Genomic DNA, 55,586 nt, shown 5'->3' on the forward strand with positions numbered 1-55,586 from the left:
GCAGACCGACATGGCTGTAGCCGGCACGGGCGGCCACTTCCACCATTTCAGGCGGCGACAGTTCGAGGACGGTGAGTGCGGCGAGGGAGAAAACTCGGTCAGTCATGTTCTTCTCGGAATCAAGTTCCACAATTTGATTTGCGTTATTTAGAACCTCGTTCCAAATAATCTCAAGAAGAAAGTTCGACCGACTGACGAAAGCAGGATTCGCGAAGATTTTGGGGTGGTGCACGAAACTGGCAGGGGCGATTTCAATCGCCAAGCAGCCCAACGGGCTGCCCTGCTGAACGAGGCAGGGCAGCTGCGCCGCCCCTGGCGAATGAATTCGCCCCTACAGTGATGCGATCAGACGAAAAATTCCGACGCCTGACTTGCTGCGGTGAGCTCTTCCACCGCTGCCAGGAGCAGCGGCGCGACCTCATGCATACGCGCTTCCGGCAGGCGCGCCGTGGGGCCGGCGACGCTGAGCACACCGATGGGCCTGGCGCTACGCGGATCGCGCACGACCGCAGCCAGGGCCGACATGCCCACCGAGGAGCTTTCCACCACCCAGGCATAACCATGCTCACGCGCCAGGCGCAGGCGCTCCAGCAACTCGATGTTGGAGCGCGGAGCATTGGGGCCGAAATCCTTTGCATCGGCCACGCCCTGGCGTTCCACCAGTACCAATGCTTCGGCATCGCTCAGGCTGGCCAGCCAGGCATGGCCGGAGGCTGTGTAGAACAGCGGCGCATCGCGGCCCATATCAGGGTCATAACGCAGGCCGGAACGCGCGCCCTGGGACTTGACGATCCAGGTCAGGCGGTCGCCATCGATCACCCCCAGGCGCACCAGCTCACCGGTTTCCTGGGCCAGGCGGTCGAGGATTGGCTGGACGATATCCGCACCGCTGCTGGCCAGGTAACGGAACGCCATGGCCACCAGCCGGGTGGACAGCTGATAGCGACTGTTCTCCTGGTTCTGACGCACATAACCGAGGCGGATCAGCTCGGCCAGCATGCGGTGGGTCGCACTCTTGGGAATCTGCAACTCGTCGGCAAGGGTCTGCATCGGCAGGCCGCGCGGGTCGCTGGTGAGGCGTTCGAGCAGGTTGAAGGCGCGTTCTATCTGGCTACCGGCCATGGGGCGTGGATCCTCAGGAATGTCCGCCGATTCTAGAAGACATCGCCTCATTTACGAAACCTGGAACCGCGGCACGGGATTCCCACATATCGACACCATAAATGTACGGAATGGTTAGTTTTCGTTCGATGATCGAACGAAAGCGCTTTCAGCCGATTGAACGCAGGGCTGGCGGATTTCACTATCGGTCCCATGTGCGAGGCGTTGCCGCAACCAGCCTGCGATCTCAGCGACGCCTCGCCTCTTACCGACATAAATACAAGAAAGGTCGACCACAATGCTCCAGCCGCATACCCAGAATGCCTCGTCGCCCATTTCCGGGCCGTCCTTCGATTGCGCTTCGCCTTTCGCCTCCGTTGCCCTGGTCCAGCTGGCCAGCGGTGAAGGTCTGGGCGATCGACTGCAACGCTGCTTCGCACGCCTGATCGAGCGCCGCAAAGCCCGCTGACGCCGCCGCAATGCCAACCCTGAGCTGTATTCGCGCAAGCGCCGCGAAGGGGCTTTTGCGCACCCGAAAACAACAATCACAGAGGCAAGAACGAGCATGAATTCCACCCGCCGCCAGGCCCAATCCTTTGTCCCATGCATCCTCGCCGCAGCCGTTACCCTGGCCGCGCTGCCCGCCATGGCTGCCGATGAACATGGCTTCGTGGAGGACGCCACGGCCACGCTGAACCTGCGCAACTACTACATCAACCGCAATTTCGTGAACCCGACCTACCCGCAAGGCAAGGCCGAGGAATGGACGCAAAGCTTCATCCTCGATGCCAAGTCCGGGTTCACCGACGGGCCGGTGGGTTTCGGCGTCGACATGCTCGGCCTGCTTTCGGTAAAACTCGACGGCGGCAAGGGTACCCGCGGCACCCAACTGCTGCCGGTGCATGACGATGGTCGCCCCGCCGATGACTTCGGCCGCCTGGCGGTGGCCGGCAAGATGCGCGTGTCGAAGACCGAGCTGAAGGTCGGCGAGTGGATGCCGGTGCTGCCGATCCTGCGTTCCGACGACGGCCGTTCCCTGCCGCAAACTTTCCAGGGTGGCCAGGTGACCTCCCAGGAGATCGACGGCCTGACCCTCTACGGCGGTCAGTTCCGCCAGAACAGCCCGCGCAACGACGCGAGCCTGGAAGACATGTCCATGAACGGCCGCGCCGCCTTCACCTCGGACCGCTTCAACTTCGCCGGCGGCGAATACACCTTCAACGAGAAACGCACCCTGGTCGGTCTGTGGTACGCCGAGCTGGAAGACATCTACCAGCAGCAGTACCTGCAGGTGCTGCACAGCCAGCCGGTGGGCGACTGGACCCTGGGCGCCAACCTCGGCTACTTCAACGGCAAGGAGAACGGCAATGCCCTGGCTGGCGACCTCGACAACCGCACCTGGTCCGCCCTGCTGTCTGCCAAGTACGGCGGCAACACCTTCTACGTCGGCCTGCAGAAAGTGAGCGGCGACGATGCCTGGATGCGCGTCAACGGCACCAGCGGTGGCACCCTCGCCAACGACAGCTACAACTCCAGCTATGACAACGCCAAGGAGAAATCCTGGCAGGTCCGCCACGACTACAACTTCGCCGCCGTCGGTATCCCCGGCCTGACCCTGATGAACCGCTACATCAGCGGCGACAACGTGCATGTCGGCACCGTCACAGACGGTAAGGAATGGGGGCGTGAGACCGAACTGGGCTACACCGTGCAGAGCGGTGCATTCAAGGCGCTCAACGTGCGCTGGCGCAACGCGAGCATCCGACGCGACTTCAGTAACAACGAGTTCGACGAGAACCGTCTGATCATCAGCTATCCGCTGTCGATTCTCTGATCCTTTGGTAAGCGTGCTTTGACTCCCTCAGCCCGCCATCTGGCGGGCTTTTTTATGGATTGCGATTCCCGCTCTAGTGGCACATCCGATTTCCGTTCGCTGACCGGCCACTTGCGTAGCCCCGGGCTTGGTCCCTGAAAAGAGCAATCTTAGAATACGGAACACAGTTCCAGTATTTGAGGTAAATTTGAAATGCGTGCCACAAGCCCTGCTCCAAACCGCCTCGATTGCGATCTGCTGGTCATTGGCTCAGGCGCCGCAGGCCTTGCCGCCGCCGTCACCGCCGCCCATCACGGCCAGAAAGTGATTCTCGTGGAGAAGGAACCTGTGTTCGGCGGCGCCACCGCGTGGTCCGGCGGCTGGATGTGGGTACCACGCAATCCGTTGGCCCGGCGCGCGGGAATCGAAGAGGACATCGAGCAGCCACGCACCTACCTGCGCAACGAACTGGGCGAGCACTTCCGACCGGAACTGGTGGACGCCTTCCTCGAAGCCTGCCCGGAAATGGTCGGTTTCTTCGAGCAGCACACCGCGCTGCAATTCGTCGACGGCAACGGGATTCCAGACATGCACGGGGATACTCCCGGAGCCGCCAGCGGAGGCCATCAGGTCATCGCCGCTCCCTATGACGCCCGAGAAGTCGGCAACCTGTTGCCACGCCTGCGCAGGACCATGCGCGAAACATCCTTCCTGGGCATGCCGATCATGGCGGGCACCGACCTGGCCGCATTCCTCGGGATGACCCGCTCGCTGCGCGCTTTCGCTCATGTGACGCGGCGCTTCCTCACTCACCTCTATCACCTGGCCCGTTACGGCCGAGCCATGCACCTGGTGAACGGCGTGGCGCTGGTTGCTCGCCTGGCCAGGTCCGCCAACGACCTTGGCGTGCAACTGATGGAGTCGGCACCTGCGCGCCGACTGATAGTTGAAGACGGCAGCGTTCGCGGTGCGGTGGTCGAACGCCATGGCCTCGAGGTCTTCATCCGCGCCGGGGCCGTGGTGCTGGCGGCGGGCGGCTTCCCCAACGACCCGGTACGCCGCAAGGCCATGTTCCCCCGCGATACCAGTGGCCATGACAACCTTGCCCTGCCCCCGCAATCCTGCTCCGGCGACGGCCTGCGTCTGGGTGAGTCCGCCGGTGGAGTGGTTGCCGACGACCTGCGCTCCCCCGTGGCCTGGGCGCCGGTATCCAGGGTGCCCTACCCCAACGGCACCTTCGGCCACTTTCCCCACATCATCGATCGCGGCAAACCCGGCATCATCGGCGTGCTCAAAAACGGCAAGCGGTTCGTCAACGAAGCTGGCGGCTACTACGACTATGTCGATGCCATGAACAAGGCTGTTGCGGAGGACGAGGAGAGCTGTTCCTGGCTGATCTGCGACCATCGGTTCCAGCGCCGCTACGGACTGGGCTTCGCCCGCCCCGCGCCACTGCCGCTCTGGCCGCACTTGCGCAATGGCTACCTCAAGCGCGGCAGGACCCTGGTCGAACTGGCGCAGACCTGTGGCATCGACCCGGCAGGACTGACCACCAGCGTGGCCGCTTTCAACCACCATGCCCGCCGAGGCGAGGACCCGGAGTTCGGGCGCGGCAGCACCGCCTTCAACCGTCGCAGCGGCGACGCCATGCACCAGGGCCCCAACCCCTGCGTGGCACCGATCGAGCACGGCCCTTTCTATGCAGTGAAGGTCCAGCCCGGCTGCTTTGGCACCTTCGCCGGCCTGCGCACCGATGGCCAGGCTCGGGTGCTGGATGAGAACGGTCAGACGATTCCAGGGCTCTATGCAGCAGGCACCGACATGGCCAGCGTGCTGGGCGGGCATTACCCGTCAGGCGGAATCAACCTGGGCCCGGCCATGACCTTCGGCTACATCGCTGGCCTTCATGCCGCGGGCGCCACCATTCAATGAGAAAGCCTCAACCCACGAACAAGGAGTCATCCATGCGGAACATCACCACAGCCCAAGGACTGAACATGCCCCAACTCGGCCTCGGTACCTGGCCCATGACGGGCGAGGAATGCACCCGTGCCGTGCGCCAGGCTCTGGAGCTGGGCTACCGCCACATCGACACCGCGCCCGCGTATGAGAACGAGGCAGCCGTCGGGGAGGCCCTGCGTCTGAGCGATGTACCCCGCGAGTCCATCCATCTGACCACCAAGGTCTGGTGGGACAAGTTGCAGCCGGCCGCCATGCGTCAGTCGCTGGAGGACAGCCTGCGTGCCCTGGGTACCGAGCAGGTGGACCTGTTCCTGATCCACTGGCCGGCCAAGGACTGGGATTTGCGGCGCAGCATCGAAACCCTGGTGGCCCTGCGCGATGAAGGCAAGGCACGCTGCATCGGCGTTGCCAACTTCCCCCTGGGCCTGCTGCGCCAAGTGGTGGATGACCTTGGCGCACCGCTGTCAGCCATCCAGGTGGAGTACCACGTGATGCTCGACCAGCAGTGCCTGCTGGACTATGCCCGCAGCAAAGGCCTGGCATTGACCGCCTATACCCCGCTCGCGCGCGGCCTGGCGGCGGACCAGGCCTCGATTCGGCAGATCGCCGAAAAACACGGCGTCCTTCCCAGCCAGGTGGCACTGAAGTGGCTGCTGGAACAGGAAGGCGTCGCCGCCATTCCGAAGGCTTCCAGCATTGCGAATCAGCAGTCGAACCTGGATGCCCTCAAGGTGCAGCTCGACGATGAGGACCGCGCCCTGATCGCTGCCCTGCCGAAGGACACGCGCGTCGTAAGCCCTGACTTCGCGCCGGAGTGGGATACCTGATAGCGGGCCGCGTAGGGGCAACCGCATCGCCCTCGGCGAATGAATTCGCCCCTACAACGTAACGACCGGAGCGCTCTATTTGTGGGAGCGGTTTCAACCGCGATGCAGGCCGAAGGGCTGCCGTCAGTTCGCGAATGAATTCGCTCCCCAGACGCATTGATGCCCAATAAAAAACGCCGCCCGGATGCGTGGTCCGGGCGGCGTTTTCGTCTCGCGCAGATCAGCCTTGCAGCGATTCCACGCCCAGCTCATCCCACACGGCTTCAGCCAGGTGGAAGGTGGCATTGGCTGCGGGGATGCCGCAGTAGATGGCGCTCTGCATGATCACTTCCTTGATCTCGTCGCGGGTCACGCCATTGTTCTTCGCGGCGCGCAGGTGGAGCTTCAGCTCACCCTCGCGATTCATGCCGATGAGCATGGCGATAGTGACCAGACTGCGGGTGTGGCGCGGCAGACCGGGGCGGGTCCAGATATCGCCCCAGGCATGGCGGGTGATCATTTCCTGGAACTCTTCGTTGAACGGCGTGAGGCTCTGCAGGCTGCGGTCCACGTGGGCGTCACCCAGCACCGCGCGGCGCACCTTCATGCCAGCTTCGTAACGTTCTTTCTCGTCCATCTTTACGTCCTCGAATGTGGACCGTAGGAGCGAGCTCTGCTCGCGAATAACGCTTTCGCGAGCAGAGCTCGCTCCTACATCAATTGTCAGGCAGCAAGGAAAGCCAGCACGCGCTGGCTGAACGCATCACCAGCCTGCACGTTCGACAGGTGGGCTGCATGGAACTCCACCAGCTCGGCGCCGATGATGCGCTCTTGCATGAAGCGGCCGTGCTCGGTGGTGGTCACCGGGTCGCCACTGCCACAGACGATCAGAGTCGGCGCACTAATGCTGCCAAGCTGCTCGCGGTAGTCGGCATCACGTACGGCGGCGCAGTTGGCGGCGTAACCCTCAGGCGAGGTTTGCGCCAGCATGCCGACAATGGGTTCGACCTTGGCAGGCTGCGCCTCGGCGAAATCCGGGGTAAACCAGCGGGAAATCGAAGCATCGCGCAGATCACGCATGGCCTGGGCGCCGCCAGAAAGGACTGTGTCGATGCGCGGGTTCCAGACTTCCGGGCTGCCGATCTTGGCGGCCGTGTTGCACAGCACCAGGCGCTCGATGCGCTCGGGAGCATTGATTGCCAGCCACTGGCCGATCAGGCCGCCCATGGACAAGCCACAGAAATACGCTTTCTCGATATCCAGGGAATCCAGCAGGTCGAGCACATCACGGCCCAGTTGCTCGATGCTGTAGGGACCTTCGCTGACCAGGGACTTGCCGTGGCCACGGGTGTCATAGCGCAGCACCTGGAAGTGCTTGGTGAAGGCCGGGATCTGGGCATCCCACATGTGCAGGTCGGTGCCCAGGGAGTTGGACAGCACCAGCACCGGCGCACCGGCCGGGCCTTCGAGGAGGTAGTTCAGGTCGCCATCGGCGAGACGTACGGCAGGCATGCAAATCTCCTAGCGCGAAAATGCGTTGTGTTCGGCCAGAGCGCGGTCCACCCAGCGGCGGGCCTGGCCAAGGTAATGGGCCGGGTCGAGCAGGCGGTCCAGCTCGGCGGCAGAAAGCTGTGCGCTGATTTCGGCATTGGCGCCGAGTACAGCACGTAGATGAGCGCCCTCCTTCACAGCCTGGCGGCAGCACTGCTCCACCAGGTGATGAGCCGCGTCGCGACCGATGCGCTGGGCCAGGGCAATGCTCACGGCTTCGGCCAGCACCAGGCCCTGGGTCAGGTCGAGGTTGCGGCGCATGCGTGCGGCATCCACTTCCAGGCCAGGCACCACCAGCAACGCTTGCTGCAGGGCACCGGAAACCAGGCAGCAGAGTTCGGGCAGTGTTTCCCATTCGGCATGCCACAGACCAAGACTGCGCTCGTGCTCCTGGGGCATGGCGGCGAACATCGTGGACACCAGGCCCGGTGCGCGCGTAGCGGCGCCGATCAGCACGGCGGCACTCACTGGATTGCGCTTGTGCGGCATGGTGGACGAACCGCCCTTGCCCGGCGCGGAGGGTTCGAAGACTTCGCCTGCTTCGGTCTGCATCAGCAGGCTGAGGTCACGGCCCAGCTTTCCCAGGCTGCCGGCGATCAGTCCGAGCAGGCTGGCGAACTCCACCAGGCGATCACGCTGGGTGTGCCAAGGCTGGTCGGGCAGGTTCAGGTCCAGCTCGCGGGCCAGGGCCTCGGCAACAGGCCAGGCCTGCTCGCCCAGGGCGGCGAGACTGCCGGACGCACCGCCGAACTGCAGGCAGAACAAACGCGGCTTGAGTTCAGCCAGGCGTTGACGATGACGGGTTACCGCACCCAGCACGCCAGCCAGCTTCATGCCGAGGGTGACGGGAGTGGCCTGCTGCAGCCATGTACGGCCGGCCAGCGGGGTGTCGGCGAAGCGTTCAGCCTGCACGGCCAGGGCCTGGGCCAGGCCGGCAAGGTCCTGCTCCAGCAGCTCGGCGGCGGCGCGCAGTTGCAGCACCAGACCGCTGTCCATGGCGTCCTGGCTGGTAGCCCCCAGGTGCACGAAGCGTTCGGCTTCCGTGCTTTGGGCGGCCACGCGCTTGCCCAGCGCCTTGACCAGAGGGATGGCGGAGTTGCCAGCCGTGGTGATGGCCAGGGCCAGTGCAGAGTAGTCGTAGAGTTTGGCGCTGCAGGCCGCCTCGATGGGCGCCACAGAGTCGCCGGGGATCAGGCCGACGCTCGCCTCGGCGCGCGCCAATGCGGCCTCGAAGTCCAGCATGCCCTGCACACGTCCCCGGTCGGAGAACACCGCACGCATGGCGGGCTGGGTGAAATAGGCGTCGAAGAGTTGGTTGCTCGGGCTGTTCAAGCCGGTGCTCCGGAAATCGGGATGGTGTTTCGTTTTATAGCAGCCGGCCCCGAGAGGCCAGTGATTGCCGTGCGAGGTGGGCTGAAGCCCACCTTACAGGCATTCACAGGCGTAGCGAGCGCAGGCAGGTCGGGGGCGACCAGCGCGCAGCAACCGGAATGTACTTCTGTACATGAGGATTGCGAGCACTGCCCAACCCCGAGATGGCAAGCGCTGTAGCCTGTCAGACCCGCTCGATGGCCAGGGCGAGGCCTTGGCCCACCCCCACACACATGGTCGCCAGGCCCAGCTTGCCGCCGGATTTCTCCAGCTGGTGCAGGGCGGTCTGGACCAGACGCGCACCGCTGGCACCCAGAGGGTGGCCGAGGGCGATGGCGCCGCCGTTGGGGTTGACCTTCTCGCTGTCGTCGGCGATGCCGAGTTCACGCATGACGGCCAGGCCCTGTGCGGCGAAGGCTTCGTTCAGTTCGATCACATCGAAGTCGCCGATGGCCAGGTTAAGGCGCTCCATCAGCTTGCGCACGGCGGGAACCGGGCCGATGCCCATGACGCGCGGCGCTACGCCAGCGCTGGCCATGCCGAGCACTTTCGCGCGCGGGGTCAGGCCGTGCTTCTTCACCGCCTCAGCGGAAGCCAGGATCAGCGCCACGGCACCGTCGTTCACGCCCGAGGCGTTGCCGGCGGTGACAGTCTTGCCTTCGCCATTGACCGGCTTCAGCTTGGCCAGGGCTTCGAGGGTGGTGTCCGGACGCAGGTGCTCGTCCTGGTCGACTACCGTTTCGCTCTTCTTGCCCTTGATTACCACCGGGACGATCTCTTCGGCGAAGAAGCCTGCAGCCTGGGCGCGACCGGCGCGCTGCTGGCTACGTACAGAGAACAGGTCCTGGTCTTCACGGGAGACCTGGTAGTCATCGGCCACGTTGTCCGCGGTTTGCGGCATGGCATCGACGCCGTACTGGGCCTTCATCAGCGGGTTGATGAAGCGCCAGCCGATGGTGGTGTCTTCGATTTTCTGGGTGCGACCGAAGGCGCTGTCGGCCTTGCCCATCACATAAGGTGCACGGGACATGGATTCCACGCCGCCAGCGATGGCCAGTTCCATCTCACCCGAGGCGATGGCGCGGAAGGCGGTGCCCACGGCGTCCATGCCCGAGGCGCACAGGCGATTCAGGGTCACACCCGGCACGCTGTCCGGCAGGCCGGCCAGCAGAAGCGCCATGCGCGCCACGTTACGGTTGTCTTCGCCGGCCTGGTTGGCGCAGCCGAGGAACACCTCATCCAGCAGATCCCATTTCACTTGGGGGTTGCGCTCCACCAGGGCCTTGATCGGGATGGCAGCCAGATCGTCGGCGCGTACCGGCGCCAGCGAGCCGCCGAAGCGGCCGATGGGCGTGCGAATGGCGTCGCAGATGTAGACCTCGCGACTCATTCCTCACCGCCTTGCTGGCCGTGGGCAGCAGCGGTGCGAGCTTCCAGGGCGCGCAGCGCGGTCAGCTCGGTTTCGTTGGGGGCCAGGGTCTCGGAAACGTCGGCGGCGAAGCGAATGGCCCAGCCGGTGTTCTCGATGACCTGCTCGCGGGTCACGCCCGGGTGCAGCGAGGTGACGATGAATTCGTTGGTACCGGCTTCCGGCTCCATGATGCAGAGGTCGGTAATCAGCGCCACCGGACCTTTGCCGGGCAGGCCCAGCTGCTTGCGGTGGTCACCGCCTTCACCGTGGCCGACGGAGGTGATGAAGGCCAGCTTATCGACGAAAGTGCGGTGGGACTGCTTGAGGATGATCAGCACTTCCTTGGCGGAACCGGCAATCTCCGGAGCACCGCCGGCGCCCGGCAGACGCACTTTCGGGCTGTTGTAGTCGCCGATCACGGTGGTGTTGATGTTACCGAAGCGGTCGACCTGGGCGGCGCCGAGGAAACCGACGTCGATGCGGCCGCCTTGCAGCCAGTAACGGAAGATTTCACCGGTGGGCACTACGGTGTCAGCGGTTTCGGCCAGCTCGCCGTCACCGATGGACAGCGGCAGCACGGTCGGCTTGGCGCCGATGGGGCCGGACTCATAGATCAGCACCACGTCCGGGGACGAGGTCAGGCGCGCCAGGTTGGCGGCCTTGGACGGCAGGCCAATGCCAACAAAGCAGACGGCGCCATTCTTCAGGCGGCGGGCAGCCGCCACGGTCATCATTTCATTGGTGGTATAGGCGCTCATCACTTGGCCTCCGCAATCTTGGCTTGGAACTCGGCGAAATCGGCAGTGCCACGGATGTACTCATCGATCCAGGCAGTGAAGGTTTCGCGGTTGCGGGCGATCGGGTCCCAGGCCTGGTAGAAGCGGTTGTCGCGCTCGTAGTAACCGTGGGCGTAGGACGGATGGGCACCACCAGGCACATGGCAAACAGCGGTCAGGGCCCAGGTGGGCAGGACGCAGGCGTTCATCGGCGCGTTCAGGTCGTCGACAATTTCTTCGACGGTGACGATGCAACGCTTGGCTGCAAGGGCCGCCTCCTTCTGCACGCCGAGGATGCCCCAGAGCAGCACGTTGCCCTTGCGGTCGGCCTTCTGCGCATGGATCACAGTCACGTCCGGACGAACCGACGGGACCGCCGCCAGTTGCTCACCGGTGAACGGGCACTGGATGAACTTGATGTTCGGGTTGACCTTCGGCAGGTCGGAACCGGCATACGCACGCAGCACGGCGAACGGCAGGCCAGAGGCACCGGCCACATAGGAGTTGGCCAGGTCGGCGTGGCTGTGTTCGTCGATCTCCAGGGCATTCGGCCACTGCTTCTCTACGGCGTCACGCAGGCGGTGTAGCGAGCCCACGCCGGGGTTGCCGCCCCAGGAGAAGGTCAGCTTGCGGGTGCAGCCGGCGCCGATCAGCAGGTCATAGACCAGGTCAGGGGTCATGCGCACCACGTGCAGGTCTTTCTTGCCCTGGCGGATGATTTCGTGGGAAGCGGCAGTAGGAATCAGGTGGGTGAAGCCCTCGAGGGCTACCTTGTCGCCGTCGTTGATGAAACGCTCGACGGCTTCGCGGAGGGAAATGATTTCAGCCATGGTCGATCTCGTGTTGTTATCCAGGGCGTTTAGGGCGCCGGGTGAGGAAAAAGTACTCCCCGTCCCCACCCTGGACAATCCGATAATCGACTATTCGTGCGGTTATCGAACGGATGTGTATGTTGCTACCGAATCCGTTCCCGGCCGCAGCGACCTCAACCGTCGAAAGCCTTTTTCAATGCCGCGATATCCAGTTTCTTCATCTGCATCATCGCTGCGAAGGCACGCTGCGAAGGCGCCGACAGCGAGTCCTCGAGCATTTCAAGCATGGCGATGGGCACCACCTGCCAGGACAGACCGAAGCGGTCCTTGAGCCAGCCGCACTGCTGGGCATTCGGGTCACCACCGGCGGAAAGCCGGTCCCAGTAGTAGTCCAGTTCTTCCTGGTCATCGCAGTGGATCTGAAAGGACACAGCCTCATTGAAGGTGAATACCGGGCCGCCATTCAGAGCAGTGAAGCGCTGGCCGTCCAGTTCGAAGTCCACGGTGAGTACAGACCCCGGCTCCCTGCCATGGACATCCCTGCCCGCCTCGCCATAACGACTGATGGTCGCGATCTTCGAATTGGGAAAGATGCCGATGTAGAAGTTGGCGGCAGCCTCAGCCTGGTCGTCGAACCACAGGCACGGGACGATGGTGTGAATCCGCTTGCTCATGATGCACCTCCTGCTGGGGTGGGATGACGATAGACGATCATCCCCTGGTCGATCGGCGAGCTGTCGGATAGACAGACCCGCCCCGCAGCCGACCGACGGGTACCAGGACGAAGCCTGCCTCAGCCGTGCATCTCCTCAACCAACACCTTCACCAACTCCGCAGCCGGCATCTCCCGCGCCAGCGGTGCGCCCTGCCCGGCCCACTGAACGGCGAAATCGTTGCAGCCCCTGGTGCTGGCCGCGGCATGCAGGGCCTTGGCGGCATCGTAGGTATTCGGATAGTCCGGCAGGGCCGGAGCATCCGGGGTATCGAGGTCCGTCCAGAGACGATTGACCATGCCACGGGCCGGGCGACCGGAAATGGCGGCGGTAATGCGCGTCTGGCGGGCGCGATCACTCTTCAGCGCAGCGCGATACGCGGCGTTGGCTGCGGACTCGGGACATGGCACGAAGGCAGTGCCCAACTGCGCCCCCTGAGCCCCCAGTGCCATGACGGCGCGGATGCCCTGCCCGTCCATGATGCCGCCGGCGGCGATTACCGGCAGCCGGGAGTGGCGAGCAATGAGCCGCACAAGCGCCAGGGTGCCTATTCCGTCATCACCTTTTTCCGGCTCGAACACACCACGATGGCCGCCCGCCTCCACACCTTGGGCGACTATGGCATCGACCCCGGCCGCCTCTACCAGGCGCGCCTCTTCCAGGCTGGTGGCGCTGGCCAGCAAGCGGATGCCTGCACCCTTCAGCGCGTCGATCCAGTCCTGCGGCGGTAGTCCGAAGTGGAAGCTGACCACGGCCGGGCGCTCGTCGAGCAATAGCTGCGCCATCTCGGGGTCGCCAAGGAAGCTCTTGTAGATCTCGCGAATACCCGCCGGCGGTTCGGCGTCGAACTCGCTGAACAAAGGCCGCAGGTGTTCCAGCCAGGCTGCCTCACGCTGGGCATCGGATACGGCCGGACGGTGGCAGAACAGGTTGACGTTGAAGGGCCTGCTGGTCAGGGCACGGGTTTCCACGAACATGGCGCGGGCCTGGGCCGGGGTGCTGGCACCGATACCGATGGAGCCCAGTGCGCCGGCATTGGAAACGGCGGCGGCCAGGGCCGGGGTGGAAACGCCCACCATGGGGGCCTGGATGATGGGATGCTCGATGCCGAGCAGATGAGCAATGGACATGGCGCAGCGACTCCTTGGCACGTGAAAGCCTGGCCAATCTATCTTAAATGGAGAATAATTTTAAGCATTCATTCTCGTATAGAGATCAATGGCCATGGATCTATCCAGCCTGGAGATATTCCGCGCGGTTGCCCTGGAATGCAGCGTCACCCGTGCCGCGCAGCGATTGCAGCGGGCGCAGTCCAACGTCACCACGCGAATCCGTCAGTTGGAGGAAGAGCTGGGCACCGCGCTGTTCCTCCGCGATGGCAAGCGCATGACCCTGACTGATCGGGGCCAGGCCTTCCTCGATTACAGCGAGCGGCTGCTGGCCCTGGCTGATGAAGCGCGCCAGGCCATGCACCCGCTGCAACCTGCCGGTCGCCTGCGCCTGGGCACCATGGAGAGCACTGCTGCCAGTCGCCTGCCCGTGCCACTCGCGGACTTCCACGGTCAATGCCCCGACGTGGAGCTGGAGGTGAGTACTGGCACCAGTCAGGCGCTGGTGGAAGGCGTTCAGGCACGCCGCCTCGATTGCGCCCTGGTGGCCTGGTCCAGGGAAGAGGAGGAGGTTGCCGCGATGGGGCTGGAAGCGCAGCCGGTTTTCCTGGAGGAGTTGCTGCTGGTCTTGCCAGCCGGCCACCCGCCGGTAGAAGGACCATCCGATGTGCGGGTGCGGGGGCTAGCGGGATTCGCCGAGGGCTGCACGTATCGGCAGATCGCCGAGAACTGGTTGTCCGGCGAAAGCCGCCCACTGCCAAAGGTGCAGCAGGTGGGCTCCTACCACGCCATCCTCGCCTGCGTGTCGGCTGGCTCCTGCGTCGGCATCCTGCCGCGCTCGGTGCTGGAGTTGCAGCGCGAACCTCCGCTACTACGACAATTTCCCCTCATGCAGGTAGAAACCCTGCTGGTCTGGCGCCAGGGCTATTCCACGGCCGCCTTCGAGGCATTTCGCCGGGTACTGTCCAGCATCGACTGAACGCGTGCTGCCGTGGCCCGAGAATCAGGACTCCACGGGGGCGCCACTGTCTCCCCAGCCCTGGTGGCGCGGCAGGCCATCGTCCGGCAGGGTCAGGAGCGGATGCTTGGAGCGCACGAACACGTAGCGGTCCGGTTTGCCGCCAGGGTCGGCGTCGCGGTCCAGCGTCGGTATGTGCACCAGTTCGAAGTCGGGAAAGCTGTCCACGTGCAGGTACATGTGGCAACCGCATTCGGAACAGAAGTAACGGTGGCAGGTGGACTTGGAGTGATAGCACTTCAGCTTGTCGGCATTGTCGGTAATCCGGAAGGCGCTGCGGTCCACAACCGCAATGATCGCCATGGCGCCACCGCAGATGTCGGTGCAGTCGGTGCACAGGCAGTAATGCACCTCCGCGGGCCTAGCGGTGTATTCGTAACGCACCGGGTTGTTGTCGCACCGGCAGCCACCGACCGCCCTGAATGACTCGGTCATGTCAGTTCTCCCATCGAGGTTGAATCCGCACGGCGCCGCACCGTGCCGGCGTGCACCGGCGAGGGTCTGGTTCGTGAACGTGGGAAGAACGCCGGAAGTGTGTCCCGGAGCGGGCCTGGGCCCGCGTGGGCACGGATCAGTTGGACCTCACCGCTGCATTGATCAGATTAGTTCAGAGCCGACCGTGCAGCGCCTTCTCGAAGATCCGACTGTACGCCTGGGCGTCGTACTGGACCGGATTGGTTCCGGCGGACGGATCGACCTCGGCCATGCGCCCGACCTGCTCCACTCGCTTATCGTCGATGCCGATTTCACTCAGGCTATGGGGGATGTCCAGTTCGCTGCGCAGATCCACCACCCAGTCGAGCACACCGGCAAAACCTGCCTTGGGCAGGCCGAGGTAACGCGCAAGCCTTGCCATGGCCCCTTCGATGTGGGTTCGGTTAGCCTGAAGCACGTAAGGCATCAGTACGGCATTGAGCAAGCCGTGATGGGCGTCGTACAGCGCGCCGAGGGGATGGGCCAGGGCATGCATGGCGCCAAGGCCGCGCTGGAATGCAGTGGCGCCCATGCTTGAAGCCACCAGCATCTGCAGCCGCGCCTCGACATCGCTCCCCCGCGAGGTCGCCCGTGGCAGATAGTCCTTGACCAGGCGCATGCCTTCCAGGGCGATACCGGCGGCCATTGGGTGATAGAGCGGTGAGCAGTAGGCTTCCAGGCTGTGGGACAGGGCATCCATGCCAGTCGCTGCAGTGATATGAGGCGGCAGTCCGACGGTGAGTTCGGGGTCGAGGATGACGATGGCCGGCAGCATCCGGGCATGGAAGATGATCCGCTTGATATGCGCCTGGTCGTCGGTGATGACCGCCGCACGGCCAACTTCGGAGCCGGTACCGGCCGTGGTCGGCACGGCAACCACCGGGGCCATGCCGGCCACGTTGACGCGCGAGGCGTTGTCGCCGATGTCCTCGTAGTCCCAGAGCGGGCGATCCTGCCCCACCATCAGGGCGATGGCCTTGCCCGCATCCAGCGCCGAGCCACCGCCGAACGCGATCACCCCGTCATGGCGCCCAGCCTTGAACGCAGCTACGCCATCCATCACGTTCGGCCCGGTAGGGTTGCCCTTGATCTGATGGAACAGCCCGGCCGTGAGGCCCGCATCGCGACATTGGCGCAAGGCCGAGTCGATCATCGGCAGCGCTGCAAGCCCCGGGTCGGTGACCAGCAGCGGCGCCTGCATACCGAGCTCCCGGCAAGCGGCGCTCAACTCCTTGATGCGACCGACACCGACTCGCACCGACGTCGGGTAGTTCCAGTTCATGCGGAAGTGGCTCGGGTCCATGGCGCGCCTCACAGGCTGTTCTTGAAATGGAAGGACTTCGGCCGGGTCAGGTGTTCGTAGCCCACCCGCGACAGGGTGCAGCCGCGCCCGGATTGCTTGACGCCGGTCCAGGCCAGGGCCGGGTCCAGGTAGTCGCAGCGGTTGAGGAAGACAGTCCCCGCCTCGACCCGGTCGGCCAGTTCCAGGGCAGCGGCTTCATCCTTGCTGAAGATTGCGGCGGTCAGGCCATAAGGGCTGTCGTTCATCAGCGCCAGTGCCTCGTCGTCGTCGCGCACTTTCTGGATGCCCACCACCGGACCGAAGGATTCCTCGTTCATCACCCGCATGCCATGGTGGACGTCAGTGAGCACCTGCGGTGCCAGGTAGGCGCTGCCGGGCTGGTCCAGGGCAAACGCGGCCGGATCGAGATGGGCTCTCGCACCCTGCCCCACTGCCTCGCGTATCTGGGCCCGGACGAACTCCGCCGCTTCGCTGCGCACCAGCGGCCCCAGGGTGGTTTCCGGGTCGTCGGAGCGGCCCAGCCGATATTGCCCCACCAGCTCAACGGCCTGCTCGACGAAGGCATCGTAGAGATCGGTATGCACGTAGATGCGCTCGATGCCACAGCAAGACTGCCCGGAATTGAAGAAAGCGCCGTCGATGGCGGTCTCCACGGCGTGGCCGAGATCTGCGTCCGCGCGCACGTAGGCTGGGTCCTTGCCACCCAATTCCAGACCGCAACTGATGAAGCGCCCGGCCGCCGCCCGTTCGACCATGGCACCGCCCTCCACCGAGCCGGTGAAGGCCACGTGGCGAACCGGCTCGGCCTGGATCAGTTGCTCCGTGTCACTGTGAGTCAGGTGAAGGTATTGCAGCACGCCCTCCGGCAGGCCAGCTTCGGCGAATGCCTCGGTCATGCGTTCGGCACAGAGCGGTGTTTGCGCGGAGTGCTTGAGCAGCACGCAATTGCCCGCCAGCAAGGCCGGGACCACTGCGTTCACGGCCGTCAGGTAGGGGTAATTCCAGGGCGCGATGACCAGCGCCAGCCCCAGCGGCTCGCGGCGGATCAACCGGGTGAAGCCAGGTTTGTCCGGCAGGCGGATATCGGCCAAAGCCTCTTCTGCGATATCAGCCATGTAGGAGGCGCGCTCAACGAAGCCACGGATTTCCCCCGGCGCGTAGCGGATTGGCCGCCCCATCATCCAGCAAAGCTCTTCGGCCAGCTGTGCCTCACGGGCAGCGAACGCAGCAATGGCACGGCGAGTGATCGCAACCCGTTCGGCCGCTGGCGTGCCCTTCCAGGTATCACGCGCGAACTCGGCCAGCTCCAGCGCCGCCGCGATCTCTGTCGATGAGGCCCAGGGGCGCTCGACGTAGATCGAACCATCAATGGGTGAGCGGGTCTGCAGCATCTTGCTCATGGGACAGCTCCCTTGGTTGCCTACCTTTCAAGCCTAGCCAACGCACTACTGGCCAAGGGTTTCCTTGAACAACGCCTGCATGTCGGCCCAGGAGTTCTCGTCAGCCACCTCGTTGTAGCCGAGATCCGGACCTTTCTCGCTGCCATGCCCGGCATGGCTCAGGCGGTCGGCATCGGGATTGGTGAAGCTGTGCTTGGCCTTCGGCTGGATCACCACACGGTAGTCCGCCTTGGCGTTATCGAACTCTTCCTTGAACGTCGTGACCGAGGCCATGGGCACCAGGGTGTCATTCTCGCCATGCTCCACCAGCACCTTGGCCTTGACCGCGCCCGGTTTGGCGGCTGACGTGGCGGCCAGTACACCGTGAAAACTGACTACAGCGGCCAGCGGCACGCCTTCGCGTGCCATATCCAGCACCACCTTGCCGCCAAAGCAGTAGCCGATGGCGGCCAGCTTGTCGGGATCGGTCTGCGGCTGGGCCTTGAGCAGGTCGAGGCCTGTCAGGAAGCGTGCCTTGGCCGCCGGCGCACTGGCCAGGGCGGCCTGCATGAAGGCCTGGGCATCGGCCGGATGCTCTGTGTTCTTGCCATCGCCATACATATCAATGGCCAGGGCGCTGTAGCCGAGCGCAGCGAGATCACGGGCGCGGCGCTTGGCATAGTCGTTCAGCCCCCACCATTCGTGGACCACGATCACCCCGGGCCGTTTACCGACGACGGCATCGTCATAGGCGTAGTAGCCAACCAGGGACGTGCCATCCGGGCCCTTGTAGGGAATTTCACTGGTTTTGATTTCGGCCTGGACGAGGCTGGCGCCGAGGAGCAGCGCAAACAGGAGCGCAAATCTGGACATGCAGTTTTCCTCCAACCTGAAGTGGTGAGAAACAACTGAATCCAGTGTCGCGGGTTTGTCGGTTTTCGCCAGCGTTCCCTGAAAGGATCCGTGTTGAATGCGAATTGTGGGGGGTATCTCGAGTCGTGCCACGGGCTTGCAGGAGCGAGGGCGACGCCAAGTTCTTGCTCGCGAAAACTCCGGCACGATCTTCGCGAGCAAGCTCGCTCCTACACGTCAGTCTCGGTCGAGCAGATGGAAACGCGGCAACCGAAGCTTCCAGTGGATGGCCGCCAGACGAATCAGCAGAACCACCAGCATGGCCGCCGCGGTCACCAGCCACCCCGGCAGCGCCACCTCGCGCAGGCCAAGGAAGACGAGGGAGCCGGCGATGCAGGCGATTGCATAGATCTCCTTCTGGAAGATCAGCGGCACCTCGTTGCAGATGATGTCCCGCAGTACGCCACCGCCCACACCGGTAATCACCCCCATGATCACCGCCGTGCCTGGCTGCAGGTTGTGCTGCAGGGCGACCTCGGTGCCATACACGGTGAAAACCGCGAGGCCGAAGGCGTCTGCAATCAGTAATCCGGCTTCGTTGATCGGTTGCGTCAGGCGCACCCAGATAACCGTACCCAGCGCGGCCAGGGACGCCACCAGGATGTAGGTATCGTCACGAATCCAGCTCACCGGGTGGTTGCCGAGGATAACGTCCCGCAAGGTGCCGCCACCCAGAGCAGTGATGATGGCGATAACCAGCACACCGAAAAGGTCCATGGACTTGCGCCCCGCCATCAGGGCACCGGTAATGGCGAAGACCGCTACGCCGAACAGGTCGGACAAATAGAAGAGTTGCTCCATTCGGCGTCAGGCGCCGACCGGTGAACGCATGGTGACGAACTCTTCGGCGGCAGTCGGGTGCACACCGATGGTTTCGTCGAAGATGCGCTTGGTAGCGCCTGCCTTCAGCGCAACGGCCAGGCCTTGGACGATCTCGCCCGCCTCCGGACCGACCATGTGGCAACCGAGAACACGATCGGTATCGGCATCCACCACCAACTTCATCAGCGTGCGCTCCTGGTTCTCCGTCAGGGTCAGCTTCATGGGCCGGAAGCGGCTCTCGAAGACCTTGACCTTGTGGCCCTTGGTGCGTGCCTGATGCTCGGTCAGGCCGACAGTGCCGATATTGGGCAGGCTGAACACGGCGGTGGGAATGTGTTCGTAGTCCACCGGGCGGTATTCCTCGGGCCTGAACAGGCGACGGGCCACGGCCATGCCTTCGGCCAGCGCGACCGGAGTGAGCTGCACGCGGCCGATCACATCACCCAGGGCCAGAATGGAGGGCTCGGCGGTCTGGAACTCGTCATCCACCTTGATGAAGCCACGCGAGTCGAGTTCGACGCAGGTGTTCTCCAGGCCCAGGTTGTCGAGCATCGGGCGCCGGCCGGTGGCATAGAAGACACAATCGGTCTCCAGGTGGCGGCCGTCCTTCAGCGTCGCAAGCAGGCTGCCGTCAGGCTGCCGCTCGATGCGGGCGATGTCAGAATTGAATTGCAGGTTCATCCCCTTCCTGCCCAGCTCATCGCGCAGGTGGTTGCGCACGCTATCGTCGAAGCCACGCAGGAAGAGTTCGCCGCGATAGAGCAAGGATGTCTGCGCACCCATGCCGTGGAAAATCGATGCGAACTCGACGGCGATATAGCCACCGCCTACCACCAGTACGCTCTTGGGCAGTCGTTCGAGGAAGAAGGCTTCGTTGGAGCTGATGGCCAGTTCGCGGCCGGGAATGTCCGGGATCTGCGGCCAGCCGCCGGTTGCGACCAGAATGTTCTTTGCTGTGCATCGCTGGCCAGCCACCTCTACGGTGTGTGGGTCCACCAGCTTGGCGTGACCTTCCAGCAAGGTGACACCACTGTTGACCAGCAGGTTTCGATAGATGCCATTGAGGCGGTGGATCTCGCGATTCTTGTTGGTGATCAGGGTCTGCCAGTCGAAGTCGGCCTCATCGAGGTTCCAGCCGAATCCCTTGGCCTGCTCGAAGTCCTCGGCGAAATGTGCACCGTAGACCAGCAGCTTCTTCGGCACGCAGCCGACGTTGACGCAAGTGCCGCCGAGATAACGGCTCTCGGCTATGGCAACGCGGGCCCCGAAGCCTGCGGCGAAACGGGCGGCACGCACACCGCCGGAACCGGCACCTATGACGAAGAGGTCGAAGTCGTAAGCCATGGCAAATCTCCAGAAACAAGCCGCCAGCATACCGGAAGATCTGTCTCTGACCAGTTACCGGGCCTATTCTTGAAGCATCAAAAAGGAGGTTCCCATGCGCCCCACTCTCACCCATGTGGCCCTGCATGTACCGGAGCTGGAAGCCTGCATTCGCTTCTATGCGGACTTCTGCGGAATGCGCGTGATCCACGAGCGCGCAGGCAAGGGTTCGAAGATCGTCTGGATGGCCGAACCCGGCAAGGAACACCAGTTCATCTTCGTGATAATGCCCGGCGGCCAGGACCGCCATCTCGCCGCTGACGACTACAGCCACTTCGGTTTCGCGGTAGACAGCCGGGAACGGGTCGACGCCATCGCCGTCCAGGCCGAAGCCGCCGGCTGCTTGATCTGGCCCCCTCGCGACGAGCCCTATCCCGTTGGCTACTACTGCGGCCTGCGCGACCCGGCGGGCAACTATGTGGAGTTCAGCTACGGCCAGCCATTGGGACCGGGATCGGAGGCCTTGCCGATTCCCTAGAGTGCGCTGTGGGCACCGTTCACGCCCCTTGTGAGGGCGTTTTCAATCGCCATGCGGACTGCAGGTTCACCCTTCAACTGCCGAGGGGCAGCTGCGCTGCCCTAGGCGAGTGAATTCGCCCCCACAGGAAAACCGATCCCGGTATTGACGTCCTGCGCCCGAAATGAAAAAGGCCGCCCGAAGGCGGCCTTTTCGTTGGCATGGCCCGATCAGTAGGCCTTGCCAGTCTTGTACAGATTCTCGAAGCAGTAGTTGGTGGCTTCGATGTAGCCTTCCGCACCACCGCAGTCGAAACGCTTGCCCTTGAACTTGTAGGCCAGCACGCAACCGTCCTGGGCCTGTTTCATCAGGGCGTCGGTGATCTGGATTTCACCACCCTTGCCCGGCTCGGTCTGCTCGATGAGATCGAAGATGTCCGGGGTCAGGATGTAGCGGCCAATGATTGCCAGGTTGGACGGGGCGTCTTCCGGCTTGGGCTTCTCCACCATGCTGTTCACACGGAAGATATCGTCACGGATCATCTCGCCGGCGATCACGCCGTACTTGGAGGTTTCCTCGCGCGGCACTTCCTGGATGGCGACGATGGAGCAGCGGAACTGGTTGTACAGCTTGACCATCTGCGTCAGTACGCCGTCACCTTCCAGGTTAAGGCAGAGGTCGTCGGCCAGGACCACGGCGAAGGGTTCGTCACCGATAAGCGGACGACCGCTGAGAATGGCGTGACCCAAGCCTTTCATTTCAACCTGGCGGGTGTAGGAGAAGCTGCATTCGTCGATCAGGCGACGGATGCCGACCAGGTACTTCTCCTTGTCGGTGCCCTTGATCTGGTGTTCCAGCTCATAGCTGATGTCGAAATGGTCTTCGAGGGCGCGCTTGCCACGACCAGTCACGATGGAGATTTCGCTCAGGCCAGCGTCCAGGGCCTCTTCAACGCCGTACTGGATCAGCGGTTTGTTCACCACTGGCAGCATTTCCTTGGGCATCGCCTTGGTGGCCGGCAGGAATCGGGTACCGTAACCGGCGGCGGGGAACAGGCATTTCTTGATCATTTCGATCCTTTGGGGTGGGTGTTATGGCGAATTGCCGCGCAGTCTAATCAGGCGGCACTCGCCTTACAATGCCCGCTTGCGGGCCGTCCTATGCCGCGATAGAGGAACCCCGCTTCGACCAGTTGCGCCGGCTCGTAGAGATTGCGTCCATCAAAGATCACGGGCATGCGCATAAGACCACGAATTCGCTCGAAGTTCGGTTGGCGGAACTGCTTCCACTCGGTGACCAGCACCAACGCATCGACACCTTCAGCCGCGCTATAGGGCGAGTCCAGCAAGCGCAGCTGCCCCGACTCCACCGCTTTCGGATAGCGCGCAGCGACCCCGGCATTGGCCACCGGATCATGGGCCTGTACCCGCGCACCGGACTGCAGCAGGGCATCCAGCAATACCAGACTGGGCGCTTCGCGCAGGTCGTCTGTACCCGGCTTGAAGGCCAGCCCCCAGAGCGCAACCACCCTGCCCTGCAGGAATCCATTGAAATGCTCACGCACCGTCTGGAACAACAGAGTCTTCTGCAGCGCGTTACGCGCCTCCACGGCGCGCAGGATGCCGGGCTCCATACCTTCCTGTTCAGCAGTACGGATCAGCGCGCGCACATCCTTGGGAAAGCAGGAACCGCCGTAGCCACAACCCGCATAAATGAAGTGGGTGCCGATGCGTCTGTCACTGCCGATCCCGCGGCGCACATCCTCGATGTCCACGCCAAGCCGCGCGCAAATACCCGCCATCTCGTTCATGAAAGAAATCTTGGTGGCGAGAAAGGCATTGGCGGCGTACTTGGTGAACTCTGCCGCACGCACGCCCATGGCGAGCACGCGCTCGTGGTTACGCAGGAAAGGCGCATAGAGGCGACGCAGTTGCTCACTGGAACCAGGATGATCGCAGCCAATGATGACCCGGTCCGGGCGCATGAAATCATCAATGGCAGAGCCTTCCTTGAGAAACTCCGGATTGCTCGCTACCTGCACCCGGAATTCGAGGCCACGAGCCGAGAGACCGATATGGATACGCTGCGCAACCCGCTCTGCCGTCCCCACGGGTACAGTGGATTTGTCCACCACGATGCACGGATGCCTGAGAACCAAGCCAAGCTCATCGGCCACGGCGAGCACATGGGACAAGTCAGCCGAACCGTCTTCGCCGCTGGGAGTGCCAACGGCAATAAAAATGATGTCGGCTTGCCGGGCGCCCTCTTCCAGTTGCGCGGTGAAACTCAGCAGGCCGCTGGCGAGATGCGCCTGGAGCATGGACTCCAGACCAGGTTCATAGATCGGCACCTGGCCACTCGCCAGGCGCGCCAGGCGGCACGGGTCTCGCTCCACGCAGATGACCTGGTTGCCCATCTCGGCAAAACAGGTTGCCGTCACCAAGCCCACATAACCCGCACCAATCACGCATAGCCGCATGGATAGCCCTCCACCTGTGATAGGCGGATTCCATCCAAGGCCGATGGCAAGGCCGTGACGACGATGTGACAGAACGGAGAAACGGTCCTTATAGGACCGTCTGTTCAGGATTCCTGGGGAAGTTCGTTCAGTTCAAGTTCCACCAGGGTTTCATTGCCCTCATGGACCATCGGCACGCCACTGTAGCTGGCCAGTGCCTCCCAATGCTGATCCAGCCCGGCACCGATGGCAGCAAGGTGGTCGATCATGCGCCTTCCTGCGCTCTTTACCGCAGGGTCCTCGCTACGCATCATCTCGAACGACATTTCGCTCATTGCTGCCGTGAGATGGGTGAGGCTGCGGGTAGTCAGGCTGAGCAAACGCACAAGGTGCTGCTCTTTCGATTCCATTCGATTCCTCCCTTGCGCCTGATCCATTCAGGTTCGCCTAAAGCTAGCCGAATTTGCGCCACTGATTCGCCATGAAGGCGTTGCGCAGCTTCAGCCTTAGTCCGCTCGTGGGTTCAAAGGTTCTGCATTGCCGTAGATGAGCCCTCATCCACGGCATGTCAGGCGATCATAAACCAAGGAGTTGCGGTGCAGATATCGCCAGACACGAACAGGCCCGCACGTGGCGGGCCTGGAATTCGTAGTAGGTGGCCGGCGCTGGTTTCCGGCTTGCAAGGTTTATCAGGCATCCCACAGAAGCCAGTAGCTCTTCTGCTTCACACGGCGTAAGGGCTGGATCTCATCGGGGAGATCTTTCTAACCGTGTACCCTTCGGAACGCGCCCCACGTTTCCTCGCTATCCGCTTGCGCATCAGTCTGCGTATCCACCTACTGATATTGAATCTAGCAAAGCCCCTTGCTTCCGGTAGCGCCTTTTTAGACCGATTTCTTTCGGCACAAGAATGGTCTGGAACCGAACGGACTCAACATCCGATTCTCGCTCGCAGGAATATTCAGGCAAGCGCAGATTCCACTTGAATAAGACGGAGAAAGTGACTGATTTTATTGGTGCCCGGAGCGGGACTCGAACCCGCAAGCCCAAAGGGCGAAGCATTTTAAGTGCTCTGCGTATACCGATTTCGCCATCCGGGCAGGAGGGGGATTGGTGCAGGGCGCTGATTTAAGCCCAAATAAAATTTCGAATCAATCACTTAGGCGTCGAACGCCCGTCTTGGGGACGACTAATTCCCCGACCCCGGTGCCTGGCCCCGAAAATACCGCAACTTTTTTAAGCGCATGAAAAAAGCCCCGTAGACTTTTGATCTACGGGGCTTTTTAGATGGAGGCCGAAGTCGGAATCGAACCGGCGTACACGGATTTGCAATCCGCTGCATGACCACTCTGCCATCCGGCCTGAACGATGACGCCGCTAGCGGCGGCGTCATCGCGTGAAACTGGAGCGGGAAACGAGACTCGAACTCGCGACCCCGACCTTGGCAAGGTCGTGCTCTACCAACTGAGCTATTCCCGCTTTGTCGTGTTGACGGGCGCCATTCTATAGATTCATTAACAGCCGTCAACCCCTTGATTCAAAAAAACTTTTATTTTTCCTTCGGGTCGGTGCTGAGGTGCGGCAATGCGGCCAGCAGGTAGTGCAGCATGGACCAAAGCGTGAGTGCCGCAGCAAGGATCAGCAGGAAATACCCAACGCCCACCCAGAAGTTGAGCAGCGGCGGATTGGCCAGCAGGATGACCAGCGCCACCATCTGCGCCGCGGTCTTCCATTTGCCCAGATTGGATACCGCCACATGAGCGCGCGCGCCCAGTTCCGCCATCCATTCACGCAAGGCCGAAACCACGATCTCGCGACCGATAATGGTAGCCGCAGGCAGGGTCAACCAGAGGTTGTGGTGTTCTTCCACCAGCAACACCAGCGCCACTGCCACCATCAGCTTGTCCGCCACAGGATCGAGGAAGGCGCCAAAAGGCGTGCTTTGTTGCCAGCGACGGGCCAGGTAGCCGTCGAACCAGTCGGTGACCGCGGCAATGGCGAAGACTGCACTGGCTGCCAGATAGCTCCAGGAGAACGGCAGATAGAAAAGCAGGATGAAGACGGGGATGAGCAGTACGCGCAGAACGGTGAGGAGGTTAGGAATATTCATCGTTACGGCTGGTTCTGAAGGAAGGCCGCATTCTACTCGCTGTGCAGTGCGGCATAAATCGACTCAGCAAGCTTTTTGCTGATACCTGGCGCCTTGGCGATCTCCTCGATGCTTGCTCGACTGAGTTCCTGCAGCCCACCGAAGTGCTTGAGCAGCTCCCGGCGACGCTTGGGCCCTACCCCGGCCACATCTTCCAGGCTCGAGGTACGTCGCGCCTTGCCTCGCCGGGCGCGGTGACCGGTGATGGCGAAACGGTGCGCCTCGTCGCGAATCTGCTGGATCAGGTGCAATGCGGGAGAGTCCGCCGGCAGGGTGAACTCGTGCGCGGCATCGTTCAGGTAGAGCGTTTCAAACCCGGGCTTGCGGGTGACACCCTTGGCGACGCCAAGCAGGATCAGCTCCGGCACAGCCAGCTCCTTCAACACTTCCTGGGCCATGGCCAACTGCCCCTTGCCGCCATCCACCAGCAGGATATCGGGCAGCTTGCCCTCCCCGTCCTTGAGTTTGCCGAAGCGGCGCGAAAGGGCCTGATGCATAGCTGCGTAGTCGTCGCCAGCGGTGACACCCTCGATGTTGTAGCGTCGGTAGTCCGACTTCAGTGCGCCTTCGGGACCGAATACGACGCACGATGCAACAGTGGCCTCGCCGCTGGAATGGCTGATGTCGTAGCACTCCAGGCGCTGTGGCGCTTCGTCCAGTCCAAGGGCCTCGGCGAGAGCCTCGAAGCGTGCAGCCGTGTGTTGCCGGTTGGCCAGCCGCGCAGACAGTGCCTGCTCCGCATTGGTAACTGCAAGCTGCTGCCAGCGCGCACGCGTGCCACGCACCCGGTGACTGATATCCAGTTCCCGGCCACGCAACTCAGCCAGCGCTGCGACCAGTGTCGGGAAGTCTTCATGGGTCGTATTGACGATGAGCTCGCCTGGTAGATCCCGCTCCTGATTGCCGAGGTAGTACTGGGCGATGAAGGCCACCAGGACATCTGCAGACTCCTCCTCGATGCCCACCTGGGGGAAGAAATTCTTGCTGCCCAGCACACGACCACCTCGAACGCTGATCAAGTGGACACAAGCGCCACCTGGCGTGGCGATCGCGGCAACCACGTCGATGTCGCCCGTACCGCCTTCCATGCTCTGCTGATCTTGCACCCGACGCAGGATGGCTACCTGGTCGCGAAGCTCTGCCGCTCGTTCGAAGTCGAGCCGCTGCGCCGCCTCTTCCATTCCGGTAGATAGCTCCTGGGATAGCGCATTGCTACGTCCTTCCAGGAACATGATCGAGTGCCGCACGTCCTCGGCATACTCCGCCGGGTCCACCAGCGCCACGCAAGGCGCCTTGCAGCGTTTGATCTGGTACTGCAGGCAAGGTCGAGTGCGGTTCTTGTAGTAGCTGTCTTCGCATTGGCGAACCAGGAAAGCCTTCTGCAGGAGGTTGAGGCTTTCGCGGATGGCACCGGCACTGGGATAGGGGCCAAAGTAGCGGCCCTTCTTCTTTTTCGCTCCGCGGTGGATGCTCAGCCTCGGAAAATCGCCATCGCTCAGATGCACATACGGATAGGACTTATCGTCCCGCAGCAGGATGTTGTAGGGCGGCCGCCATTCCTTTATCAGCGTCTGTTCAAGCAACAGCGCCTCTGTCTCGTTGGCGGTAATGGTCGTCTCGACTTGAACGATCCGCGCCACCAAGGCCGCGGTCTTGGGCGCCAGCCCGGTCTTGCGGAAATAGCTGGCAAGGCGCTTCTTCAGGTTCTTCGCCTTGCCCACATAAAGCAGCTCGCCGCCAGCATCGAGCATCCGGTAAACACCCGGACGACCACTACAGGCGGCAAGGAAAGCACTTGCGTCGAAGGAATCGGACATCTTAGCTGACGGCGTCTACCATGCCGTGGCGAACAGCCAGCAACGCCAACTCCACATCGCTGGAAATTGAAAGCTTGTCGAAGATCCGATAACGGTAGGTATTCACCGTCTTCGGCGACAGGCAGAGCTTGTCCGAAATACTCTGCACCTTCTGGCAGTTGGCGATCATGAGAGCGATCTGAATCTCGCGCTCTGATAGCAGATCGAAAGGCGAACCACTGGCCTGGGGCTGGAAGGACTTGAGCGCCAATTGCTGCGCGATCTGCGGGCTGATGAACCGATGCCCTGCGAAGACCTGGCGAATCGCCTGGATCATTTCTTCCAAGGCTGCGCCCTTCGTCAGGTAACCGGCCGCCCCCGCCTGCAGCAAACGGGTCGGAAAGGGGTCTTCCTCACAGGCGGTCACCGCGACCACCTTTATATCCGTATGACTGCGCAGAAGCTTGCGAGTCGCTTCGAGACCGCCGATGCCTGGCATCTTGACGTCCATCAGGACGACATCGGGCTTGAGCTCCCGTGCTTTCTTGAGTGCTTCCTCGCCACTATCGGCCTGTCCTACCACTTGCAGGCCGTCAATATCGGCCAGCATGCGGGTAATCCCCATTCTCACTAGATCGTGGTCATCGACCACCAGCACCCTAATCAAGCGACACCTCGCAGTGCATCGCGCGCTGCCTGGGCAGCAAGCTTGTTCAAATGAGGCTCACATTAGCAAATGACCAGAGAATGACCTAGCGCCAGATGCAACGCACGTCAAAGGAGTAGCGCCAATTTCTCAACCGAGAAGAACCGGACAGAGGTCTAATCAAATACAGAAGGCGAGAAAAAAACGTTTATTTACAATGGATTAGGTAACACTCATGAAGTAGATGACAAGGAAAAGCTTGCAACAAATGCGAGGGCGCCCCTGTAAAGCCAGGGACACCCTCGAACAAGTCAGTAGGTCGCACCCCATGCGCGATCAACGTGGTTCAGCGTGGCAAAGATGTGCTGCGGCCCGGTCAGGGCAGGCGCCATTGTCCAGCGCTCGTAACTGTCATTCCCCATACGGACAAGGCCAGTATGGCTGGCCAGATCGCGATCGACCTCCGGATCCACGTCATAGAAACCCAGACTGAAACGGATGGCCTCGATGTCTTCTGGATCCCCGGTAAGGAACTCCCAACCCTGACCGATGTGGTACTTCTCGACATAAGCCTTGAGCACATCGGGCGTATCCAGCAACGGCTGCAGGGTAATGGAGTGCATGAACACACTCCGCCCTGCGCGGTCGCCCAGCAGTTGCTGGAACTGGCGCAGGTTCGCCGTCATGGTCGGGCATTTGCCCGTGCACTGTGTGTACATCATGTTGAAAGTAACGACCTTCCCACGGATGAGGTCGTCGTAGAACCTCACCTTGCGGCCCTCATGCGTGTAAAGCGTGACATTGGGAAATGCAACGGCCCCGGCTCCCTTTGCGTAAGCGGTTTCGACCAATTCACCGCCTCCGCGAGTGGCAGCCCATCCGGCCAGCAAGGCAGCCGCACCACCCATTCCAGCCAGCATCTTTCTTCGCGTGTTCATGATGATTCCTCCCACCTCGAAGTTGCCCTGCAATCGGCTTCAGACGATGTCCCAGCGCAGCATCATGGCGTGATCTTCGTGGATCAGGTTGTGGCAATGCATCGGGAACTTGCCCTTGTAGTCGCGGAAGCGCAGGAACACGCGCAACGTGGTGAAAGGCTCGACCACAAAGACATCCTTGCGCCCTCGTTCGTGGGCCGGAATGGGCACACTGACGCCCTTGACGATCTTCTGCAGGATTCGTCCTTCTTCGAAGTGAATATGAATGGGATGGCTCCAGCCGTCGTTGACGTTGGAGAGTTCCCAGATCTCATAACCGCCCTTGGGTATCTGTGCCCGCGGACTGTTCACATCGACGAACTTGCCGTTGATTGCCCACATGCCCTTGTCGCGCTCGAAGATCCAGCGCCGCACCGGTGCTGAGCTGATCTCCGCCTGGGTGATCAGAGGCAGGGGTCGCAAGGAAGCTGGAACCCGACTCAAATCCTGGGCCGGCGGGTAACGGTCAACGATGATCTTGAGCACCCGGTCGCCAGGCTCCTTGATGTCCTTCGGTAGCCGGGTTTCTATCTGACGCATGCGGTTAACCAAATACAACTGGGTCCCGATCACGTACTTCGAGAAATCAACCACTATGTCCGCGCGCTCGGCCACGCCCAGGGTCACGTTGGTCTGATTCAGCAACGGAGCCGGGAACAAGTTGCCGTCATTGGAGATGTGAGTGAATTTCTGCATCACATTGGTCGGCGACACCAGGGCGAAGTTGTAGAAGCGACTCGGCCCAGTGTTAAGCAGACGGAAACGATACTTGCGCGCCGCTACTCGCAGTACAGGCTCGATTCGTCCATTCACCGCGACCTTGTCGCCCAGCACCCCTTCGGGGTTCACCTGGTCGTAGAACAGCCTTCCGCTCGCATCGAAACGCCGATCGTTAAAGTTCAGCGGGTAGTCGTACGGATGGCTCGGTAAACGTAGAGCATTGGGATTGGGATCGGCCTCATTTCCAGAATCCAACTCATCGAATATGTAGTAGAACCCCGCCAGCCCGAGGTAGAGGTTGGGAGCTGTGAAGTCCAGCGTGTGGTCGTGATAGAAGAGCGTGCCAAGCGCCTCGGTGGGGTCCCCAACCAGATCCTGTCGTGCCTCGAACCCCGCCTTCACGTTCGAGTACAGGTGATCCTTGAATCTGCCGTTGGCCGAAAGCGTCGGACCATGCTTGGTGGGGCTGTAGTAGTCACCCGGGAAACCATCGCTTTCCGACCCACAATGCAGATTGTGCAAGTGAGTTGAGATTTCCGGCGTACCGAAGCCCACATGATTCTGCGGCAACTTGTTATGGATACGGCAGATCAGGGGGCGCCCATAGCGCGCAAAGAAGGTAGCGCTGGGCATGGTCTTATCTGGATTACTGTTGGCCTGATAACCCCAGATCCGCTGGGGCGGATAGGAAGGGCTGTAGACCCAGTCATTTCGCTCCGTGGCACTGATCTCGTAGAGCAACGCACCCGGCCCGAACTGCGCCCAGCGCTGGTGGGGATTGCGCCCCGCTTCGCCCGCAGCAACGTTGGCAACCTCAGTTGGGGGCGGGCTCAGGGACGATACTGTGCCCACCGGGTTGACCTGCATGGGCAGTTCATGGGCCCAGGGAACGGTGGGCGGGCTTGGCGGGAACACGGGTGGCACGGTTTCAGCCCGCGCTTTCATACCTGTCATTAGCAGTGGCGCCGCCATCGTCGCTGCCGTCAGTTTCAGGAAATTCCTTCTCCCCTCGCCGTCGGGCTGTTCCTCAGACCGACCTGTTGCGTGCTCGCAGTCAGGGCGTTTCATGACCATCTCCAGTTGCTGGCCCTCGACACCGGACGGACGCCTTGTGGCGTCTCTAGAGGAACTGCACCAGTGAAGGTTTGGGCTGTTTGAGCTTTTGCTCGTTTCTGTTTAGCGCCGCAGAACGTCAATAACCTGACTAAAGTGCAAATGTTTCAAAATGTAAATGCTAGCGGTCATCAAATTGACGCGCCTGTCTGTAAGTGGCGAAAAGCCCGAGATAGAGCACCTGAACAGGGATTGAAGACGGAGGGGAATGCTGCCACTCAGGGATGAGCGGTCAAAGGCTTACGCTGAAGTGCTGTGATGTAACGAAATCGAGAAACCTGGCGGTGGGCAATGGGCCAGGAGATCGGCAAATGACGAATGCTTGGCGACATGAAAGCGACCTGGACCTCTGAAATGATCGGTATCGAGATCCAGGTTGCGAGTTCGATAAGGTCCAGCTATCAAAAATGCTCCACTTCTACCTACACAAGGAGTTCCACCATGAGTGCACGCTTCTCGGTGAAAAGGGTTCCAAATGTCCAGGCCAGAGGGATCAGAAATAGTGAAGCGCTCGGAGGAACAGCGCTGGATTGCTGCTGGTACCGGATTATCGACCGGGCCACCGGCGACTATGTCGGTGGCAAGCATCAGGAAGAGGCCATGGCGGTGGGCGAATGCCAGAGGCTGAACAGCAGGACTTGAAGTGCCTGAAACGACACTGGGGGCCCCTCTTTCGAGGCGACCCCCATTACCTTCTGTCTCCAGAATGCTCTCAAAACACTGAATCGCCCCTAGACGGACACTAACGCCTGAGTTGAGCCGCGCCGCGAAGCGACGTCGGCCTGAATGATTTGTTAGGCCGCACCGACCACCGTCAGGACTCCGGGGCGACCCCGAAGACGCGCAACTCCTGATCGCAGCGGCAGGCCCTTGCAATACGCGCGGCCCATGCGACGGCCTCCTCGCGCGAGGGCAGTTCGAGCACGGTGAATCCGCCGTTAAGCGGGGGCGCCCACGGGTAGCCGCCATCGGTGACCGCGCCGTCAGCTGAGACGAGCGCGGGCGGCACGTCTTCGTCGATGCCGCCTCCGAAGACGTAGACGCCGGCAGCCTTCGCCTCGTCGATCACAGCGCGCGCGTGGCGGCCCACCACCTCCAGCTCACTTTTGGGCACGACCATCGCCGCACTGGGGAAGGAGATCAGATATTTGGCCATGGTGTTCTTTCTGTTGGTAATGATGGCGGTCGTGATGCGTATGTGCGGCCTAACTATTAGTAGGCGACACGCCCTCCTCACATACGCTGCTCACAAAGCCTTCATCTCAGCGATATCACGCACCACCTGATCGGCAGAGTGGTCGAACATCGCCTGCTCCTGCGTATCCAGAGGTAACTCGATCACCCGCACAAGCCCCGCCTCTGCCAGCACACAGGGGACCCCCATGGCAATGCCTGTTCGCCCGTACTCGCCCTCGAGAATCGCGACCGCCGGCAAAATGCGGTTTCGCCCATTGGCGATAGCATCCACCATCTGTGCAATTGCCACGCCCGGAGCATCGCAGGCGCTCCCCACCTTCTTCAACCCAAGAATCTCGCCGCCGCCCTGACGCGTGCGCTCTACAATCCGCTCTATTTGCTGACTGGTCAGGAAGTGAGACAGCGGCACCGAACCGACCGCACAGTATCGCATCAGCGGCACCATGCTATCGCCGTGCCCTCCCAGCACCAGCGCCGTGATATCCCGAGCAGAAAACCCTGTCTCCTCGGCAATGAAACACTTCATGCGCGCTGTATCCAACACCCCTGCCTGGCCAAACACCCTGTCGCGTCCCAGCCCACTGAGACTCCAAGCCCGATAGGTCAGCACATCGACCGGGTTCGACACCACCAACACCGTCGCCGCCGGAGCATGACGATTAATATCCAGCATGATGCCGTCGAGAATTGGCAGATTGATGCTCAATACATCCTGGCGCGACTGACCAGGCTTGCGGGGCACACCCGCCGTAATCACCACTAGGTCAGAGTCCTGCAGCAACTCGGCATTGGACCCGCCGTAAACCCGAGTATCGGAACCTGACTCAACTGCCGCCTGCCAGACGTCGAGCGCCTTGCCCTGTGCCAACTCACCCTGCACATCAATCAACATCAACTCACGACAGAACTCTTCCCGGGCGATGATCTGAGCGGCCGCCTCACCCACCATACCGACACCCACGATTGATAGCTTTTTCACCTCACACCTCCCGGCGGCGCGCTCCATCAGCAACACGCCCAGCCTTGCAGAGAAGTATTGCCCGCAGATGCAAAAAGACCACCCGAAGGTGGCCGAGACCGTCGCTAATGGGCAGAAGCTGAATCGGGATCCTGGGGTGGGGTTCTACCCCGTCACCCAGTACACCCTGGAAAAACGCAAGATCGATCAGAAGTACGCCGCCAACTGATCCGCACCAGCCTCGTTGATTGCCGCCGCTCTTGCGAGGAATAACCTGGCAGCATCGACGAGGCACTTCAGGAAAGCCTGGAGAACCAAGCGGATTGGCGTAGTTGAAAGCGTGTGAAGCGCGGCCACGGTTCCGCTAGCTGCAGATACAAAAAGGGGGCCTCTAGAGGCCCCCTTTTTTTGAGCTATATTCCCATTTTGTTCCCAAAATGTTCCCTTTCAGGGATTCTTCAGGAAAAATTCTTTGAAAATCAGCTAATTAGATGGCGGAGGCGGTGAGATTCGAACTCACGGAAGAGTCTCCCCTTCGGCGGTTTTCAAGACCGCTGCCTTAAACCACTCGGCCACACCTCCACTTGCGCGGGGCGCCATACTACCGGAACGCAACACGCTGTCAAACTCTTGCAATCGGCGCCTTCCACGCCTCTGTTAATATCCAGCACTGACCAAGGTCACGGAAAACAAATCGGGAGTGTCGCGATGAACGAACAGAATTATGCCCTCAACCCTGCGCAGGCTGAGCAGCTTGAAGTCAGCCGCGTGCTGCGCAACACGTACGGGCTGCTGGCCCTGACGCTTGCGTTCAGCGGCCTGGTCGCCTACGCGGCGCAACAGATGCGCGTGCCTTACCCCAGCTTCTTCGTGGTACTGATTGGTTTCTACGGTCTTTTCTTCCTTACCGTGAAACTACGTAACTCCGCCTGGGGCCTGGTATCCACTTTCGCCTTGACCGGCTTCATGGGCTACACGCTGGGCCCCATCCTCAACATGTACCTCGGGATGCCCAACGGCGGTGAAGTGGTGAGTTCGGCCTTCGCCATGACCGCGCTGGTGTTCTTCGGTCTGTCCGCCTACGTGCTGACCACTCGCAAGGACATGAGCTTCCTCGGTGGTTTCATCACTGCCGGTTTCTTCGTCCTGATCGGCGCCATGCTGGCAAGCTTCTTCTTCAATATCAGCGGCCTGCAGTTGGCAATCAGCGCCAGCTTCGTGGTTTTCTCGTCGGTCTGCATCCTGTTCCAGACCAGCGCGATCATCCACGGCGGCGAACGCAACTACATCATGGCCACCATCAGCCTGTACGTGTCCATCTACAACCTGTTCATCAGCTTGCTGCAACTGGTTGGCGTACTTAGCAGCAACGATTGATCGCCAGCCATCTCCTCGGACTAGCCCGCTTCGGCGGGCTTTTTTCTGTCCGGGCGGGTAAAAGGGCGCGTCTAGCCGTATCATTCCAGCAGTTTTCCATTCGCCCGAGCGACCATGAAATTCGCCATCGCCCTGTTCGCCCCGCCCCATGCGCCCTCCTCCCGTCGCGCCCTCCGCTTCGCCGAGGCCTGCCTTGCCGGGGGCCATGAAATCGTCCGGTTGTTCTTCTACCAGGAAGGCGTGCACAGTGCCTCCGCCAACGCCATCGCCCCCCAGGATGAGCCGAACCTCGCCGCCGAGTGGAGCGCCTTCGTACACAAGCACCAGTTGGATGGCGTCGTCTGCATTGCTGCAGCGCTCCGTCGAGGCGTGCTGAACTCAGAAGAAGCGCAACGCTATGAACGCCCCGCAGCCAACCTGGCAGAAGGCTGGGAGCTTTCCGGACTGGGGCAGCTGCATGAAGCAGCGCAAATGGCCGATCGACTGGTCAGCTTCGGAGGCAACTGAGATGAAATCCATGCTCATCATCAGCCGCCAAGCCCCGTGGAGTGGTCCCGGAGCGCGCGAAGCCCTGGATATAGCTCTCGCCGGCGGCGCGTTCGACCTGCCACTTGGCCTGCTGTTCCTCGATGATGGGGTGTTCCAGCTTGCTCCTAATCAGCAGCCGACGACACTCCAACAGAAGGACCTTACTGCCAACCTCCAGGCCCTGCCGCTGTTCGGTGTCGAGTCGCTCTTCGTCTCCGCACGCAGCCTGCAGGAGCGCGGCCTGGACGGCACCGACCTGAACCTGGCAGTGGAAATCCTAGACGATAGCGCCCTGACTTCCCTTATCGACCGTTATGACCAGGTGCTCACACTCTGATGGCCACCCTGCACGTTCTCTCCCACTCTCCCTTTTCCGATAGCCGCCTCGGAAGCTGCCTGCACCTGCTGGGTCCCAATGATGGCCTGCTACTAAGTGGCGACGCCGTCTACGCACTGCAACCTGGCAGCCTGACCCGCCAGGCGCTGGATCTGATGCCTGACTCGATTGCCCTGCACGCTCTTGCGGAAGACCTGCAAGCCCGCGCCCTCGCCGCCCTTCCGGCGCGCCTGAACACCGTGGACTATCCGGCATTCGTCGAGCTCTGCTGCCGCTATGACAAGGTGAACAGCTGGCTATGAGCGAATTAGTGATAGACGGGCGCAGCATCCCGCTAGACAAAGACGGCTACCTTCAGGAGCTGAGCGACTGGAGCCCGGCCGTTGCCAATGCGCTGGCCGATCTAGAGGAGCTGGCCCTGCAACCGGAACACTGGGAGATTCTCGATTTGCTTCGCGGTTTCTATGCCGAGTTCCAGCTGTCACCAGCGAACCGCCCGCTGGTCAAGTACGTAGCTCAGAAACTGGGGCCGGAAAAGGGTAACAGCCTGCACCTGAATCGCCTGTTCAAAGGCGCTCCTGCCAAGCTTGCCGCCAAGCTGGCGGGACTTCCAAAGCCGACCAACTGCCTATGAATCTTGTCACCCCAACGGAACACCCATTTGCCCAGTTCGTGCGCATCCTCGGAAAAGGCAAGCGCGGCGCCCGCAACATGACTCGCGAGGAAGCCTGCGAAGCCATGGGTATGCTCCTCGACGGCAACGTGGAAGACACGCAGCTCGGTGCCTTCCTCATGCTCCTGCGGCACAAGGAAGAGAATGCCGAAGAACTGGCCGGCTTCACCGAAGCCTTCCGCCAACGCAATCAGGCACCACGGATCGAGGTGGACCTGGACTGGCCTAGCTACGCCGGCAAGAAACGTCATCTACCCTGGTACCTGCTGGCGGCCAAGGCGCTGGCCGATAGCGGCATACGCATCGTCCTGCACGGCGGTGGTGCTCATACCGCCGGCCGCATGTATAGCGAGCAATTGCTGGATCTTCTGGACATTCCGCTTTGCCGGGATTGGGATCAGGTCGCCGGAGCCCTCGATGAACGCCATCTGGCTTTCATTCCCCTGGGGGCATGGGCGCCGCAGTTGCAGCGAATGATCGATCTGCGCAACACCCTTGGCCTGCGGTCTCCCATCCACTCCCTGGCACGCATCCTCAACCCGCTCAATGCCCGCTGCGGCCTGCAGAGTATCTTCCATCCTGGCTACCAGGCGGAGCACCGCGAAGCGAGCCGTCTACTCAGCGATCACGCCATTGTGATCAAGGGAGAAGGCGGCGAGATCGAGGTCAACCCCGATACCGCTTGCCACCTCTATGGCACGCACGATGGCCAGTCCTGGGATGAGGAGTGGCCGGCGCTATCTCCCTTACGGCACGTGAAGCCAGAAAGCCTGGATCCCGGCCATCTGGTCGCGGTCTGGCACGGCAAGAGCGGTGATGACTACGGCCTTCTGGCAATACGCTCCACCATGGCCCTCGCCCTGCGCGGTATGGGCATGAAACGCGAAGAGGCCTTCGAAGAAGCAGATAGAATCTGGGCCGAGCGCAAGATATCAATTTAGTCGATATCAAATCCCATCATTTTGCGCTTTTCCATCGATCGCTTCTCGATAGACTGGAATCCGAACCCAAATTCGGAGACCAGTCATGGGCCTGTTGATCGATGGAAAATGGCATGACAAGTGGTACGACACCGCCAAGGACGGACGATTTCAGCGCGAAAGCGCACGCAGGCGTAACTGGATCACTGCTGATGGATCGCCAGGTCCGTCAGGCCTAGGCGGGTTCCCTGCCGAATCCGGTCGCTATCACCTATATGTATCCCTGGCCTGCCCCTGGGCGCATCGCACTCTGATCTTCCGCAAGCTCAAGGGCCTGAAATCGCTGATCGACGTGTCAGTGGTCAGTTGGCTGATGCTAGAGCAGGGCTGGACGTTCGACCCGCGTTACGGCTCAACCGGTGACAAGCTGGACGGATTCGACTACCTGCATCAGCGCTACACACAGGACAGCTCCGACTACAGCGGCCGGGTCACAGTGCCGCTACTCTGGGACAAAAAGACCGGGCGCATCGTCAGCAACGAATCCTCCGAGATCATCCGGATGTTCAACAGCGCCTTCGACCATCTCACCGGCAATACTCTGGATTTCTATCCGCAAGCGCTGCGCAACGAGATCGACGCACTCAACGAGCGCATCTACCCGGCGATCAACAACGGTGTGTATCGCGCAGGCTTCGCCACGACACAAGCCGCCTATGAAGAAGCCTTCCACGCACTGTTCGATGAGCTGGACCAGTTGGATGCACTTCTGGAATCGCGACGTTATCTGGCAGGAGAGCGAATCACCGAAGCGGACTGGCGACTCTTCACCACTCTGGTCCGCTTCGACGCCGTTTACCACGGACACTTCAAGTGCAACCTGCGACGCCTTGAAGATTACCCCAACCTCTCAGGATGGCTGCGCGAGCTGTACCAGTGGCCGGCCGTTGCCGATACGGTGAACTTCACGCATATCAAGCACCACTATTACGCCAGCCATCGCACCATCAATCCCACGGGTGTAGTGCCGTTGGGCCCGACACAGGACTTCACGCGCCCACACGGACGGGGGCACCTGAAAGCGCTCCCTGTGGCGCACAAGGCTCAGACTCCGGCCTGAGCCCCTTCGAACCAGGCCAGTTTATCGCGCAGGGTCACTACTTCACCCACGATGACCAGGGTGGGCGCGTGGACCTCATGCTCTGCCACTAGCTGCGGCAGGTTGGCCAGGGTTCCAGTGAAAACACGCTGGCGGCTGGTGGTGCCTTGCTGCACCAGAGCTGCCGGAGTGTCGCCAGCGCGACCATGCGCAATGAGTTGCTCGCAAATCAGCGGAAGACCCACCAGCCCCATGTAGAACACCAGAGTCTGGCCCGGAGAGACCAGATCTGCCCATGGCAGATCGCAGCTTCCGTCTTTCAGGTGACCGGTAACGAAACGCACCGATTGTGCATAGTCGCGGTGGGTGAGCGGGATGCCTGCATAGGCGGCGCAGCCGGACGCAGCGGTTATGCCTGGAACGACCTGGAACGGAATCCCTTCGGCCGCCAGTTCTTCGATCTCCTCGCCTCCGCGACCAAAGATGAAGGGGTCACCACCTTTCAGGCGCAATACCCGCTTGCCCAGCTTGGCCTGCTCGATCAACAGACGATTGATTTCGTCCTGAGGCAGCGCATGGTCGGCACGACGCTTGCCGACGTAGATGCGCTCTGCATCACGACGGCAGAGTTCGATGATCGGCGCGGCAACCAGGCGGTCGTAAAGTACAACGTCAGCCTGCTGCATCAGGCGCAAGGCACGGAAGGTCAGCAAGTCCGGATCGCCCGGCCCGGCACCTACCAGATAAACCTCACCCAAGGCCTTGGGTGCACCGCCAGCCACTCGCTCGGCCAGCAGACGCTCGGCTTCGGCGCCTTGCCCGGCCAGCATGCGCTCGGCCACTGGCCCCTGAAAGACCTCTTCCCAGAACACACGCCGCTGCTGCACATCAGGGAGAAGGGCTTTCACCTGGTCACGGAACTTCTTCGCCAGGCCAGCCAGTTGGCCATAGGCAGAAGGGATCCAGGTCTCGATCTTCGCCCGAATCAATCGCGCCAGGACGGGAGCGTCGCCAGCACTTGATACGGCAACGATCAGCGGAGAGCGATCGACTATAGCGGGAAAGATCACACTGCAAAGTTTGGGAGCGTCCACCACGTTGACCGGGATTCCACGTGCCTGGGCCTGGACCGATACTTCAGCGTTCAACGCCTTGTCATCGCTGGCAGCCACAACCAGGACACAAGCGTGCAAGTCAGCTTCCTGATAGCCGCGCAGATACGACTCGCCGGCGCTCTGGACCACCATCTCCAACAACTGTGCATCGACTTCCGGCGCAACTACTCGCAACCGGGCGCCCGCATCGGCGAGCAGACGCGCCTTGCGCAGGGCCACCTCACCCCCACCGACCACGAGCACATTGCGCCCTTGAAGATTGTGGAACAGCGGGAGGAAATCCATAGCAGTGCCTTTTAGCAGTAACGGTTGGAGGTAGCGCTTGAACGGTCACCGCCCGCATGCAGCCAGGCTAGGACGCGGGCGGTGAGGCCTTGCATTTCCCCCGCTGATACAGGGGATGGCAATCAGCCGATGAATTCGATGCCGCCCATGTAAGGCTTCAGAACTTCGGGTACGCGGATGCTACCGTCGGCCTGCTGATAATTCTCGAGAACGGCAACAAGCGTGCGCCCCACGGCAAGGCCAGAGCCATTCAGGGTATGCACCAGCTCGGGTTTGCCAGTTTCCGAATTGCGGTAGCGTGCCTGCATGCGGCGAGCCTGGAAATCACCGCAGTTGGAGCAGGATGAAATCTCGCGGTACTTGTCCTGGCTAGGCACCCAGACTTCGAGGTCGTAAGTCTTGGTGGCGCTGAAGCCCATGTCGCCGGTGCACAGGGCCAGAACGCGGTAAGGCAGCTCGAGCAGCTGCAGTACACGCTCGGCGTTGGCGGTCATGCCTTCCAGGGCCTCGAAGGACTTGGATGGCTCGACGATCTGCACCATCTCGACCTTGTCGAACTGGTGCTGGCGGATCATGCCGCGCGTATCGCGACCCGAGGCACCGGCCTCGCTGCGGAAGCACGGAGTATGAGCAACGAACTTGATCGGCAGTTGCTTGGCGTCGACGATCTCACCCGCAACGATATTGGTCAGGGAAACTTCTGCGGTCGGAATCAGGTAGAAGTCAGCCTCGTTCTCGCGGGATATCTTGAACAGGTCCTCCTCGAACTTGGGCAACTGGCCGGTGCCCTGCAAGGCCGGGGCCTGGACCAGATACGGCGTGTAAGCTTCTTCGTAGCCGTGGTCAGTTACATGCAGATTGATCATGAACTGCGCCAGGGCACGGTGCAGGCGGGCAATGGGACCACGCAGCAGGGCGAAACGGGCGCCGGAGAGCTTGGCGGCGGTTTCGAAATCCAGCCAGCCGTGCTGCTCGCCAAGGGCAACGTGGTCCTTGACGCCGAAGTCGAAGCTGCGCGGGGTGCCCCAGCGACGCACTTCAACGTTACCTTCTTCATCCTCGCCTACCGGTACGGACTCGTGGGGCAGGTTCGGAATGTTCAGCAGCAGGTTGTCGAGCTCGACCTGGATGCTTTCCAGCTCGCGCTTACCCTCTTCAAGCTCATTGCCCATCCGATCGACTTCGGCTAGTAGGGGCGTGATGTCTTCGCCGCGCTGCTTGGCCTGTCCAATGGATTTGGAACGGGCGTTACGCTCGGCCTGCAGCTGCTCAGTGCGGACCTGCACGGACTTGCGCTGGTTCTCCAGCGCTTCCAGGCGCGCTACGTCAAGTTCAAAACCGCGGGTGGCAAGGCGTTCCGCGATTTCCCGGGGCTGGGTGCGGACCAGTTTGGCGTCGAGCATGTCAGGTTCTCGTCTCTCAGATTTTCGTCAGTATCAGGCCGGCCCAAGTGGCGAGCAGGCCGCCCAACACGCTCAGCAGCCCATAGCCTAGGGCCAGTGGCAGCTGGCCGCTTTCAAGCAGGCGCAGCGTGTCGAGTGAAAAGGATGAAAAAGTCGTCAGGCCACCCAGGAATCCCACCATGAGCCCGGCGCGGATTTCCACCGGAATTTCGGGCCGCATGAGGAACAGGCCATACAGATAGCCAATTAGCAGGCAACCAACGATGTTGACCGCAAGGGTACCGGCGTAGAAGTAGCGTGGCCAGTAGGCAGTAATCAGATTGCCTGTGGCGAATCGCAGCAAGGTACCCGCCACACCACCAGCGGATACCGCCAGGATCAGTCCGATCATGACTTTCTCCGCTTCCAGGGGCTGTTGCGGTCGAGGCTCTTCAGGTGTTGCAGCTTGTCACGGATCTTCAGCTCAAGGCCACGCGGTACTGGTTGATAGTATGAGCGTGGCTCGAGTTGTTCGGGGAAGTAGTCCTCCCCAGCCGCATAAGCATCCGGCTCGTCATGGGCGTAACGGTACTCCTCGCCATAGCCCAACTGCTTCATCAGTTTGGTCGGCGCGTTACGCAGGTGGAGCGGCACCTCCAGAGAACCGTTCTCGGCGGCATCACGCATGGCGGCCTTGAAGGCCATGTAGACCGCATTGCTCTTCGGTGCACAGGCCAGATACGTAACTGCCTGTGCTACGGCCAGTTCACCTTCAGGGCTTCCCAGCCTTTCCTGCACATCCCAGGCTGACAGGCAAAGACTCAACGCGCGCGGGTCGGCATTGCCGATGTCCTCGCTGGCCATTCGCACGACACGACGAGCGAGATAAAGCGGATCGCAACCGCCATCAAGCATTCGCGCATACCAGTACAGCGCCGCATCCGGGTCGGACCCACGCACCGACTTGTGCAAGGCCGAAATCTGGTCGTAGAACGCCTCGCCGCCCTTGTCGAAGCGCCGACGACTATCCCCCAGGAGATTCTGCAACAGTTCGACGCCGATCTCGCCACCGTCCTCGGCAAGATCGGCAGCGTTCTCCAACAGGTTGAGCAGTCGGCGACCATCGCCATCGGCCGCAGACATCAGAATGGCGAAACTCTGGTCCGGCAAGCTCAGTTTGCGCTTGCCAAGCCCCTTCTCTTCGCTCAGCGCACGCGCTACCAGCTTGCGCAGGGCGGCTTCATCGAGACTCTTCAGCACATAAACGCGCGCACGCGAAAGCAATGCATTGTTGAGTTCAAAAGAAGGGTTCTCGGTGGTTGCACCGATGAAAATCAGGGTGCCGTCTTCCACATAAGGCAGGAAGGCGTCCTGTTGGGACTTGTTGAAGCGATGCACCTCATCCACGAAGAGAATGGTGCGGCGGCCATATTGCGCGGCCTGCTGCTTGGCCATTTCCACCGACTGGCGAATCTCCTTCACCCCTGAAAGCACAGCGGAGATGGTTTCGAAGTGAGCATCGGTAACTTGGGCCAGCAGTTTGGCAAGGGTCGTCTTGCCGACCCCCGGTGGGCCCCAGAAGATCATCGAGTGCAGCGCACCTTGCTCCAGAGCCTCACGCAGGGGTTTGCCGGGTGCCAACAGGTGCTCCTGGCCGACATATTCGTCCAGGTTGGCGGCACGCAAGCGCGCAGCCAGCGGTTGGGCGATGGGTTCGGAGCGGAAAAGGTCCATGGGCGTTGCAGCTTATTCCTGGATGACGTCGGCGCCTTCCGGGATATTGAAGTTGAACTGCGCGGTATCGATCGCCTGGTTCATCTTGACCCCGAGGAAGAGGATGTTGGTGCGCTGGCCGACGCTGTCGATCAGTTGCATGTCGTTGATCACACCGTTACGGAACGACAGGCGCAGGGTGTCGAACAGGGTGTCCTTGGCCTTGGGCTTGAGAATGAAGTCCACCACGTCGCCGCCTTCCTTGTGGGTGATCTCGAAGTTCTCGCTGATCTTCGATACGTCACCCGACAACAGCAGGGCCGGAGTGTGGGTCAGGCGTTGATCCAGGGTCTGGATGGTCACCTGTTGCAGATCCGGGTCGTAGAGCCAGACTTTCTCGCCGTTGGAGACCAGCAGTTGCTCCATTGGGGCATCGGTATGCCAGCGGAACAGGCCCGGACGCTTTAGCGAGAGCTCACCAGAGGTTTCTTGCAATTGAGTGCCGGAACCATCGAGGGTCAGCTGGGAAAATCGACCAGTAATGGTCTGCGCCTTGTTCAGCATTTCTGTCAGGCGGCTGATGGCCGCCTTGTCGTCAGCCTGGGCAGTCAGAGCAGACAGGCCGAGTACAGCAACCATGAGCATGCGGATCAGTCGCATGGAATTCCTCGTCAAAAATCCGTTTCGGATTAGTCTCGCACCGGTGACGGCGCGATAACTTCGCGCGAACCGTTGCCGTTCATGGGGCTCACAACCCCAGCCATTTCCATCGCCTCGATCATGCGCGCGGCGCGGTTGTAGCCAATCTTCAGCTTGCGCTGTACTGCGGAGATCGAAGCGCGGCGGCTTTCGGTCACAAAGCGTACCGCCTCGTCATAGAGCGGGTCGTCTTCGCTGCCCTCGCTACCGCCTTCACCTCCCTCGCCACCGGAGAAGCTGCCAGCGCCCTCTTCCGCGCCTGCAAGGATGTCTTCGATGTAGTCCGGTGCGCCGCGCAACTTCCAGGCTTCCACCACACGATGCACTTCGTCGTCAGAAACGAACGCGCCGTGGACGCGGATCGGCAAGCCAGTCCCTGGCGGTAGGTAAAGCATGTCGCCATGGCCAAGCAGTTGCTCCGCTCCGCCCTGATCGAGGATGGTGCGGGAGTCGATCTTGCTGGACACCTGGAAGGCCATGCGGGTCGGGATGTTGGCCTTGATCAGGCCTGTAATCACGTCAACCGAAGGACGCTGAGTCGCGAGTATCAGATGGATACCAGCCGCACGGGCCTTCTGGGCGATACGGGCAATCAGTTCTTCCACTTTCTTGCCGACGATCATCATCATGTCTGCGAATTCGTCGACGACCACCACGATGGTCGGCAGCGTCTTCAGCAGAGGCGCTTCGTCTTCCATGCTTTCGCGACGATAGAGCGGATCAGTCAGCGGGGTACCAGCTTCCTCGGCATCTTTAACCTTACGGTTGAAACCGGCGAGGTTCCGTACACCCATGGCCGCCATCAGCTTGTAGCGCCGCTCCATCTCGGCAACGCTCCAGCGCAGGGCGTTGGCCGCCTCCTTCATGTCAGTGACCACCGGACACAGCAGATGAGGAATACCTTCGTAGATGGAGAGTTCCAGCATCTTCGGGTCGATCATGATCATCCGCGCCTGCTCGGGCGTGGACTTGAACAGGATCGACAGGATCATGGCGTTCACACCGACCGACTTACCGGAACCGGTGGTACCGGCGACCAGCAGGTGGGGCATCTTGGCGAGATCGGTAATGATCGGCTTACCGCCAATGTCGTGCCCCAGGGCAAGGGTGACGGGCGACTTGGCCTCGTCGTACTCGGACGAGGAAAGCACTTCGGAGAAACGCACGATCTGGCGGTCTTCGTTGGGAATCTCGATACCGACGGTGGTCTTGCCGGGAATCACTTCCACCACGCGAACGCTGATTACTGCCAGGGAGCGGGCCAGGTCCTTCGCCAGGTTGGAAATCCGGCTGACTTTCACACCTGCGGCAGGTTGAATCTCGAAGCGAGTGATCACCGGGCCGGGGTGCACGGATTCCACGATCACTTCAACGCCGAATTCCTTCAGCTTGATCTCCAACAGGCGCGACATGGCCTCCAGGGATTCCGGAGAGAAGCTCTTCTGCTTCTTCTCGGCAACATCGAGGATGGAAATAGGCGGCAAGGTGCCTTCGACAGCGGTATCGACAAACAACGGCGCCTGTTTTTCCTTCTGCACGCGCTTACTCGGTTCCGCGGGTTTGGGCGGCGGCGGCGGAGTAATGACCGGCGCCGGGCGCTTCTCGCGTTCAGTCATGTGCTTGGTCAAGGCCTCTTCGCGCTCGATCAGACGCTCCTTGACCTTGGCCTGTTCGCGACGGTCCGGCACTACCGGTGCAGCGACTTCGTTCACGCGCACATCCACTTCACGCAGCTTGGCTACAAGTTGCTTGCGCTCGAGGCGCGCACTCCACCAGCGATTCACGGCGTTCTGAATGAGTTCGAAGAGATCGAGGGTGATCTTGCCGGTCAGATCCATGACCTTGAACCAGGAAAGGTCGGTAAACACCGTCAGACCGAAGAGGAAGAGTGCAAAGAACAGCAAGGTGCTGCCCTGCACGTTGAGTGCATTGACTGCCAGATGGCTGAGGCTCTCGCCCAAGGCACCGCCGGCAGACGCTGGAAGCCCGGCATGGTCCTGGAAATGGATATCGGCCAGTGCTGCACCAGAAAGCACGAGGAAGACCAGGCCGATCAGGCGCCATGAAAACAGCCAGCCGCTCCAATCGATGGGTTCGTGGCGATGGCGGAAGACTTGCAGGGTCTTGATCGCCAGCAGCAGCGGGAAGACATAGGCAAAGTAGCCCAAGGCCATGAACAGGATGTCGGCGAACCAGGCACCCAGGCGGCCGGCCGCATTCTGCACTTGCTCGACGTTGCTGGTGTGGGTCCAGCCCGGATCAGAGGAGTCGTAGGTGAGCAATGCCATCCACAGATAGAGGCAGACCGCCCCCAGCGCGATCAACGCACCTTCCTTGAGGCGATAATGCAATTGCTGGCGCCAGACAGGAATCTGGGCTCTGGTCGTGGAATTCTTCAAAACGCGTCTTTTCCTGCGCCCATGGCGCGTTCAAGAGTCGGTCGAGGGTGAAAAACTGCAAGGCACAGTGCCATTACGAGCTCCAACCCATTCGGAACGCGGCCCATTGTACGGATTTGCCTGCGCGACGCCATGTGGGAACTGATTGTCGCCCCAGCGTTTTGGCGACGTCTCGCGCTTCGGTGTAGCATAGCCGCCAACAATTTGCGCAATGCTCAATTGGAGCATGCATTCTCTTTCGTGACAAAGACTTATGGAGCCTTTTTATGAGCGAAGTCAAGCATTCCCGATTGATCGTACTGGGCTCCGGCCCGGCGGGCTACACCGCGGCCGTCTATGCCGCTCGCGCCAACCTCAAGCCTGTTGTGATCACGGGCATCCAGCCCGGCGGCCAACTGACCACCACAACTGAAGTGGACAACTGGCCAGGCGACGTCGAAGGCCTCACCGGCCCGGCACTGATGGAGCGCATGCAGAAGCATGCCGAGCGCTTCGATACCGAGATTGTCTACGACCACATTCACACCGCCGAGTTGCAGAAGCGCCCCTTCATCCTCAAGGGCGACAGCGGCACCTACAGCTGCGACGCCTTGATCCTGGCGACTGGCGCCTCCGCCCAGTACCTCGGCTTGCCCTCTGAGGAAGCCTTCGCCGGCAAGGGCGTCTCCGCCTGCGCGACCTGCGACGGCTTTTTCTATCGCAACCAGGTGGTTTGCGTCATTGGCGGCGGCAATACCGCGGTCGAGGAAGCCCTATACCTGGCCAACATCGCCAAGGAAGTCCACCTGATCCACCGCCGCGACAAGCTGCGCTCGGAAAAGATTCTTCAGGACAAGCTGTTCGAGAAGGCTGCAAACGGCAACGTACGCCTGCACTGGAACCACACTCTGGACGAAGTCCTGGGTGACAATACCGGCGTAACCGGTGTGCGCCTGAAAAACACCGCCGACGGCACCACCAAGGAGCTTTCCCTGGCAGGTGTCTTCATCGCCATTGGCCACAAGCCGAACACCGACCTATTCAAGGGCCAGCTGGAAATGCGCGACGGCTACCTGATCGTCCAGGGCGGCCTCGAAGGCAATGCCACCGCCACCAGCATCCCTGGGGTGTTCGCTGCCGGCGACGTGGCTGACCACGTCTACCGCCAGGCCATCACTTCCGCCGGCTCGGGCTGCATGGCCGCGCTGGACGCCGAAAAGTTCCTCGACGACAACTGACAGGAAAGGCGGGCTCCGGCCCGCCCTCCCCTCCCCCATGCTTACCTGGCTACAACGCGACTCCCTCGAGTTCCCGCCGCTCGGCCGAGCGATGCGCGAACCAAATGGCCTGCTGGCAGCCGGCGGCGATCTCTCGCCAGAGCGCCTGATCCAGGCCTACCGCCATGGATGCTTCCCCTGGTACCAGGATGGCCAGCCCATCCTCTGGTGGTCTCCCGACCCACGCACAGTGCTGCAGCCGCAGGAAATCCACATTTCCCGCAGCCTATCGAAGCTGCTACGCCAGGGACGCTTTCGCGTGACGTTCGACCAGGCGTTTCAATCCGTCATAGAAGGCTGTGCCGGCCCACGGAATTACACCGACGGCACCTGGATCACCCCGGCAATGCAGGCGGCCTACACAGAACTGCACCGCCGCAACGTCGCGCACTCGGTGGAGGTCTGGAAAGACGATGAACTTGTCGGCGGCCTCTATGGCCTAGCGATCGGCAAGCTGTTTTTTGGCGAGTCCATGTTCAGTCGGACAGACAACGCGTCAAAAGTCGGTTTCGCCACACTGGTGCAGCATCTGAATCAATGGGGCTTTGTGCTGATCGACTGCCAGATGCCCACCCAACACCTGCAGAGCTTTGGCGCCCGCACGATCAGCCGCGAGAAGTTTACCCGCTACCTGCAGCTCTACCTCGACCAACCGAACGCCGCAGACTGGATCGCCTAGGCGAGCCCCGCAGCCTGACATACACTTGCTGAAGGGATTTCCCGGGGGTTGATCATGACCGAGCTGGCTCGTCTCAAGTTTTACGCCACTCAGCCGCATCCATGCAGCTACCTGCCCGAGGAGCAGGCCACCACCCTATTCCTCGACCCCAGCCAGCCCATGGACGTGGACGTCTATGCCGAGCTATCGGAAATGGGCTTCCGCCGCAGCGGCGACCACCTCTATCGCCCGCATTGCCAGCGCTGCAATGCCTGCGTACCCGCACGCATCCCCGCCGACCAGTTCATCCCCAGCCGCCAACAGAAGCGCATCCTCAAGCGTAACGGCGACCTGACCGTAACCGCAGTGCGCCCATCCTTCACCGAGGAGTACTACGCGCTTTACGTCCGGTACATCGAGCAGCGCCACTCCGATGGCGACATGTATCCACCCAGCCGGGACCAATTTTCCACCTTCCTGGTCCGCGACCTGCCCTTTTCACGCTTCTACGAATTCCGCCTCAAGGACGAGCTCAAGGCCGTGGCGGTGACGGACGTGCTGCCAAACGGACTTTCCGCGGTCTACACCTTCTACGATCCCGATGAGGAGAGACGCAGCCTTGGCCGCTACGCCATTCTCTGGCAGATAGGCGAAAGCGCTCGCCTTGGCCTACAGGCCGTGTATCTCGGCTACTGGATCAAGAACTGCAGGAAGATGAACTACAAGACCCAGTACCGCCCGATCGAACTCTTCGTCAATCAGCGCTGGGTGACGCTCAGCTGAAGCCCTTGGCGAGCAGTGCTATTTTCGGGCACAATGCACGCCGTTTTTGCCCGCCGCACTTTGTGGTCGGGCCCATCTCTGAATACCGAGGGCTTTACTGCATGTCGAAAGAAGACAGCTTCGAAATGGAAGGCACTGTCATCGACACCCTGCCCAACACCATGTTCCGTGTGGAGTTGGAAAATGGGCACGTCGTCACCGCGCACATTTCCGGCAAGATGCGCAAGAATTACATCCGCATCCTCACCGGCGATAAGGTTCGCGTCGAGCTGACGCCGTACGATCTGAGCAAAGGCCGCATCACCTACCGCGCCCGCTGATCAGAAAGTCATGAAAAAGCCCGGCAATTGCCGGGCTTTTTTGTGGATGACCGTCAGGCCATCTCTGCAGTTGTCTCGAACTCGAAGCTGAGCTCTTCGTCCTTGACGTCGACATGCACCAAACCGCCGTGCTCGGCCAGTTCACCAAAGAGGATCTCTTCGGCCAGAGGCCGCTTGATCTTGTCCTGGATCAAACGCGCCATGGGACGCGCGCCCATCTGGGCATCGTAGCCACGCTCGGCCAGCCAGCCACGCGCCTCGTCGCTGACCACCAACTGCACGCGCTTGTCTTCCAGTTGCGCCTGAAGTTCGGTGAGGAACTTGTCCACGACATTCTTGATGACTTCGTGGCTCAGGCGACCAAACTGGATGATAGTGTCCAGACGGTTGCGGAACTCCGGCGTGAAGCTCTTGCGAATGACCTCCATGGCGTCCGAGGAGTGATCCTGCAGGGTGAAGCCAATGGAGGCGCGTGCAGCAGTTTCGGCGCCGGCGTTGGTGGTCATGATCAGGATCACGTTGCGGAAATCCGCCTTGCGTCCGTTATTGTCAGTCAGGGTGCCGTGATCCATCACCTGCAGCAGCAGATTGAAGACTTCCGGATGGGCCTTCTCGATTTCGTCCAGCAGCAGTACGCAGTGCGGCATCTTGGTGATGGCCTCGGTCAGCAAGCCGCCCTGGTCGAAACCAACATAGCCCGGAGGCGCACCAATCAGACGCGAAACAGTGTGCCGCTCCATGTACTCGGACATGTCGAAGCGAAGCAACTCGATACCCATCGCCTTTGCCAGCTGCCGGGCAACTTCAGTCTTGCCGACCCCAGTGGGACCAGCAAAGAGGAAGGAGCCCACAGGCTTGTCCGGAGATTTGAGGCCGGCACGGGACAGCTTGATCGCAGTGGACAGGGAGTCGATGGCGGCGTCCTGACCAAACACGGTCAGCTTCAGGTCGCGCTCCAGATTACGCAGCAGTTCCTTGTCGGAACTGGTGACGTGTTTTGGAGGAATCCGTGCGATTTTGGCAACGATGTCTTCGACCTGCGCCACTTCAATGCGCTTGGCACGCTTCTCCTCCGGCTGTAGCCGCTGGTATGCACCCGCCTCATCGATCACATCGATCGCCTTGTCGGGCATATGCCGATCATTGATGTAACGCGCCGCCAGCTCAGCAGCAGCACGCAACGCCTCGTCGCTGTACTCGATATGGTGATGCTGCTCGAAACGCGCCTTGAGCCCCCTGAGGATGCCTACGGTGTCTTCGACGGAAGGCTCAGTCACATCGACTTTCTGGAAGCGCCGAGCGAGAGCCCGATCCTTCTCGAAGATGCCACGGAACTCCTGGAAGGTAGTGGAGCCGATGCAGCGAATCTCACCCGACGAAAGCAGGGGCTTGAGCAAGTTGGATGCATCCATCACACCACCCGAGGCAGCTCCAGCCCCAATGATGGTGTGGATCTCATCGATGAAAAGAATGGCATGGGGGCGCTTGCGCAGTTCGTTGAGCAGCGCCTTGAAGCGCTTCTCGAAGTCGCCGCGATACTTGGTTCCCGCCAGCAGTGCACCTAGATCCAGGGAGTAGACCACGCTGTCAGCCAGCAGATCAGGCACCTGATTGTCGACGATACGCTTCGCCAGCCCCTCGGCGATGGCGGTCTTGCCGACACCGGCCTCACCGACCAGCAGCGGGTTGTTCTTGCGACGACGCGCCAGAATCTGTGCGACGCGCTCGACTTCATTCTCACGCCCCACCAACGGATCGATACGCCCCATCCGCGCCAGTTCGTTCAGGTTGCTGGCATAGGCATCGAGGGGATGACCCGAGGCGGCGGCCTCACCACCCTCCTCGTCCTGCATTTCCTGGTCGTGATCGTGCTGCTCCCCGTGCCCTGGCACTTTAGAAATACCGTGGGCGATGTAGTTGACGACATCGATACGAGCCACACTCTGCTGTTTCAGCAGGAATACAGCCTGGCTCTCCTGCTCACTGAAGATCGCAACCAGCACGTTAGCACCGGTCACTTCGCGCTTGCCGGAACTTTGCACGTGGAACACCGCGCGCTGCAGAACGCGCTGGAAGCCGAGCGTTGGCTGGGTTTCACGATCTTCGTCGTGCTGAGGAATCAGCGGGGTGGTGGAGTCAATGAACTCCTGCAGGTCGTGCCGCAGCTTGTCCATATTCGCGCCGCATGCACGCAGTACTGTTGCAGCAGCTTCGTTGTCCAGCAGGGCGAGCAACAGGTGCTCGACCGTCATGAATTCGTGACGCTTGGCGCGGGCCTCCTTGAAGGCAAGATTGAGGGTGACTTCGAGCTCGCGGTTCAACATGGCTTCACCTCATACCCAAGGGGCGGCATTAACCGTCCTTCTCGATCTCACAGAGCAGCGGATGCTGGCTCTCTCTCGCATATTGATTGACCTGCATGGCCTTGGTTTCGGCTATGTCACGCGTAAACACGCCGCAAACCGCCCGACCTTCCGTATGCACGGTCAGCATGATCTTGGTGGCGAGTTCCCGGTTCATACCGAAGAACGTTTCGAGCACCTCGACCACGAAATCCATTGGGGTGTAGTCATCGTTAAACATGACCACCTTATACATAGGTGGCGCCTGCAGGGCTGGCTTGGCTTCCTGCACCGCCAGGCCCGTGGAGTCGTCCTCATGATGCTGCGGACTGTCCTGATTGAATGTTAGTCGAATCTGGCTGCTTGCATGCATGCTGGAATTAAAGGTCATAGGTGAGTGAAAAACGGCCGCTGGAAAGACTTTGATCCGTTTCTCAGGCGATGCCGGGAACGCCTTGACTAACGGCAAAACGGTGTTACAACCAGTGGATACCCGTCTTCGGGTATCAGGGGTTCCACGTGCGTGGCCAAGGCGGCCCTAAGGGCGTGGAGTCGAAGTGGATGATACTCCAGTGATGGAGTCCTTTGCAGAGGGATATCAGCATGCTTAGCGGTAAGGTCAAGTGGTTCAACAACGCCAAAGGCTATGGATTTATCCTTGCCGAAGGCCGAGATGAGGACCTGTTCGCCCACTATTCGGCCATCCAGATGGACGGCTACAAGACGCTAAAGGCTGGACAGCCGGTAAGCTTCGATATCATCCAGGGCCCGAAAGGCCTGCATGCCGTGAACATTCGTCCGGTCACGGCCACCACCGAAGCGCCTGCCGCAATCAGCCACCCCCAGGGCAGCACGGTAGAAGTTTAAGCCCTCGAAATATTTGGGCAAAAAAAGGCCGGTCAGTTGACCGGCCTTTTTGTTTCCGCCTTCAGGCTCACATGTGGGCGATGATGGCGTCACCGAACTCGGAGCAGGACAGCAACTTGGCGCCATCCATCAGGCGCTCGAAGTCGTAGGTAACGGTCTTCGCCGCGATGGCCCCATTGGTGCCTTCGATGATCAGGTCAGCCGCTTCGGTCCAGCCCATGTGGCGCAGCATCATCTCCGCAGAAAGGATGACCGAGCCCGGATTGACCTTGTCCTGACCAGCGTACTTCGGCGCAGTGCCGTGAGTGGCCTCGAACATGGCGACGGTGTCGGACAGGTTGGCGCCAGGGGCGATACCGATACCGCCCACCTCTGCGGCCAGCGCGTCCGAGAGGTAGTCACCGTTCAGGTTCAGGGTGGCGATGACGTCGTACTCGGCCGGACGCAGGAGGATCTGCTGAAGCATGGCATCAGCGATCACATCCTTGACCACCACGTTCTTGCCGGTGCGAGGATTCTTGAACTGCATCCACGGGCCGCCATCCAGCAACTCGGCACCGAACTCGTCACGCGCGACTTCGTAGCCCCATTCCTTGAAGGCACCTTCGGTGAACTTCATGATGTTGCCCTTGTGAACGATGGTCACGGAGCTGCGATCATTGTCCACGGCGTATTGCAGAGCCTTGCGTACCAGTCGCTTGGTGCCGTCCTGGGAAACCGGCTTGATGCCGATGCCGCAGTTCTCTGTGAAACGGATTTTCTTGACGCCCATTTCCTCGGTGAGGAACTTGATGACCTTCTCGGCTTCGGGACTACCGGCCTTCCATTCGACACCTGCGTAGATGTCTTCGGAGTTCTCACGGAAGATCACCATGTCAACGTCGCCGGGCTTCTTCACCGGACTGGGAACGCCCTCGAACCAGCGAACCGGGCGCTGGCAAACGTAGAGATCAAGCTCCTGGCGCAGAGCCACGTTGAGCGAGCGGATGCCACCACCGACAGGCGTGGTCAGCGGCCCCTTGATGGAGACGACGTAGTCGCGAACGGCTTCCAGGGTCTCTTTCGGCAGCCAGGTGTCCTGGTCGTATACCTGAGTGGCCTTCTCACCGGCATAGACCTCCATCCACGAGATCTTGCGGGCGCCGCTGTAGGCCTTGGCGACCGCAGCATCCACCACCTTGATCATGACAGGACTGATATCAACGCCAATGCCGTCACCCTCGATGAAAGGAATGATCGGGTTGTTCGGTACATTCAGGGACATATCTGCATTGACGGTGATTTTGTCACCGACTGCCGGCACCTGGATCTTTTGGTATCCCATGCTGAGCTCCGTTTGTGGTTGAGAACGCTCTTGCAGCTCGTGAGCCTACTCCAGTTGGGCGGTCATCGACCATATCTTCCTTAGTCGAAAACAGCCCCTCGCGTCAGCCCGCCTAAAGGAGTGGTATACTGCGCGCCGTGACTTGACAGTCATCGAGGGCGAGCAGTCTGGGACCAGACTCACTGTCCTCGCAGCGGCCCAACCACCACCATGGCAAAGCCGTACAACGCTCTACTGGCGCTTCATTACCCCCGCGGCAAATCTCGACACAGCTCAACTTCGACATTGAGCGAATGTGCCTACCAATGCGCTTCGAGACTCTGTGCGCGCCCAGAAAAGAAGAGAGTTAAACGTTAATGTCCAACCGTCCGAAGATTACATACACCTTCACCGACGAAGCCCCTGCGCTCGCCACCTATTCGCTCCTCCCGATCGTCAAAGCCTTCGCCGCCTCGGCCGGCATCGACGTCGAAACCCGCGACATCTCTCTCGCGGGACGAATCCTGGCCTCCTTCGCTGACAAGCTTTCAGCCGACAAGCGCATCGAAGACGATCTGGCCTACCTGGCAGTCCTGGCCACTTCGCCGGACGCCAACATCGTAAAACTTCCGAACATCAGCGCCTCGGTGCCGCAGCTCAAAGGCGCGATCGCCGAACTGCAGGCGCTGGGCTACACCATCCCGGACTTCCCGGAAGATCCGCAGACCGACGACGAAAAAGACACGCGCGCCCGCTATGCCAAAGTCCTGGGCAGCGCCGTGAACCCGGTCCTGCGCGAAGGCAACTCCGACCGCCGCGCTCCCGCCGCCGTCAAGGCATACGCCCGGAAGCACCCGCACTCCATGGGCAAATGGAGCATGGCCTCCCGCTCCCACGCCGACTACATGCGTGGCGGCGACTTCTTCTCCAGCGAGCAGTCCATCACCATGGCCAAGGCCGGTGACGTACGCATCGAATTCGTCGGCAAAGACGGCAAGGTCGAAGTCAAGAAGCAGCTCTCCCTGCAGGACGGCGAAGTCCTCGACAGCATGTTCATGAGCTGCAAGAAACTGCGCACCTTCTTCGAGCAGACCCTGCAGGACTGCAAGGAAAGCGGAGTAATGTGGTCCCTGCACGTCAAGGCGACCATGATGAAGGTCTCCCACCCGATCGTGTTCGGCCACGCAGTCAGCGTTTACTACAAGGACGTGTTCGACAAGTACGGCGAGCTGTTCAAGGAACTGGGCGTCAACCCGAACAACGGCATCAGCAGTGTCTACGACAAGATCAAGGCGCTGCCGGCTTCCCAGCAGGAAGAGATCCTCCACGACATCCACGAGGTGTACAGCCACCGCCCGGAAATGGCGATGGTCGACTCCGTGAAGGGCATCACCAACCTGCACATCCCGAGCGACGTGATCGTCGACGCCTCCATGCCTGCGATGATCCGCAACTCCGGCCAGATGTGGGGCAAGGATGGCAAGCAGAAGGACACCAAGGCGGTGATGCCGGAGAGCACTTACGCTCGCATCTACCAGGAAATGATCAACTTCTGCAAAACCAATGGCGCCTTCGACCCGACCACCATGGGCACCGTGCCCAACGTCGGCCTGATGGCCCAGAAAGCTGAAGAGTACGGCTCCCACGACAAGACCTTCGAGATGACCGCCGACGGCACCATGCGCGTCGTGACCGCCGAAGGTACCGTGCTGATGCAGCACGAAGTGGAAGCTGGCGACATCTGGCGCGCCTGCCAGACCAAGGACGCCCCGATCCGTGACTGGGTCAAGCTCGCCGTGACCCGCGCCCGCCAGTCCAGCACCCCGGCCATCTTCTGGCTGGACCCGGAGCGCGCCCACGACCGTGAACTGCGCAAGAAGGTCGAACTGTATCTGCAGGACCACGACCTGACCGGCCTGGACATCAGCATCAAGGGCTACAACGAAGCCATCCGTACCAGCATGGAGCGCCAATTGCGCGGCCAGGACACCATCTCGGTGACAGGCAACGTGCTGCGTGACTACCTGACCGACCTGTTCCCGATCATGGAACTGGGCACCTCGGCCAAGATGCTGTCCATCGTTCCGCTGATGGCGGGCGGCGGCATGTACGAGACCGGTGCCGGCGGTTCGGCTCCGAAGCACGTGCAGCAGCTGGTGGAAGAGAACTACCTGCGCTGGGATTCCCTGGGCGAGTTCCTGGCCCTGGCCGTCTCCCTGGAAGAAACCGGGATCAAGACCGGCAACGCCAAGGCCAAGCTCCTCGGCAAGGCACTGGACGAAGCCACAGGCAAGCTGCTGGACAACAACAAGTCGCCGTCGCGCAAGGTTGGCGAGATCGACA

56 protein-coding genes and 4 tRNA genes (2 of these 60 running past the window's edge) are annotated in these 55,586 nt (G+C 61.3%); 21 read left to right on the forward strand and 39 right to left on the reverse strand.

The annotated features are described in order from the left end of the window. Together E8E75_RS04970 and E8E75_RS04975 are read right to left on the reverse strand one after the other, a co-directional pair. Positions 1-106 carry the 5' end (the start) of a sugar phosphate isomerase/epimerase gene (locus E8E75_RS04970; protein ID WP_153922470.1) on the reverse strand. Its footprint begins 710 nt before the window's first position, so 106 of the gene's 816 nt are visible here — the first part of the coding sequence; the start codon lies at positions 104-106; the stop codon falls past the left edge of the window. Positions 107-345: 239 nt separating this feature from the next. After that, positions 346-1,122: an IclR family transcriptional regulator gene (locus E8E75_RS04975; RefSeq protein ID WP_120651240.1), complete on the reverse strand. Its 777-nt coding sequence runs from the start codon at positions 1,120-1,122 to the stop codon at positions 346-348. A gap of 277 nt (positions 1,123-1,399) precedes the next feature. On the opposite strand from E8E75_RS04975, the gene E8E75_RS04980 reads away from it, so the two are divergent. From E8E75_RS04980 to E8E75_RS04995, 4 genes are all read left to right on the forward strand, one after another. Continuing rightward, entirely contained in the window at positions 1,400-1,570 is a 171-nt protein-coding gene (locus E8E75_RS04980) for a hypothetical protein (RefSeq protein WP_153922472.1), read from the forward strand. Between the two features lie 177 nt (positions 1,571-1,747). Continuing rightward, positions 1,748-2,935, forward strand: coding sequence for an OprD family porin (locus E8E75_RS04985; protein WP_256661025.1), 1,188 nt, complete (start codon positions 1,748-1,750; stop codon positions 2,933-2,935). 192 nt (positions 2,936-3,127) lie between these two features. Then, positions 3,128-4,846, forward strand: coding sequence for an FAD-dependent oxidoreductase (locus E8E75_RS04990; RefSeq protein ID WP_120651242.1), 1,719 nt, complete (start codon positions 3,128-3,130; stop codon positions 4,844-4,846). A 32-nt stretch (positions 4,847-4,878) separates the two neighbouring features. Further along, a complete protein-coding gene (locus E8E75_RS04995) occupies positions 4,879-5,703 on the forward strand; it encodes an aldo/keto reductase (RefSeq protein WP_120651243.1) in 825 nt (274 codons plus the stop codon). Between the two features lie 220 nt (positions 5,704-5,923). On the opposite strand, the gene pcaC is transcribed toward E8E75_RS04995, so the two are convergent. From pcaC to E8E75_RS05035, 8 genes are all read right to left on the reverse strand, one after another. Continuing rightward, entirely contained in the window at positions 5,924-6,319 is a 396-nt protein-coding gene (gene pcaC / locus E8E75_RS05000) for a 4-carboxymuconolactone decarboxylase (RefSeq protein ID WP_120651244.1), read from the reverse strand. Between the two features lie 86 nt (positions 6,320-6,405). Beyond that, positions 6,406-7,194 (reverse strand): 3-oxoadipate enol-lactonase, encoded by a 789-nt coding sequence (gene pcaD, locus E8E75_RS05005; protein ID WP_153922474.1) that lies wholly within the window; start codon positions 7,192-7,194, stop codon positions 6,406-6,408. 9 nt (positions 7,195-7,203) lie between these two features. Beyond that, positions 7,204-8,565 (reverse strand): 3-carboxy-cis,cis-muconate cycloisomerase, encoded by a 1,362-nt coding sequence (locus E8E75_RS05010; RefSeq protein ID WP_153922476.1) that lies wholly within the window; start codon positions 8,563-8,565, stop codon positions 7,204-7,206. Between the two features lie 223 nt (positions 8,566-8,788). Then, positions 8,789-9,994, reverse strand: a complete 1,206-nt coding sequence (pcaF, locus tag E8E75_RS05015) for a 3-oxoadipyl-CoA thiolase (protein ID WP_120651247.1) — start codon at positions 9,992-9,994, stop codon at positions 8,789-8,791. Beyond that, complete coding sequence (locus E8E75_RS05020) at positions 9,991-10,773, reverse strand: CoA-transferase subunit beta (RefSeq protein WP_120651248.1); 783 nt, start codon at positions 10,771-10,773, stop codon at positions 9,991-9,993. The genes pcaF and E8E75_RS05020 overlap by 4 nt, the downstream gene beginning before the upstream one ends. Continuing rightward, positions 10,773-11,621 (reverse strand): CoA transferase subunit A, encoded by an 849-nt coding sequence (locus tag E8E75_RS05025; RefSeq protein WP_120651249.1) that lies wholly within the window; start codon positions 11,619-11,621, stop codon positions 10,773-10,775. The genes E8E75_RS05020 and E8E75_RS05025 overlap by 1 nt, the downstream gene beginning before the upstream one ends. A gap of 155 nt (positions 11,622-11,776) precedes the next feature. Continuing rightward, positions 11,777-12,277 carry a VOC family protein gene (locus E8E75_RS05030; RefSeq protein ID WP_120651250.1) on the reverse strand — a complete coding sequence of 167 codons (501 nt, stop codon included), beginning with the start codon at positions 12,275-12,277 and terminating at the stop codon, positions 11,777-11,779. A 119-nt stretch (positions 12,278-12,396) separates the two neighbouring features. Further along, a complete protein-coding gene (locus E8E75_RS05035) occupies positions 12,397-13,446 on the reverse strand; it encodes a nitronate monooxygenase (protein WP_120651251.1) in 1,050 nt (349 codons plus the stop codon). A 94-nt stretch (positions 13,447-13,540) separates the two neighbouring features. Between E8E75_RS05035 and E8E75_RS05040 the strand changes: the two genes are divergently transcribed. Further along, a complete protein-coding gene (locus E8E75_RS05040) occupies positions 13,541-14,404 on the forward strand; it encodes a LysR substrate-binding domain-containing protein (protein ID WP_153922480.1) in 864 nt (287 codons plus the stop codon). Between the two features lie 24 nt (positions 14,405-14,428). Here E8E75_RS05040 and E8E75_RS05045 read toward each other — a convergent pair whose 3' ends face one another. The 6 genes from E8E75_RS05045 to gorA all read right to left on the reverse strand — a co-directional run bounded on the left by E8E75_RS05045 (position 14,429) and on the right by gorA (position 20,677). Next, positions 14,429-14,878 (reverse strand): GFA family protein, encoded by a 450-nt coding sequence (locus tag E8E75_RS05045; RefSeq protein WP_120651252.1) that lies wholly within the window; start codon positions 14,876-14,878, stop codon positions 14,429-14,431. Positions 14,879-15,050: 172 nt separating this feature from the next. Continuing rightward, the gene (locus E8E75_RS05050; protein WP_120651253.1) at positions 15,051-16,220 is read right to left on the reverse strand and encodes an iron-containing alcohol dehydrogenase; all 1,170 of its coding nucleotides are present in this window, start codon (positions 16,218-16,220) and stop codon (positions 15,051-15,053) included. 8 nt (positions 16,221-16,228) lie between these two features. After that, positions 16,229-17,620 (reverse strand): aldehyde dehydrogenase family protein, encoded by a 1,392-nt coding sequence (locus E8E75_RS05055; protein WP_153922482.1) that lies wholly within the window; start codon positions 17,618-17,620, stop codon positions 16,229-16,231. Between the two features lie 45 nt (positions 17,621-17,665). Further along, a complete protein-coding gene (locus tag E8E75_RS05060) occupies positions 17,666-18,472 on the reverse strand; it encodes a dienelactone hydrolase family protein (RefSeq protein ID WP_153922484.1) in 807 nt (268 codons plus the stop codon). Between the two features lie 216 nt (positions 18,473-18,688). Next, positions 18,689-19,312, reverse strand: coding sequence for a trimeric intracellular cation channel family protein (locus E8E75_RS05065; protein ID WP_120651256.1), 624 nt, complete (start codon positions 19,310-19,312; stop codon positions 18,689-18,691). A 6-nt stretch (positions 19,313-19,318) separates the two neighbouring features. Then, positions 19,319-20,677 carry a glutathione-disulfide reductase gene (gorA, locus tag E8E75_RS05070; RefSeq protein ID WP_153922486.1) on the reverse strand — a complete coding sequence of 453 codons (1,359 nt, stop codon included), beginning with the start codon at positions 20,675-20,677 and terminating at the stop codon, positions 19,319-19,321. A 94-nt stretch (positions 20,678-20,771) separates the two neighbouring features. Here gorA and E8E75_RS05075 point away from each other — a divergent pair, with 94 nt between their 5' ends. Further along, the gene (locus tag E8E75_RS05075) at positions 20,772-21,194 is read left to right on the forward strand and encodes a VOC family protein (protein WP_120651258.1); all 423 of its coding nucleotides are present in this window, start codon (positions 20,772-20,774) and stop codon (positions 21,192-21,194) included. Positions 21,195-21,403: 209 nt separating this feature from the next. On the opposite strand, the gene galU is transcribed toward E8E75_RS05075, so the two are convergent. From galU to E8E75_RS05130, 11 genes are all read right to left on the reverse strand, one after another. Next, positions 21,404-22,243, reverse strand: a complete 840-nt coding sequence (gene galU, locus E8E75_RS05080; protein ID WP_028628025.1) for a UTP--glucose-1-phosphate uridylyltransferase GalU — start codon at positions 22,241-22,243, stop codon at positions 21,404-21,406. A gap of 47 nt (positions 22,244-22,290) precedes the next feature. Then, complete coding sequence (locus E8E75_RS05085; RefSeq protein WP_153922488.1) at positions 22,291-23,652, reverse strand: UDP-glucose/GDP-mannose dehydrogenase family protein; 1,362 nt, start codon at positions 23,650-23,652, stop codon at positions 22,291-22,293. Positions 23,653-23,756: 104 nt separating this feature from the next. Further along, positions 23,757-24,041 (reverse strand): hypothetical protein, encoded by a 285-nt coding sequence (locus tag E8E75_RS05090; RefSeq protein ID WP_120651260.1) that lies wholly within the window; start codon positions 24,039-24,041, stop codon positions 23,757-23,759. 604 nt (positions 24,042-24,645) lie between these two features. After that, positions 24,646-24,731, reverse strand: a tRNA-Leu gene (locus tag E8E75_RS05095). A gap of 188 nt (positions 24,732-24,919) precedes the next feature. Further along, positions 24,920-24,993 (reverse strand) — tRNA-Cys (locus E8E75_RS05100). 41 nt (positions 24,994-25,034) lie between these two features. Beyond that, positions 25,035-25,110: transfer RNA gene (locus E8E75_RS05105), tRNA-Gly, on the reverse strand. 70 nt (positions 25,111-25,180) lie between these two features. Then, entirely contained in the window at positions 25,181-25,741 is a 561-nt protein-coding gene (gene pgsA / locus E8E75_RS05110; RefSeq protein ID WP_120651261.1) for a CDP-diacylglycerol--glycerol-3-phosphate 3-phosphatidyltransferase, read from the reverse strand. Between the two features lie 32 nt (positions 25,742-25,773). After that, on the reverse strand, positions 25,774-27,597 hold the full coding sequence (gene uvrC, locus E8E75_RS05115; RefSeq protein ID WP_153922491.1) for an excinuclease ABC subunit UvrC: 1,824 nt from the start codon (positions 27,595-27,597) through the stop codon (positions 25,774-25,776). Between the two features lies 1 nt (position 27,598). Next, positions 27,599-28,243, reverse strand: a complete 645-nt coding sequence (uvrY, locus tag E8E75_RS05120; RefSeq protein ID WP_120651263.1) for a UvrY/SirA/GacA family response regulator transcription factor — start codon at positions 28,241-28,243, stop codon at positions 27,599-27,601. Positions 28,244-28,533: 290 nt separating this feature from the next. Then, positions 28,534-29,160, reverse strand: coding sequence for an SCO family protein (locus E8E75_RS05125; protein ID WP_153922492.1), 627 nt, complete (start codon positions 29,158-29,160; stop codon positions 28,534-28,536). A gap of 39 nt (positions 29,161-29,199) precedes the next feature. Then, positions 29,200-30,987 carry a multicopper oxidase domain-containing protein gene (locus E8E75_RS05130; RefSeq protein WP_256673357.1) on the reverse strand — a complete coding sequence of 596 codons (1,788 nt, stop codon included), beginning with the start codon at positions 30,985-30,987 and terminating at the stop codon, positions 29,200-29,202. Positions 30,988-31,473: 486 nt separating this feature from the next. Between E8E75_RS05130 and E8E75_RS05135 the strand changes: the two genes are divergently transcribed. Continuing rightward, complete coding sequence (locus E8E75_RS05135) at positions 31,474-31,674, forward strand: hypothetical protein (RefSeq protein WP_153922494.1); 201 nt, start codon at positions 31,474-31,476, stop codon at positions 31,672-31,674. A gap of 172 nt (positions 31,675-31,846) precedes the next feature. On the opposite strand, the gene E8E75_RS05140 is transcribed toward E8E75_RS05135, so the two are convergent. Both E8E75_RS05140 and E8E75_RS05145 read right to left on the reverse strand, forming a co-directional pair. Next, positions 31,847-32,188 (reverse strand): YciI family protein, encoded by a 342-nt coding sequence (locus E8E75_RS05140; RefSeq protein WP_153922496.1) that lies wholly within the window; start codon positions 32,186-32,188, stop codon positions 31,847-31,849. Positions 32,189-32,278: 90 nt separating this feature from the next. Continuing rightward, positions 32,279-33,208 carry a malate dehydrogenase gene (locus E8E75_RS05145; protein ID WP_120655209.1) on the reverse strand — a complete coding sequence of 310 codons (930 nt, stop codon included), beginning with the start codon at positions 33,206-33,208 and terminating at the stop codon, positions 32,279-32,281. Between the two features lie 67 nt (positions 33,209-33,275). Between E8E75_RS05145 and E8E75_RS05150 the strand changes: the two genes are divergently transcribed. Continuing rightward, positions 33,276-33,416: a hypothetical protein gene (locus E8E75_RS05150; protein ID WP_153922500.1), complete on the forward strand. Its 141-nt coding sequence runs from the start codon at positions 33,276-33,278 to the stop codon at positions 33,414-33,416. A 263-nt stretch (positions 33,417-33,679) separates the two neighbouring features. Here E8E75_RS05150 and E8E75_RS05155 read toward each other — a convergent pair. Next, positions 33,680-33,769, reverse strand: a tRNA-Ser gene (locus tag E8E75_RS05155). A gap of 126 nt (positions 33,770-33,895) precedes the next feature. Between E8E75_RS05155 and E8E75_RS05160 the strand changes: the two genes are divergently transcribed. The 7 genes from E8E75_RS05160 to E8E75_RS05190 all read left to right on the forward strand — a co-directional run bounded on the left by E8E75_RS05160 (position 33,896) and on the right by E8E75_RS05190 (position 38,142). Beyond that, positions 33,896-34,564 (forward strand): Bax inhibitor-1/YccA family protein, encoded by a 669-nt coding sequence (locus tag E8E75_RS05160; RefSeq protein WP_153922502.1) that lies wholly within the window; start codon positions 33,896-33,898, stop codon positions 34,562-34,564. A 114-nt stretch (positions 34,565-34,678) separates the two neighbouring features. Beyond that, positions 34,679-35,071: a sulfurtransferase complex subunit TusD gene (tusD, locus tag E8E75_RS05165; RefSeq protein ID WP_120651268.1), complete on the forward strand. Its 393-nt coding sequence runs from the start codon at positions 34,679-34,681 to the stop codon at positions 35,069-35,071. Between the two features lies 1 nt (position 35,072). Next, on the forward strand, positions 35,073-35,429 hold the full coding sequence (gene tusC / locus E8E75_RS05170; protein WP_120651269.1) for a sulfurtransferase complex subunit TusC: 357 nt from the start codon (positions 35,073-35,075) through the stop codon (positions 35,427-35,429). Beyond that, a complete protein-coding gene (gene tusB / locus E8E75_RS05175) occupies positions 35,429-35,731 on the forward strand; it encodes a sulfurtransferase complex subunit TusB (RefSeq protein WP_120651270.1) in 303 nt (100 codons plus the stop codon). The genes tusC and tusB overlap by 1 nt, the downstream gene beginning before the upstream one ends. Continuing rightward, on the forward strand, positions 35,728-36,063 hold the full coding sequence (locus E8E75_RS05180; protein WP_120651271.1) for a TusE/DsrC/DsvC family sulfur relay protein: 336 nt from the start codon (positions 35,728-35,730) through the stop codon (positions 36,061-36,063). The genes tusB and E8E75_RS05180 overlap by 4 nt, the downstream gene beginning before the upstream one ends. Beyond that, positions 36,060-37,043: a glycosyl transferase family protein gene (locus tag E8E75_RS05185; RefSeq protein WP_153922504.1), complete on the forward strand. Its 984-nt coding sequence runs from the start codon at positions 36,060-36,062 to the stop codon at positions 37,041-37,043. The genes E8E75_RS05180 and E8E75_RS05185 overlap by 4 nt, the downstream gene beginning before the upstream one ends. An 85-nt stretch (positions 37,044-37,128) precedes the next feature. Continuing rightward, positions 37,129-38,142: a glutathione S-transferase family protein gene (locus E8E75_RS05190; RefSeq protein ID WP_153922506.1), complete on the forward strand. Its 1,014-nt coding sequence runs from the start codon at positions 37,129-37,131 to the stop codon at positions 38,140-38,142. Here E8E75_RS05190 and cysG read toward each other — a convergent pair. From cysG to ftsK, 6 genes are all read right to left on the reverse strand, one after another. Further along, complete coding sequence (gene cysG / locus E8E75_RS05195) at positions 38,127-39,521, reverse strand: siroheme synthase CysG (RefSeq protein ID WP_120651274.1); 1,395 nt, start codon at positions 39,519-39,521, stop codon at positions 38,127-38,129. The genes E8E75_RS05190 and cysG overlap by 16 nt on opposite strands. Positions 39,522-39,643: 122 nt before the next feature. Beyond that, complete coding sequence (serS, locus tag E8E75_RS05200; protein ID WP_120651275.1) at positions 39,644-40,924, reverse strand: serine--tRNA ligase; 1,281 nt, start codon at positions 40,922-40,924, stop codon at positions 39,644-39,646. A gap of 16 nt (positions 40,925-40,940) precedes the next feature. Next, positions 40,941-41,315: a fluoride efflux transporter CrcB gene (gene crcB / locus E8E75_RS05205; RefSeq protein WP_153922508.1), complete on the reverse strand. Its 375-nt coding sequence runs from the start codon at positions 41,313-41,315 to the stop codon at positions 40,941-40,943. Next, entirely contained in the window at positions 41,312-42,637 is a 1,326-nt protein-coding gene (locus E8E75_RS05210) for a replication-associated recombination protein A (protein ID WP_120651277.1), read from the reverse strand. Before E8E75_RS05210 ends, crcB begins: the two co-directional genes overlap by 4 nt. Positions 42,638-42,649: 12 nt before the next feature. Next, positions 42,650-43,276, reverse strand: coding sequence for an outer membrane lipoprotein chaperone LolA (gene lolA, locus E8E75_RS05215; RefSeq protein ID WP_120651278.1), 627 nt, complete (start codon positions 43,274-43,276; stop codon positions 42,650-42,652). A gap of 29 nt (positions 43,277-43,305) precedes the next feature. Then, on the reverse strand, positions 43,306-45,714 hold the full coding sequence (gene ftsK, locus E8E75_RS05220) for a DNA translocase FtsK (RefSeq protein ID WP_120651279.1): 2,409 nt from the start codon (positions 45,712-45,714) through the stop codon (positions 43,306-43,308). A 266-nt stretch (positions 45,715-45,980) separates the two neighbouring features. Here ftsK and trxB point away from each other — a divergent pair, with 266 nt between their 5' ends. From trxB to infA, 4 genes are all read left to right on the forward strand, one after another. Then, positions 45,981-46,931 (forward strand): thioredoxin-disulfide reductase, encoded by a 951-nt coding sequence (gene trxB, locus E8E75_RS05225; protein ID WP_120651280.1) that lies wholly within the window; start codon positions 45,981-45,983, stop codon positions 46,929-46,931. A gap of 37 nt (positions 46,932-46,968) precedes the next feature. Beyond that, positions 46,969-47,649, forward strand: coding sequence for a leucyl/phenylalanyl-tRNA--protein transferase (gene aat / locus E8E75_RS05230; protein WP_120651281.1), 681 nt, complete (start codon positions 46,969-46,971; stop codon positions 47,647-47,649). A 54-nt stretch (positions 47,650-47,703) separates the two neighbouring features. Beyond that, on the forward strand, positions 47,704-48,411 hold the full coding sequence (locus E8E75_RS05235) for an arginyltransferase (RefSeq protein WP_153922510.1): 708 nt from the start codon (positions 47,704-47,706) through the stop codon (positions 48,409-48,411). Positions 48,412-48,512: 101 nt separating this feature from the next. Then, positions 48,513-48,731, forward strand: coding sequence for a translation initiation factor IF-1 (gene infA, locus E8E75_RS05240; RefSeq protein ID WP_016492441.1), 219 nt, complete (start codon positions 48,513-48,515; stop codon positions 48,729-48,731). A 53-nt stretch (positions 48,732-48,784) separates the two neighbouring features. Here the strand turns inward: infA and clpA are convergent, their stop codons facing one another. Together clpA and clpS are read right to left on the reverse strand one after the other, a co-directional pair. Next, positions 48,785-51,055, reverse strand: coding sequence for an ATP-dependent Clp protease ATP-binding subunit ClpA (gene clpA, locus E8E75_RS05245; RefSeq protein ID WP_120651282.1), 2,271 nt, complete (start codon positions 51,053-51,055; stop codon positions 48,785-48,787). Positions 51,056-51,083: 28 nt separating this feature from the next. Then, positions 51,084-51,446 (reverse strand): ATP-dependent Clp protease adapter ClpS, encoded by a 363-nt coding sequence (gene clpS / locus E8E75_RS05250; protein ID WP_120655211.1) that lies wholly within the window; start codon positions 51,444-51,446, stop codon positions 51,084-51,086. A 230-nt stretch (positions 51,447-51,676) separates the two neighbouring features. Here clpS and cspD point away from each other — a divergent pair, with 230 nt between their 5' ends. Then, positions 51,677-51,940 carry a cold shock domain-containing protein CspD gene (cspD, locus tag E8E75_RS05255; RefSeq protein WP_120651283.1) on the forward strand — a complete coding sequence of 88 codons (264 nt, stop codon included), beginning with the start codon at positions 51,677-51,679 and terminating at the stop codon, positions 51,938-51,940. A gap of 67 nt (positions 51,941-52,007) precedes the next feature. Here the strand turns inward: cspD and icd are convergent, their stop codons facing one another. After that, the gene (gene icd, locus E8E75_RS05260; protein WP_120651284.1) at positions 52,008-53,264 is read right to left on the reverse strand and encodes an NADP-dependent isocitrate dehydrogenase; all 1,257 of its coding nucleotides are present in this window, start codon (positions 53,262-53,264) and stop codon (positions 52,008-52,010) included. Between the two features lie 356 nt (positions 53,265-53,620). Here icd and E8E75_RS05265 point away from each other — a divergent pair, with 356 nt between their 5' ends. Then, positions 53,621-55,586, forward strand: partial view of an NADP-dependent isocitrate dehydrogenase gene (locus E8E75_RS05265; RefSeq protein ID WP_120651285.1) — the 5' portion only. 263 nt of this gene lie beyond the right edge of the window; only the first 1,966 of its 2,229 coding nucleotides appear in the window; it begins with the start codon at positions 53,621-53,623; the stop codon falls past the right edge of the window.

This window comes from Pseudomonas sp. BN606, assembly GCF_029873115.1.
GTDB lineage: Bacteria > Pseudomonadota > Gammaproteobacteria > Pseudomonadales > Pseudomonadaceae > Metapseudomonas.

Excerpts from the sequence above, each read along its gene's own strand:
- E8E75_RS05125 (WP_153922492.1), bottom strand. The coding sequence starts at position 29,160 with ATGAACACGCGAAGAAAGATGCTGGCTGGAATGGGTGGTGCGGCTGCC.
- E8E75_RS04980 (WP_153922472.1), top strand. The coding sequence starts at position 1,400 with ATGCTCCAGCCGCATACCCAGAATGCCTCGTCGCCCATTTCCGGGCCG.
- clpS (WP_120655211.1), bottom strand. The coding sequence starts at position 51,446 with ATGCATGCAAGCAGCCAGATTCGACTAACATTCAATCAGGACAGTCCG.
- E8E75_RS04995 (WP_120651243.1), top strand. The coding sequence starts at position 4,879 with ATGCGGAACATCACCACAGCCCAAGGACTGAACATGCCCCAACTCGGC.
- E8E75_RS05055 (WP_153922482.1), bottom strand. The coding sequence starts at position 17,620 with ATGAGCAAGATGCTGCAGACCCGCTCACCCATTGATGGTTCGATCTAC.
- pgsA (WP_120651261.1), bottom strand. The coding sequence starts at position 25,741 with ATGAATATTCCTAACCTCCTCACCGTTCTGCGCGTACTGCTCATCCCC.
- E8E75_RS05065 (WP_120651256.1), bottom strand. The coding sequence starts at position 19,312 with ATGGAGCAACTCTTCTATTTGTCCGACCTGTTCGGCGTAGCGGTCTTC.
- cspD (WP_120651283.1), top strand. The coding sequence starts at position 51,677 with ATGCTTAGCGGTAAGGTCAAGTGGTTCAACAACGCCAAAGGCTATGGA.
- tusC (WP_120651269.1), top strand. The coding sequence starts at position 35,073 with ATGAAATCCATGCTCATCATCAGCCGCCAAGCCCCGTGGAGTGGTCCC.
- E8E75_RS05045 (WP_120651252.1), bottom strand. The coding sequence starts at position 14,878 with ATGACCGAGTCATTCAGGGCGGTCGGTGGCTGCCGGTGCGACAACAAC.
- pcaD (WP_153922474.1), bottom strand. The coding sequence starts at position 7,194 with ATGCCTGCCGTACGTCTCGCCGATGGCGACCTGAACTACCTCCTCGAA.
- E8E75_RS05035 (WP_120651251.1), bottom strand. The coding sequence starts at position 13,446 with ATGTCCATTGCTCATCTGCTCGGCATCGAGCATCCCATCATCCAGGCC.
- E8E75_RS05060 (WP_153922484.1), bottom strand. The coding sequence starts at position 18,472 with ATGTCCAGATTTGCGCTCCTGTTTGCGCTGCTCCTCGGCGCCAGCCTC.
- serS (WP_120651275.1), bottom strand. The coding sequence starts at position 40,924 with ATGCTCGACGCCAAACTGGTCCGCACCCAGCCCCGGGAAATCGCGGAA.
- lolA (WP_120651278.1), bottom strand. The coding sequence starts at position 43,276 with ATGCGACTGATCCGCATGCTCATGGTTGCTGTACTCGGCCTGTCTGCT.
- tusB (WP_120651270.1), top strand. The coding sequence starts at position 35,429 with ATGGCCACCCTGCACGTTCTCTCCCACTCTCCCTTTTCCGATAGCCGC.
- infA (WP_016492441.1), top strand. The coding sequence starts at position 48,513 with ATGTCGAAAGAAGACAGCTTCGAAATGGAAGGCACTGTCATCGACACC.
- gorA (WP_153922486.1), bottom strand. The coding sequence starts at position 20,677 with ATGGCTTACGACTTCGACCTCTTCGTCATAGGTGCCGGTTCCGGCGGT.
- clpA (WP_120651282.1), bottom strand. The coding sequence starts at position 51,055 with ATGTTGAACCGCGAGCTCGAAGTCACCCTCAATCTTGCCTTCAAGGAG.
- E8E75_RS05190 (WP_153922506.1), top strand. The coding sequence starts at position 37,129 with ATGGGCCTGTTGATCGATGGAAAATGGCATGACAAGTGGTACGACACC.
- E8E75_RS05085 (WP_153922488.1), bottom strand. The coding sequence starts at position 23,652 with ATGCGGCTATGCGTGATTGGTGCGGGTTATGTGGGCTTGGTGACGGCA.
- tusD (WP_120651268.1), top strand. The coding sequence starts at position 34,679 with ATGAAATTCGCCATCGCCCTGTTCGCCCCGCCCCATGCGCCCTCCTCC.
- E8E75_RS05135 (WP_153922494.1), top strand. The coding sequence starts at position 31,474 with ATGAGTGCACGCTTCTCGGTGAAAAGGGTTCCAAATGTCCAGGCCAGA.
- E8E75_RS04990 (WP_120651242.1), top strand. The coding sequence starts at position 3,128 with ATGCGTGCCACAAGCCCTGCTCCAAACCGCCTCGATTGCGATCTGCTG.
- E8E75_RS05160 (WP_153922502.1), top strand. The coding sequence starts at position 33,896 with ATGAACGAACAGAATTATGCCCTCAACCCTGCGCAGGCTGAGCAGCTT.
- E8E75_RS04985 (WP_256661025.1), top strand. The coding sequence starts at position 1,748 with ATGGCTGCCGATGAACATGGCTTCGTGGAGGACGCCACGGCCACGCTG.
- E8E75_RS05235 (WP_153922510.1), top strand. The coding sequence starts at position 47,704 with ATGACCGAGCTGGCTCGTCTCAAGTTTTACGCCACTCAGCCGCATCCA.
- E8E75_RS04975 (WP_120651240.1), bottom strand. The coding sequence starts at position 1,122 with ATGGCCGGTAGCCAGATAGAACGCGCCTTCAACCTGCTCGAACGCCTC.
- E8E75_RS05030 (WP_120651250.1), bottom strand. The coding sequence starts at position 12,277 with ATGAGCAAGCGGATTCACACCATCGTCCCGTGCCTGTGGTTCGACGAC.
- trxB (WP_120651280.1), top strand. The coding sequence starts at position 45,981 with ATGAGCGAAGTCAAGCATTCCCGATTGATCGTACTGGGCTCCGGCCCG.
- icd (WP_120651284.1), bottom strand. The coding sequence starts at position 53,264 with ATGGGATACCAAAAGATCCAGGTGCCGGCAGTCGGTGACAAAATCACC.
- pcaF (WP_120651247.1), bottom strand. The coding sequence starts at position 9,994 with ATGAGTCGCGAGGTCTACATCTGCGACGCCATTCGCACGCCCATCGGC.
- uvrC (WP_153922491.1), bottom strand. The coding sequence starts at position 27,597 with ATGTCCGATTCCTTCGACGCAAGTGCTTTCCTTGCCGCCTGTAGTGGT.
- E8E75_RS05050 (WP_120651253.1), bottom strand. The coding sequence starts at position 16,220 with ATGGACCCGAGCCACTTCCGCATGAACTGGAACTACCCGACGTCGGTG.
- E8E75_RS05185 (WP_153922504.1), top strand. The coding sequence starts at position 36,060 with ATGAATCTTGTCACCCCAACGGAACACCCATTTGCCCAGTTCGTGCGC.
- E8E75_RS05075 (WP_120651258.1), top strand. The coding sequence starts at position 20,772 with ATGCGCCCCACTCTCACCCATGTGGCCCTGCATGTACCGGAGCTGGAA.
- E8E75_RS05180 (WP_120651271.1), top strand. The coding sequence starts at position 35,728 with ATGAGCGAATTAGTGATAGACGGGCGCAGCATCCCGCTAGACAAAGAC.
- pcaC (WP_120651244.1), bottom strand. The coding sequence starts at position 6,319 with ATGGACGAGAAAGAACGTTACGAAGCTGGCATGAAGGTGCGCCGCGCG.
- galU (WP_028628025.1), bottom strand. The coding sequence starts at position 22,243 with ATGATCAAGAAATGCCTGTTCCCCGCCGCCGGTTACGGTACCCGATTC.
- E8E75_RS05150 (WP_153922500.1), top strand. The coding sequence starts at position 33,276 with ATGCAAAAAGACCACCCGAAGGTGGCCGAGACCGTCGCTAATGGGCAG.
- crcB (WP_153922508.1), bottom strand. The coding sequence starts at position 41,315 with ATGATCGGACTGATCCTGGCGGTATCCGCTGGTGGTGTGGCGGGTACC.
- E8E75_RS05020 (WP_120651248.1), bottom strand. The coding sequence starts at position 10,773 with ATGAGCGCCTATACCACCAATGAAATGATGACCGTGGCGGCTGCCCGC.
- E8E75_RS05140 (WP_153922496.1), bottom strand. The coding sequence starts at position 32,188 with ATGGCCAAATATCTGATCTCCTTCCCCAGTGCGGCGATGGTCGTGCCC.
- E8E75_RS05130 (WP_256673357.1), bottom strand. The coding sequence starts at position 30,987 with ATGAAACGCCCTGACTGCGAGCACGCAACAGGTCGGTCTGAGGAACAG.
- aat (WP_120651281.1), top strand. The coding sequence starts at position 46,969 with ATGCTTACCTGGCTACAACGCGACTCCCTCGAGTTCCCGCCGCTCGGC.
- E8E75_RS05025 (WP_120651249.1), bottom strand. The coding sequence starts at position 11,621 with ATGGCTGAAATCATTTCCCTCCGCGAAGCCGTCGAGCGTTTCATCAAC.
- cysG (WP_120651274.1), bottom strand. The coding sequence starts at position 39,521 with ATGGATTTCCTCCCGCTGTTCCACAATCTTCAAGGGCGCAATGTGCTC.
- E8E75_RS05040 (WP_153922480.1), top strand. The coding sequence starts at position 13,541 with ATGGATCTATCCAGCCTGGAGATATTCCGCGCGGTTGCCCTGGAATGC.
- E8E75_RS05210 (WP_120651277.1), bottom strand. The coding sequence starts at position 42,637 with ATGGACCTTTTCCGCTCCGAACCCATCGCCCAACCGCTGGCTGCGCGC.
- E8E75_RS05090 (WP_120651260.1), bottom strand. The coding sequence starts at position 24,041 with ATGGAATCGAAAGAGCAGCACCTTGTGCGTTTGCTCAGCCTGACTACC.